The 54,828-nt window shown below is 64.2% G+C and carries 59 protein-coding genes (1 of these 59 only partly in view); 20 read left to right on the top strand and 39 right to left on the bottom strand.

All coding sequences use genetic code 11. From position 1 onward, the window contains the following. Window positions 1-169, bottom strand: partial view of a xanthine dehydrogenase family protein subunit M gene (locus tag FJ546_RS14120; protein WP_140889902.1) — the beginning only. It extends 692 nt beyond the left edge of the window; the window shows 169 of its 861 coding nt (coding positions 1-169); it begins with the start codon at window positions 167-169; its stop codon lies beyond the left edge, outside the window. Between the two features lie 297 nt (window positions 170-466). On the opposite strand from FJ546_RS14120, the gene pncA reads away from it, so the two are divergent. After that, the gene (gene pncA / locus FJ546_RS14115) at window positions 467-1,081 is read left to right on the top strand and encodes a bifunctional nicotinamidase/pyrazinamidase (protein WP_140889901.1); all 615 of its coding nucleotides are present in this window, start codon (window positions 467-469) and stop codon (window positions 1,079-1,081) included. Window positions 1,082-1,157: 76 nt separating this feature from the next. Next, window positions 1,158-2,540, top strand: a complete 1,383-nt coding sequence (locus FJ546_RS14110) for a sodium:proton antiporter (protein ID WP_140890111.1) — start codon at window positions 1,158-1,160, stop codon at window positions 2,538-2,540. On the opposite strand, the gene FJ546_RS14105 is transcribed toward FJ546_RS14110, so the two are convergent. The 8 genes from FJ546_RS14105 to gcvA (FJ546_RS14065) all read right to left on the bottom strand — a co-directional run bounded on the left by FJ546_RS14105 (window position 2,541) and on the right by gcvA (FJ546_RS14065) (window position 11,359). Next, window positions 2,541-3,263: an ABC transporter ATP-binding protein gene (locus tag FJ546_RS14105; protein ID WP_140889900.1), complete on the bottom strand. Its 723-nt coding sequence runs from the start codon at window positions 3,261-3,263 to the stop codon at window positions 2,541-2,543. Then, window positions 3,260-3,985, bottom strand: coding sequence for an ABC transporter ATP-binding protein (locus FJ546_RS14100; protein WP_140889899.1), 726 nt, complete (start codon window positions 3,983-3,985; stop codon window positions 3,260-3,262). Before FJ546_RS14100 ends, FJ546_RS14105 begins: the two co-directional genes overlap by 4 nt. Next, window positions 3,982-4,944, bottom strand: coding sequence for a branched-chain amino acid ABC transporter permease (locus tag FJ546_RS14095; protein ID WP_140889898.1), 963 nt, complete (start codon window positions 4,942-4,944; stop codon window positions 3,982-3,984). Before FJ546_RS14095 ends, FJ546_RS14100 begins: the two co-directional genes overlap by 4 nt. Continuing rightward, window positions 4,941-5,822 (bottom strand): branched-chain amino acid ABC transporter permease, encoded by an 882-nt coding sequence (locus tag FJ546_RS14090; RefSeq protein ID WP_095788473.1) that lies wholly within the window; start codon window positions 5,820-5,822, stop codon window positions 4,941-4,943. The genes FJ546_RS14095 and FJ546_RS14090 overlap by 4 nt, the downstream gene beginning before the upstream one ends. Window positions 5,823-5,871: 49 nt before the next feature. Beyond that, entirely contained in the window at window positions 5,872-7,176 is a 1,305-nt protein-coding gene (locus tag FJ546_RS14085; protein WP_140889897.1) for an ABC transporter substrate-binding protein, read from the bottom strand. Between the two features lie 155 nt (window positions 7,177-7,331). Beyond that, window positions 7,332-8,774: a hypothetical protein gene (locus FJ546_RS14080; RefSeq protein WP_140889896.1), complete on the bottom strand. Its 1,443-nt coding sequence runs from the start codon at window positions 8,772-8,774 to the stop codon at window positions 7,332-7,334. Between the two features lie 171 nt (window positions 8,775-8,945). Further along, on the bottom strand, window positions 8,946-10,250 hold the full coding sequence (pncB, locus tag FJ546_RS14070) for a nicotinate phosphoribosyltransferase (protein ID WP_140889895.1): 1,305 nt from the start codon (window positions 10,248-10,250) through the stop codon (window positions 8,946-8,948). Window positions 10,251-10,384: 134 nt separating this feature from the next. After that, window positions 10,385-11,359 (bottom strand): transcriptional regulator GcvA, encoded by a 975-nt coding sequence (gene gcvA / locus FJ546_RS14065; protein ID WP_140889894.1) that lies wholly within the window; start codon window positions 11,357-11,359, stop codon window positions 10,385-10,387. 210 nt (window positions 11,360-11,569) lie between these two features. Between gcvA (FJ546_RS14065) and speB the strand changes: the two genes are divergently transcribed. The 4 genes from speB (at window position 11,570) to FJ546_RS14045 (ending at window position 14,825) form a co-directional block, all read left to right on the top strand. After that, window positions 11,570-12,631, top strand: coding sequence for an agmatinase (gene speB, locus FJ546_RS14060; RefSeq protein ID WP_140889893.1), 1,062 nt, complete (start codon window positions 11,570-11,572; stop codon window positions 12,629-12,631). 80 nt (window positions 12,632-12,711) lie between these two features. Beyond that, window positions 12,712-13,518, top strand: coding sequence for a transporter substrate-binding domain-containing protein (locus tag FJ546_RS14055; RefSeq protein WP_140889892.1), 807 nt, complete (start codon window positions 12,712-12,714; stop codon window positions 13,516-13,518). Between the two features lie 6 nt (window positions 13,519-13,524). Then, complete coding sequence (locus FJ546_RS14050; protein WP_140889891.1) at window positions 13,525-14,181, top strand: amino acid ABC transporter permease; 657 nt, start codon at window positions 13,525-13,527, stop codon at window positions 14,179-14,181. Continuing rightward, window positions 14,178-14,825, top strand: a complete 648-nt coding sequence (locus FJ546_RS14045) for an amino acid ABC transporter permease (RefSeq protein ID WP_140889890.1) — start codon at window positions 14,178-14,180, stop codon at window positions 14,823-14,825. The genes FJ546_RS14050 and FJ546_RS14045 overlap by 4 nt, the downstream gene beginning before the upstream one ends. A gap of 85 nt (window positions 14,826-14,910) precedes the next feature. Here FJ546_RS14045 and FJ546_RS14040 read toward each other — a convergent pair whose 3' ends face one another. Beyond that, a complete protein-coding gene (locus FJ546_RS14040) occupies window positions 14,911-15,795 on the bottom strand; it encodes an AraC family transcriptional regulator (protein WP_140889889.1) in 885 nt (294 codons plus the stop codon). 177 nt (window positions 15,796-15,972) lie between these two features. On the opposite strand from FJ546_RS14040, the gene FJ546_RS14035 reads away from it, so the two are divergent. Further along, entirely contained in the window at window positions 15,973-16,836 is an 864-nt protein-coding gene (locus FJ546_RS14035) for a dienelactone hydrolase family protein (protein ID WP_140889888.1), read from the top strand. 33 nt (window positions 16,837-16,869) lie between these two features. Here FJ546_RS14035 and FJ546_RS14030 read toward each other — a convergent pair whose 3' ends face one another. After that, on the bottom strand, window positions 16,870-18,273 hold the full coding sequence (locus FJ546_RS14030; protein ID WP_140889887.1) for an MATE family efflux transporter: 1,404 nt from the start codon (window positions 18,271-18,273) through the stop codon (window positions 16,870-16,872). A gap of 251 nt (window positions 18,274-18,524) precedes the next feature. Between FJ546_RS14030 and FJ546_RS14025 the strand changes: the two genes are divergently transcribed. The 6 genes from FJ546_RS14025 to ugpC all read left to right on the top strand — a co-directional run bounded on the left by FJ546_RS14025 (window position 18,525) and on the right by ugpC (window position 24,907). Then, on the top strand, window positions 18,525-19,442 hold the full coding sequence (locus tag FJ546_RS14025) for an AraC family transcriptional regulator (RefSeq protein ID WP_140889886.1): 918 nt from the start codon (window positions 18,525-18,527) through the stop codon (window positions 19,440-19,442). Between the two features lie 282 nt (window positions 19,443-19,724). Further along, window positions 19,725-20,957 (top strand): extracellular solute-binding protein, encoded by a 1,233-nt coding sequence (locus FJ546_RS14020; RefSeq protein WP_246686849.1) that lies wholly within the window; start codon window positions 19,725-19,727, stop codon window positions 20,955-20,957. Between the two features lie 130 nt (window positions 20,958-21,087). Further along, window positions 21,088-21,954 (top strand): sugar ABC transporter permease, encoded by an 867-nt coding sequence (locus FJ546_RS14015; RefSeq protein WP_140889884.1) that lies wholly within the window; start codon window positions 21,088-21,090, stop codon window positions 21,952-21,954. Next, complete coding sequence (locus FJ546_RS14010; protein WP_140889883.1) at window positions 21,951-22,763, top strand: carbohydrate ABC transporter permease; 813 nt, start codon at window positions 21,951-21,953, stop codon at window positions 22,761-22,763. The genes FJ546_RS14015 and FJ546_RS14010 overlap by 4 nt, the downstream gene beginning before the upstream one ends. Window positions 22,764-22,778: 15 nt before the next feature. Continuing rightward, a complete protein-coding gene (locus tag FJ546_RS14005; RefSeq protein WP_140889882.1) occupies window positions 22,779-23,825 on the top strand; it encodes an NAD(P)-dependent alcohol dehydrogenase in 1,047 nt (348 codons plus the stop codon). A gap of 2 nt (window positions 23,826-23,827) precedes the next feature. Continuing rightward, window positions 23,828-24,907, top strand: coding sequence for a sn-glycerol-3-phosphate ABC transporter ATP-binding protein UgpC (gene ugpC / locus FJ546_RS14000; RefSeq protein WP_140889881.1), 1,080 nt, complete (start codon window positions 23,828-23,830; stop codon window positions 24,905-24,907). Between the two features lie 5 nt (window positions 24,908-24,912). Here the strand turns inward: ugpC and FJ546_RS13995 are convergent, their stop codons facing one another. The 9 genes from FJ546_RS13995 to gcvA (FJ546_RS13955) all read right to left on the bottom strand — a co-directional run bounded on the left by FJ546_RS13995 (window position 24,913) and on the right by gcvA (FJ546_RS13955) (window position 34,909). Then, window positions 24,913-26,499: an FGGY-family carbohydrate kinase gene (locus FJ546_RS13995; RefSeq protein ID WP_140889880.1), complete on the bottom strand. Its 1,587-nt coding sequence runs from the start codon at window positions 26,497-26,499 to the stop codon at window positions 24,913-24,915. Beyond that, on the bottom strand, window positions 26,496-27,179 hold the full coding sequence (locus FJ546_RS13990; protein ID WP_140889879.1) for an HAD-IA family hydrolase: 684 nt from the start codon (window positions 27,177-27,179) through the stop codon (window positions 26,496-26,498). The genes FJ546_RS13995 and FJ546_RS13990 overlap by 4 nt, the downstream gene beginning before the upstream one ends. 15 nt (window positions 27,180-27,194) lie before the next feature. Then, window positions 27,195-28,673: a mannitol dehydrogenase family protein gene (locus FJ546_RS13985; protein WP_140889878.1), complete on the bottom strand. Its 1,479-nt coding sequence runs from the start codon at window positions 28,671-28,673 to the stop codon at window positions 27,195-27,197. 154 nt (window positions 28,674-28,827) lie between these two features. Then, on the bottom strand, window positions 28,828-29,598 hold the full coding sequence (locus tag FJ546_RS13980; protein ID WP_140889877.1) for an L-iditol 2-dehydrogenase: 771 nt from the start codon (window positions 29,596-29,598) through the stop codon (window positions 28,828-28,830). Further along, window positions 29,595-30,599, bottom strand: coding sequence for an ABC transporter ATP-binding protein (locus FJ546_RS13975; protein ID WP_140889876.1), 1,005 nt, complete (start codon window positions 30,597-30,599; stop codon window positions 29,595-29,597). The genes FJ546_RS13980 and FJ546_RS13975 overlap by 4 nt, the downstream gene beginning before the upstream one ends. A 58-nt stretch (window positions 30,600-30,657) precedes the next feature. Next, window positions 30,658-31,482, bottom strand: coding sequence for a carbohydrate ABC transporter permease (locus FJ546_RS13970; protein WP_140889875.1), 825 nt, complete (start codon window positions 31,480-31,482; stop codon window positions 30,658-30,660). A gap of 11 nt (window positions 31,483-31,493) precedes the next feature. Then, entirely contained in the window at window positions 31,494-32,366 is an 873-nt protein-coding gene (locus FJ546_RS13965) for a sugar ABC transporter permease (RefSeq protein WP_027047618.1), read from the bottom strand. Between the two features lie 123 nt (window positions 32,367-32,489). Next, complete coding sequence (locus FJ546_RS13960) at window positions 32,490-33,800, bottom strand: sugar ABC transporter substrate-binding protein (protein WP_095773206.1); 1,311 nt, start codon at window positions 33,798-33,800, stop codon at window positions 32,490-32,492. A gap of 203 nt (window positions 33,801-34,003) precedes the next feature. Beyond that, window positions 34,004-34,909, bottom strand: a complete 906-nt coding sequence (gcvA, locus tag FJ546_RS13955; RefSeq protein WP_140889874.1) for a transcriptional regulator GcvA — start codon at window positions 34,907-34,909, stop codon at window positions 34,004-34,006. Window positions 34,910-35,019: 110 nt separating this feature from the next. Between gcvA (FJ546_RS13955) and FJ546_RS13950 the strand changes: the two genes are divergently transcribed. Then, window positions 35,020-35,205, top strand: a complete 186-nt coding sequence (locus FJ546_RS13950; protein ID WP_140890110.1) for a hypothetical protein — start codon at window positions 35,020-35,022, stop codon at window positions 35,203-35,205. 66 nt (window positions 35,206-35,271) lie between these two features. On the opposite strand, the gene FJ546_RS13945 is transcribed toward FJ546_RS13950, so the two are convergent. Then, on the bottom strand, window positions 35,272-36,231 hold the full coding sequence (locus FJ546_RS13945; protein WP_010912814.1) for a sugar-binding transcriptional regulator: 960 nt from the start codon (window positions 36,229-36,231) through the stop codon (window positions 35,272-35,274). 245 nt (window positions 36,232-36,476) lie between these two features. Here FJ546_RS13945 and FJ546_RS13940 point away from each other — a divergent pair, with 245 nt between their 5' ends. Next, window positions 36,477-37,109 carry an HAD family phosphatase gene (locus tag FJ546_RS13940; protein ID WP_140889873.1) on the top strand — a complete coding sequence of 211 codons (633 nt, stop codon included), beginning with the start codon at window positions 36,477-36,479 and terminating at the stop codon, window positions 37,107-37,109. Here the strand turns inward: FJ546_RS13940 and FJ546_RS13935 are convergent. From FJ546_RS13935 to ureC, 9 genes are all read right to left on the bottom strand, one after another. After that, window positions 37,106-37,873: a class II aldolase and adducin N-terminal domain-containing protein gene (locus tag FJ546_RS13935; RefSeq protein ID WP_140889872.1), complete on the bottom strand. Its 768-nt coding sequence runs from the start codon at window positions 37,871-37,873 to the stop codon at window positions 37,106-37,108. The genes FJ546_RS13940 and FJ546_RS13935 overlap by 4 nt on opposite strands. 86 nt (window positions 37,874-37,959) lie before the next feature. Then, window positions 37,960-38,601 (bottom strand): urease accessory protein UreG, encoded by a 642-nt coding sequence (gene ureG / locus FJ546_RS13930; protein ID WP_010912817.1) that lies wholly within the window; start codon window positions 38,599-38,601, stop codon window positions 37,960-37,962. Beyond that, window positions 38,598-39,038, bottom strand: a complete 441-nt coding sequence (locus FJ546_RS13925) for a DUF3995 domain-containing protein (protein ID WP_140889871.1) — start codon at window positions 39,036-39,038, stop codon at window positions 38,598-38,600. The genes ureG and FJ546_RS13925 overlap by 4 nt, the downstream gene beginning before the upstream one ends. Further along, a complete protein-coding gene (locus FJ546_RS13920) occupies window positions 39,035-39,706 on the bottom strand; it encodes an urease accessory protein UreF (RefSeq protein WP_140890109.1) in 672 nt (223 codons plus the stop codon). The genes FJ546_RS13925 and FJ546_RS13920 overlap by 4 nt, the downstream gene beginning before the upstream one ends. Next, window positions 39,699-40,265, bottom strand: coding sequence for an urease accessory protein UreE (gene ureE, locus FJ546_RS13915; protein WP_140889870.1), 567 nt, complete (start codon window positions 40,263-40,265; stop codon window positions 39,699-39,701). The genes FJ546_RS13920 and ureE overlap by 8 nt, the downstream gene beginning before the upstream one ends. After that, the gene (locus FJ546_RS13910) at window positions 40,262-40,867 is read right to left on the bottom strand and encodes a glutathione S-transferase family protein (RefSeq protein WP_140889869.1); all 606 of its coding nucleotides are present in this window, start codon (window positions 40,865-40,867) and stop codon (window positions 40,262-40,264) included. The genes ureE and FJ546_RS13910 overlap by 4 nt, the downstream gene beginning before the upstream one ends. 45 nt (window positions 40,868-40,912) lie before the next feature. Further along, window positions 40,913-41,506, bottom strand: coding sequence for a hypothetical protein (locus tag FJ546_RS13905; RefSeq protein ID WP_140889868.1), 594 nt, complete (start codon window positions 41,504-41,506; stop codon window positions 40,913-40,915). A 68-nt stretch (window positions 41,507-41,574) separates the two neighbouring features. Then, window positions 41,575-42,063, bottom strand: coding sequence for a DUF29 domain-containing protein (locus FJ546_RS13900; protein ID WP_140889867.1), 489 nt, complete (start codon window positions 42,061-42,063; stop codon window positions 41,575-41,577). A 199-nt stretch (window positions 42,064-42,262) separates the two neighbouring features. Next, window positions 42,263-43,978 (bottom strand): urease subunit alpha, encoded by a 1,716-nt coding sequence (gene ureC, locus FJ546_RS13895; RefSeq protein WP_181167945.1) that lies wholly within the window; start codon window positions 43,976-43,978, stop codon window positions 42,263-42,265. A 164-nt stretch (window positions 43,979-44,142) separates the two neighbouring features. On the opposite strand from ureC, the gene FJ546_RS13890 reads away from it, so the two are divergent. Then, the gene (locus tag FJ546_RS13890) at window positions 44,143-44,505 is read left to right on the top strand and encodes a hypothetical protein (RefSeq protein ID WP_140889865.1); all 363 of its coding nucleotides are present in this window, start codon (window positions 44,143-44,145) and stop codon (window positions 44,503-44,505) included. A 114-nt stretch (window positions 44,506-44,619) separates the two neighbouring features. Further along, the gene (locus tag FJ546_RS13885; protein ID WP_140889864.1) at window positions 44,620-45,114 is read left to right on the top strand and encodes a hypothetical protein; all 495 of its coding nucleotides are present in this window, start codon (window positions 44,620-44,622) and stop codon (window positions 45,112-45,114) included. Between the two features lie 80 nt (window positions 45,115-45,194). Here the strand turns inward: FJ546_RS13885 and FJ546_RS13880 are convergent, their stop codons facing one another. From FJ546_RS13880 to FJ546_RS13860, 5 genes are read right to left on the bottom strand one after another with little or no spacing between them, the layout of a single operon-like run. Beyond that, on the bottom strand, window positions 45,195-45,500 hold the full coding sequence (locus tag FJ546_RS13880) for an urease subunit beta (RefSeq protein ID WP_140889863.1): 306 nt from the start codon (window positions 45,498-45,500) through the stop codon (window positions 45,195-45,197). Window positions 45,501-45,506: 6 nt separating this feature from the next. Further along, a complete protein-coding gene (locus tag FJ546_RS13875; protein ID WP_140889862.1) occupies window positions 45,507-46,094 on the bottom strand; it encodes a HupE/UreJ family protein in 588 nt (195 codons plus the stop codon). Between the two features lie 30 nt (window positions 46,095-46,124). Then, window positions 46,125-46,379: a DUF1272 domain-containing protein gene (locus FJ546_RS13870; RefSeq protein WP_140889861.1), complete on the bottom strand. Its 255-nt coding sequence runs from the start codon at window positions 46,377-46,379 to the stop codon at window positions 46,125-46,127. A gap of 10 nt (window positions 46,380-46,389) precedes the next feature. Next, window positions 46,390-46,692, bottom strand: coding sequence for an urease subunit gamma (locus FJ546_RS13865; RefSeq protein WP_019862540.1), 303 nt, complete (start codon window positions 46,690-46,692; stop codon window positions 46,390-46,392). Between the two features lie 13 nt (window positions 46,693-46,705). Continuing rightward, complete coding sequence (locus tag FJ546_RS13860; RefSeq protein ID WP_140889860.1) at window positions 46,706-47,548, bottom strand: urease accessory protein UreD; 843 nt, start codon at window positions 47,546-47,548, stop codon at window positions 46,706-46,708. Window positions 47,549-47,749: 201 nt separating this feature from the next. Here FJ546_RS13860 and FJ546_RS13855 point away from each other — a divergent pair, with 201 nt between their 5' ends. From FJ546_RS13855 to FJ546_RS13845, 3 genes are all read left to right on the top strand, one after another. Further along, the gene (locus FJ546_RS13855; RefSeq protein ID WP_010912831.1) at window positions 47,750-48,004 is read left to right on the top strand and encodes an acyl carrier protein; all 255 of its coding nucleotides are present in this window, start codon (window positions 47,750-47,752) and stop codon (window positions 48,002-48,004) included. 4 nt (window positions 48,005-48,008) lie between these two features. Next, a complete protein-coding gene (locus FJ546_RS13850; protein WP_140889859.1) occupies window positions 48,009-49,217 on the top strand; it encodes a beta-ketoacyl-[acyl-carrier-protein] synthase family protein in 1,209 nt (402 codons plus the stop codon). Between the two features lie 208 nt (window positions 49,218-49,425). Further along, window positions 49,426-50,130 (top strand): glutathione S-transferase N-terminal domain-containing protein, encoded by a 705-nt coding sequence (locus tag FJ546_RS13845; RefSeq protein WP_140889858.1) that lies wholly within the window; start codon window positions 49,426-49,428, stop codon window positions 50,128-50,130. A 50-nt stretch (window positions 50,131-50,180) separates the two neighbouring features. On the opposite strand, the gene FJ546_RS13840 is transcribed toward FJ546_RS13845, so the two are convergent. The 4 genes from FJ546_RS13840 to FJ546_RS13825 form a co-directional block, all read right to left on the bottom strand. After that, on the bottom strand, window positions 50,181-50,489 hold the full coding sequence (locus tag FJ546_RS13840; RefSeq protein WP_140889857.1) for a hypothetical protein: 309 nt from the start codon (window positions 50,487-50,489) through the stop codon (window positions 50,181-50,183). Window positions 50,490-50,582: 93 nt separating this feature from the next. Continuing rightward, window positions 50,583-51,194: a nucleoside triphosphate hydrolase gene (locus tag FJ546_RS13835; protein WP_140889856.1), complete on the bottom strand. Its 612-nt coding sequence runs from the start codon at window positions 51,192-51,194 to the stop codon at window positions 50,583-50,585. Window positions 51,195-51,292: 98 nt separating this feature from the next. Continuing rightward, window positions 51,293-52,393, bottom strand: coding sequence for a hypothetical protein (locus tag FJ546_RS13830; RefSeq protein WP_140889855.1), 1,101 nt, complete (start codon window positions 52,391-52,393; stop codon window positions 51,293-51,295). A gap of 222 nt (window positions 52,394-52,615) precedes the next feature. After that, window positions 52,616-54,430, bottom strand: a complete 1,815-nt coding sequence (locus FJ546_RS13825; protein WP_140889854.1) for a methyl-accepting chemotaxis protein — start codon at window positions 54,428-54,430, stop codon at window positions 52,616-52,618. Window positions 54,431-54,828 lie beyond the last annotated feature (398 nt).

Here is a 54,828-nt window from a genome sequence, read left to right as displayed (position 1 = left end):
CAATGCCGCGCAACGCAGCGAGGCCGTTGATGTCGAGGACATTGTCGCGGAACGGCTTTGCGCCCTGTGCCGGATAGAAATCCGTGCCGCCGGCAAGAATGCGCCAGGCGCTCTCGCCAAGCAAAGCGAGTGCTTCGTCGACCGTGGTGGGTTTCGCGTAACGGATCACGCTTTGCCTTCCCAGAGAGTGGGCCTTCCCCGAAATGGCCCTCCCAGGGCGTTTACCCCAGGCATGATCTTGCCGGTCCGCAAACCGGAAATTCATTCGTATGCAAATGATATCAAGCCGGTGGAAATTGTCAAAGCCAGAGTTTGGGCCGCCGTGCTTGCCAGGGTGCATGCAACGAGATTGTTACGCCTTCGGAGGTTGACGCGGCCGGCCATCTGGTCAAGTTTCTGCCTCCGGTCGCGCCAGCGGCATCTTTCTACTGGAGCCTGAGCCCAACGCAGAGAAGAAGGAGGCCCAATGGCCGACCAAGCGCTTGTTGTGATCGACCTGCAGAACGACTTTTGCCCGGGCGGCGCATTGGCCGTGATCGGCGGCGACGAGATCGTGCCGCTGGTCAATGACATGATCCGGCACGCCGACCATGTCGTGCTGACGCAGGACTGGCATCCCGCCGGGCATTCGAGCTTCGCCTCCAGCCATCCGGGCGCGCAGCCCTTCACCATGATCGAAATGCCCTACGGCCAGCAGACGCTGTGGCCGGATCATTGCATCCAAGGCAGCCTTGGATCGGATTTCCATTCCGGCCTTGCCTGGACCAAGGCCGAACTCGTCATCCGCAAGGGGTTTCGCCCGGCAATAGACAGCTATTCGGCCTTCTTCGAGAACGACCACACGACGCCGACCGGCCTCGGTGGCTACCTCCGGGAGCGCGGCATCGACACCGTCACCCTGGTCGGGCTGGCGACCGATTTCTGCGTCGGCTTTTCGGCGCTGGACGCCGTCAGCCAGGGTTTCAAGACCACCGTCCGGCTCGACGCCTGCCGCGGCATCGATCTCAATGGCTCGCTCGATGCCATGCTGCGGCGCATGCGCGATGCCGGCGTGACGCTCGAAGACAATTTGTCGGACTGAACGGAAGGTGGGGCGGCAGGGGAAGTTTTCGCGGATCGGTGCGGGCGTGACGGCGGGCGCGGCCCTTGCCATCGCCATGCTGTTGCCGGACGCCGCCGTCGCGGCGGAGGAACACGCGCTGCCCGGCGCCTCGATGTCGCTGTGGTGGGCACTGCCCTTTGCCGGCCTGCTGCTGTCGATCGCCACCGGTCCGCTGCTGTTCCACCATGTCTGGGAGCATCATTACGGCAAGATCGCGGCCTTGTGGGCGGCGCTGGTCGTCGTGCCGCTGGCGCTCGCCTTCGGTCTGCCGTCGGCGACCGAGGCGGTGCTGCACGCGCTGCTCACCGAATACATGTCCTTCATCATCCTGCTGTTCGCGCTGTTCACCATTTCGGGCGGCATCCTGGTCGCCGGCAACATCCACGGCACGCCGCTGGTCAATGCCGGGCTGCTGCTGGTTGGCGCGCTGCTCGCCTCGGTCATAGGCACGACGGGCGCCTCGATGATCCTGATCCGGCCGATCATCCGCGCCAACGACGCCAGGCCGTTCAACGCCCATGTCATCGTCTTCTTCATCTTCCTGGTCTCCAACATTGGCGGCTCGCTGACGCCGCTCGGTGATCCCCCGCTGTTCGTCGGCTTCCTGCGCGGGGTCGATTTCTTCTGGACGACCGCGAACCTCTGGCGCGAGACGCTGTTCGTCGGCGGCTTGGTGCTGGCGGTGTTCCTGGCGATCGACATCATCCTGCACCGGCGCGAGGCCGGCGCGCCGAAGATCAAGGATCCGACGCCGGATTCGCAGGTTCGCATTCGCGGCCTGCCCAACATTCCGCTGCTGGCCGGGGTCATCGGCGCCATCCTGCTGTCGGCCACATGGAAGCCTGATGTCACCTTCTCCATTCAAGGCGTGACGCTGGAACTGCAGAACCTGGTGCGCGACGCCGTCATCCTCGCGCTTGCCTTCGTGTCACTGGCGGTTTCGCGCAAGGAATACCGCGAGGCGAACGGCTTCAACTGGGGCCCGATCGCCGAGGTGGCAAAATTGTTTGCCGGCATCTTCATCTGCATCGTGCCGGTCATCGCCATCCTGAGGGCCGGTCACGAGGGCGCGCTGGCGCCGCTGGTCGCGCTCGTCACCTCGGCGCAAGGCACGCCCAACGATCTCGCTTATTTCTGGCTGACCGGGGGCTTGTCGTCCTTCCTCGACAATGCGCCGACCTATCTGGTGTTCTTCGAGCTGGCCGGCGGCGATCCACACCACCTGATGACCGAATTCGCCTCGACGCTTGCCGCAATCTCGGCGGGAGCGGTGTTCATGGGGGCCAACACCTATATCGGCAATGCGCCCAACTTCATGGTCTATGCGATCGCCAGGCAGTGCGGCGTCGGCATGCCCGGCTTCTTCGGCTACATGCTGTGGTCCGGGCTGGTGCTGATTCCGATCTTTTTGATCGCCGGCTTTCTGTTTTTTGGGTGATCAGCCGACGCCGACATAGCGCCTGACCGCCGAAGGGTCGGCGCGCAATTCCTCGACATCCACCGTCTCGCGGTTACGGCCGTTCTCGATGAACGAGACGCGGTCGGCGACCGACAGCACCGCATCGACCCGCTGTTCCACCAGGATGGTCGAGACGTGCATCTCGCGCAGCTTCGATACCGTCTCGCGGATCTTGGCGATCATCGACGGCATCAGCCCTTCCGTCGGCTCGTCGAGCAAGAGCACCTGCGGCTCGAGGCAGAGCGCACGCGCCATCGCCAGCATCTGCTGCTCGCCGCCCGACAAGGTGCCCGAGCGCTGCCGCAGCCGCTGGCGCAGCAGCGGGAACAGGTCGAGCACGCTCTCTCGTGTCGCCTTGCCCTTGCCGCGCGCCATCAGCCCGATCTCGATGTTTTCCGCCACCGTCATCTCGGCGAACAGCCGCCTGCCCTGCGGCACATAGGCGACGCCGGCCTTCGGCACTTCGTGCGCCGGCAGGCCGGTCAATTCCCGGCCGGCGAGTTTGATCGAGCCGGCGCTTGAAGGAAGCAGGCCCATGATCGCCTTCAGCGTCGTCGTCTTGCCGGCGCCGTTGCGGCCGAACAAGCACAGCACCTCGCCCTTGTTCAGCACGAGGTCGAGGCCGTAGAGCACCTGGACCTCCCCATAGAAGCAGTCCAGTCCCGCGATCCGCAACGCCTCCGTCTTGCTCGTCTCAATCATGGGGCGGTCCCCAGATAGGCTTCCTGCACAGCCGCGTTTTCGCGGATCGCCTCCGGCGTGCCTTCCGCCAGGATCTTGCCGGCGTTGAAGACGGTGATGCGGTCGGCGAGCTGCATGACGACGGGCATATTGTGTTCGATCAGAAGCACGGTGGCGCTCCTGGCGATGTCGCGCACCAGCACGATGAAATTGTCGATCTCGCTGTCGGCCAGCCCCTGCGTCGGCTCGTCGAGGATCAGCAGGCGCGGCTTCAGCGCCAGGCCCATCGCCACCTCCAGCAGGCGCTGGTGGCCATAGGACAATTGCCCGGCCGGCATATGGGCGCGGTCGGCCAGCCCGGTGCGTTCCAGCGCCGTCATGACAGCGGCCTGTATCGCGTTCTTGGAAGGCCCGTGCCGCAGCGTCAGTTGCGCGGGCAGCGCGACGTTGGCGTAAACGGACAGGTTGGCATAGATGCTGGTAATCTGGAACGTGTAGGCGATGCCTTGGCGCACCCTGACATAGGCCGGCAGGCTGGTGATGTCGGCGCCATCGAAGACGATCGCTCCCGAAGACGGTTGGATGCGGCCGCTGACCATGCTGACGAAAGTGGTCTTCCCCGCCCCGTTGGGGCCGATGACGGCGCGGATTTCTCCGGGTATCAAGGTGAAGTCGACGCTGTCGACCGCGCGCAGACCGCCGAAATGGCGCGACAGGCCCTTGGTGGCCAAAAGCGGCGTCATGGCAGCCACCCGAGCCAGCGCTGGCGGATGCTGCCGAGAATGCCTTTGGGGAAGAACAGCACCAAAAGGATGAGCGCGATGCCGACGATGAGCAGATAGGCCGAGGTATAGCCGCTGGTGACGTCGATGACATAGTACATGAAGACCGTGCCGATGAGCGGCCCGAGCGTCGTGGCGGCGCCGCCGAGCAGCACCCACAGCAGCGGCAGGATCGAATACTGCACCGACGCGAAGCTCGAGCCGACATAGCCGAACAGCACCGCGTAGGCGGCGCCCGACGCCGCGCAGATCGTGCCGGAGACGACCACGGCGACAAGCTTGTTGGAGAAGGTGTCGTAGCCCAGCATCTTCGTGCGCTCCTCATTCTCACGGATGGCGACCAGCACGCGGCCATATCGGGAGCGGACGATGGCCAGCGTGACCAGAAGCACGAGCGAGAACAGTACAAGTGCACTCATGTAGCGCACGGTCGGGTTGGTGAGGTCGAGCGCGGTCGTGCCGAAATTGAGGGCGCGCGCCGGCTGCGGCACGACCTGGCCCTGATCGCCGCCGGTCCATGCCGCGAAGTAGAGGATCAGGAGATAAAACACCTGGGCGAACATCATGGTGACGATCATGAAGGCGACACCCGTGGTGCGCAGTGCCAGCAGGCCGATCACCAGTGCCAGCACCGCGCCGCAGGCAATCCCGCCGAGCAAGGCCAGTGGCACGCTCCAGCCGAGCTGGATGATGGCAAGGCCGGCGCCGTAAAGCCCCGCGCCGAAGAACATGGCATGGCCGAGGCTGAGCAGGCCGACATAGCCGAACAGCATGTTGTAGCCCATGGCGAACACCGCCAGCACCATGATGCGGGCGAGCAGGCCGTGATAGTAGTCCGGCAGCACGAAGCTCAGCACGAAGAGCAGGGCGATGACGCCGAGATGCAGCGCATAGGCCTTTGCCGGCGAAGCTTCGCTCATCGCGATGCCGTCCCGAACAGGCCTTGCGGCCGGAACACCAGCACCATGGCGACCAGCAGCGTGGCGATGATCTTGGCCAAGGTCGGCGAGAAGAACATCGAGATGATGCCGTCGGACAGGCCGATCAGCACGGCGGCGACGACGGTGCCGCGCAGCGAGCCGAGGCCGCCGATGATGACGACGATGAAGGACAAGAGCAGCGGATCCTGCCCCATCAGGTAATGCGCCTGGCTGATCGGCACGATCAGCACGGCGGCAATCGCCGCCAGCATGGCGCCGAGCGCGAAGACGCCGCCATAGACGCGGTCGACCGGAATGCCGAAGGCCTGCGCCGTCTCGCTGTCATACTGCGTGGCGCGCATGATCAGGCCGATCCTGGTGCGCGTCAGCACCAGCCATGTCGCGATCAAGAGAAGCGCGGAAGCGGCAATGATCGACAGTTTGTAGCCGGAATAGCCGAACCACGGCAAAAGGATGCGGTAGCTGAAGGGCGGCTCGACGGGCCGCGCCTCCGGACCATAGAAGCTCAGCGCCAGCTGCTGGATGATGTAGAGCATGCCGATGGTGGCGACGATGGTGGCTTCCGGATTGTAGTTGAGCCGGCGAAGCACCAGCCGTTCGGCGACCAGCGCGATGGCGCCGACGATCAGCGGCGCTATCACCAGCGCCGCCAGGAAGCCGAGCGCCGGATGGCCCGATATCGCCGTCGAGATCGCCCAGGCGAGCACGGCGCCCAGCATGAAGAATTCGCCATGCGCGACATTGACGACGCGCATGACGCCAAACACCAGCGAAAGCCCGAGCGCCGTCAGCGCCAGCACGGCTGAGGTGACGAGCCCTTCGAGGGCGGCCAGGAGGAGATGCGGTCCGAAGTGCATGGCTATGGACGGAGGGATGCGCGAGGCACCTGGCGCTCACGCTGCTAAGCTAAAGCGCCTGCTTCGTGTAATCCCCTTCGGCCTCGTAAAGCCCGTCCTCGATCTTGGTCTTGTGCACCACTTTCAGCTTGCCGCCTTCGACCTTGGAGATGTTCTGGATGCCGAAGCACTGATGGATCTTGCCGTTGAAGGTCTTTGGCCCCTGCGGATGCTCCGGACCTTCGGCGAAGGCGGTCAGCGCCTCGGTCGCCTCGACCAGCTTGGCGCGGTCTTCCGGGCCCTTGTAGCCGGCGTCTTCCATTGCCTTCTTGACGACATAGAGGGTTTCCCAGCAGCCGAACATATGCGCGGCGGTGGAGACATCCTTCGGGTCGCCGACGGCCGCGCCATTGTCGTCGATGCCGACGGCGGCGCGATAGGCTTTTTGTGCGGCGCTATCATCGGGCTGGGCGTAGCGCGGCGAGCCTTCCCAGAAATGGCTGCCGTCCAGGAATTCCAGCCCGGGGCTGTTGATATCGGTGGCTTCGAGTGAATCGATGAAGCCGAACAGCTGCGGCCGGTTGGAGCCGTAGAACTCGCCGAGCTCCTTGACGAAGGTGAGCACGGCCGGGCCGACCATGACGTGGTAGATCACCTCGGTCTCGGGCGGGATCTGCGGAAAATATTTGGTGAAGGAGGATTCCGTCGGCGGGATGGCGATCTGCGCGATGACGTCGCCGCCTTGCGCCTTCAGCGCCGGCGGCAGGTAGTCGCGATGGTCGTAGCCGAAGGCGAAATCCGGGAAGATTTGCGTCACCTTCTTGCCGGCATTGGCCGCGATCCACGGCGCCATCGACTGGATCTGGCTCTTCACGTCGGTGATGCCGGGCTGGAAGACATAGCGGTTGAGCTTGGTCGAGGCGACATGGTGGCCTTCGCTGACGACGAAATAGGGCATCTTGTTCTCGCCGGCGGCAGGCGCCGAGCCGATGACGACATGCGAGAACAGCGTGCCGAAGACGATGTCGGTCTTGTGCTGGGTGGCGAACTTGCCGACCACTTCGGCGCCGCGGCCGGGATCGGTGCCGTCATCCTCGATGATCACCTCGACCTGGCGGCCATTGATGCCGCCGGCGGCGTTGATCGCCTTGACCGCGGCAGCGGTGGTCTTTTCGTACCAGCGGCCATAGGCGGCGCCGATGCCGGTGCGGTGAGACTGGAAACCGATCTTGATCGGCGCCGAGCTCTGCGCCTGGGAATAGCGGACGAAACCGGGCGCCACGGTGAGGCCGGCGCCCGCGGCAAGGCCCTTCAGCGCTGTGCGGCGGGTGAGGGCCGTCTTGGAGAGGTCGAAAAATCCGTTCTTGTCAGCCATGTTCGTTCCCCTGTTTTTTCAGTCTTGACCAACGATAGGGCGGGTTCGGCATCCTCGCTCAGAGGATGCGGAAAATTGCATGTGTACAAACTAAATCACCAAAGCCCTGATGTGGCAAGCGAGCTTTCCCCAACGACATCCGGGCCGCCCTTTTCTCATCCAACCGTTGGCGTGGCAAGCAGCCAGAGGCCGAAGACCGTGTAGGCGATCATCAGCAGGGTGAGCGGAAACTGGCTGAGCGCGGCGCGGGCAGGCTGCGGATGCAGGCGCCAGGCGAAGCCGTGCGCGACGAGGACGGCGAGCACGTGGCCAAGGATGATGGCGCCGGCCTGGATGTTCCACAGCCACCAGGCCGATTCCGCGCCGGCGACAATGCCGGCCTCGACCTGGAGGTCGGCGGTGCCGAACAGGTTCCAGCCCAGCGCGAACGGGTCGGACAGCGAGGCTAGTGCATACTGGCCGTCGACCAGCAGCGCCGTCAGATAGTGCGCGACATGGTAGGCGAGCGCGATCGGCACGATCGACCACACCAGCAGTCCCGCGGCCTGGCCAAGCGGCGGACCGCTACCGGCCAGGCGCTGGCCGAGCCAGACCGCGAGAAGGAACACCGCCGTCAGCATCGCGAATGTCAGAACGAGCCCAAGGCTGCCGCTGCCGATCACGGCAGTGCGGCCGGGGAATTCGAGCGGATTGACGCCGAACAGGCCCAGCCAGAAGAAGGTCTTCGACAGGCCGTCGAAGGAGACAGAGGACAGGGTCAGCAGCAGGAAGGCGATGCCGCTGGGCGGCAATGGCTCTGCCGCCAGCAGCTTGGCGGCCGGCCAGCACAGCGCAAGCCGGCCATTCTCGTCGCGCTCGGCCGGCGCGAAACGCGTCACCATCGAGAAGAAGACGGTCAGGAACTCGCCACTGCGGCTCCAGCCGCGATAGCCGAACACCAGCATGGCAAGAAAGGTGAGCAGCCAGTAGAGGCCGGCGGCGCAGGCAAGCCGTGCCGGGTCGTCAGGCGCCGGATCGATGAGTTCGAACCAGGCAAAGGCGAAGAACAGGACGACGGCAGGCCAGAAGCCGAGCCAGCCGGGGAGGCGCCATGGTCCCCCATCGCTTGTGCCGAGCAGACGCGAGACGAGGCGCCACGGCCCAACCCAAGGGTTCAGCCATGACCAGAGGTCGCCGAAAACGCCTTGCAGCAGCGTGATGCCGGCCCACAGCAGCGTCCAGATCACCAGGGGCAACGGGTTGGAGAGCGGGTCGCGGCTGCCGAAAAGGCCGGCGGCGACGAGAATTGCAAAGCCGGCAAAGGATATCAGGCTGATGGCGGTACGGGCGCTGTCGCCGAGGGTGAACAGCGGCAGGCGCCTGCGCCAGAAACGGTCCAGGGAGGCCGCGGGCAGCAGTGCCAGAACGAGAAAGCTGATGGCCACGGCGAATGCGCCGCCGATCAGGTAGTAGCCGGTCGGGAGGAGCAGGACGTGGCCTCGATCGGAGGCGTGGGCGAAGGCGGGGGTGGGGAGGAGGGCCGACGAGGCGGCGATGCTTACAGGCAGGAATCCCGATGGAATGCGCTCTACGAGGCCCCCCTCTGTCCAGCCGGACATCTCCCCCTCAAGGGGGGAGATTGGTAGTTTCTCTGCCGACGCCTCTCTAGCAACGCCGGAAATTGGCGAAGGCGAAGATGACAGCATGATCTCCCCCCTTGAGGGGGAGATGTCCGGCAGGACAGAGGGGGGCGACAAGGAACTCCGCCTATCCAAGAGCCCCGCCACGCCTCACACCTTGACCAGTTGCTCCACCCGGTCCTTCTCGCCGAAAATCCTGAGATACCGCTGAATTTCCTTCTCGTCCCCCGTCGCCTTGGCGGGATTGTCGGACAGTTTCACCGCCGGCCTGCCATTGGCTTCCGTCACCTTGCAGACCAGCGATATGGCGTCGAGGCTGTTGGTTTCCGTCGGCGCGCAGCCTTCGAAATCATTGGTCAAATTGGTGCCCCAGCCGAAGGACATGCGCACCTTGCCCTTGAAGTGGCGATAGGTCTCCTCGATGGTTTCGACCTCGAGCCCATCGGAGAAGATCAGCAGCTTCTGCTTCGGGTCCTTGCCCTTCTCGCGCCACCAGGACAGGATTTTCTCGCCGCCCTCGATCGGCGGCGCGCTATCGGGACGAAAGCCGGTCCAGTCGGCCACCCAGTCCGGCGCGTCGCGCAGGAAGGAGGCCGTGCCGAATGCGTCGGGCAGCACGATCAAGAGGTTGCCGCCATAGTAGCGCTGCCAGTCCTGCAGCACCTTGTAGGGGGTCTGTTTCAGCTCCTTTTCCGAATTGGCCAGGGCGGCAAACACCATCGGTAGTTCATGCGCATTGGTGCCGAGCGCTTCGAGGTCGTTGTCCATGGCCAAAAGCACGTTGGAGGTGCCGGTGAAAGCCTCGCCGATGCCTTCCTTCAGCGCCTCGACGCACCAGCGCTGCCACAGGAAGGAATGCCGCCGGCGTGTGCCGAAGTCGGAAATGCGGATGCCGGGAAGCGCCTTCAGCCGCTCGGTCTTGGCCCACATCTTGGCCTTCGCGCGGGCATAGAGCACATCGAGCGCGAACGGGCCGAAAGCCCGCATCGCCGCGCGGGAGCGGAGCTCATTGATGATGGCGAGCGCCGGGATTTCCCACAGCGTGGTGTACATCCACGGGCCGCTGAAGGAGAGCTCATACTGGCCGTCACGCTTGGACAGTTCGTAGTCCGGCAGCCTGAAGCCTTCCAGCCAGGCGAGGAACTCCGGTTCGAAGATCTGCTTGCGGCCATAGAAATTGTTGCCGCCGAGCCAGATCATTTCCTTCTTGCTGAAGCGCAAGGTGCGGGCGTGGTCGAGCTGTTCGCGCATTTCGCCCTCATCGATCTCGTCGGCCAGCCGTACCGAGGTGGTGCGGTTGATCAGCGAGAAGGTGGTGTCGACCTTGGGGTACATGCCCCAGATCATCTGCAGCATCAAAAGCTTGTAGAAATCCGTATCGAGCAGGCTGCGCACGATCGGGTCGAGCTTCCAGGTGTGGTTATAGACACGCCGCGCAATATCGGTCTTTGCCATGCTTGCTGCCGCCTTCGCTGCCTGCCATCCACAATCGCGACAGGCCTCATAGCATCGAATTGGCCAGAGCGCTGCCCGCTTTCAGGCTGGCCCGACAAAAAGAACGGCCTGCGCATGGCCAAGAGCGGCCGCTCTCAGCCGGCCGCCTTTGCGCCGATGACCTTGAGTTGTGGATGCTTGCGGCGGCTGATGATACGGCCGGCGACCGGCGCGTCGGCACGGCCGTCATCTCCGGCCTTCTCGGCGAACAGCCAGTCGATGAACACCTGCACGATCGGCGTCGTGCGCATTTCGTTGCGGCAGACGACGTAGAAATCGTCGACCGCCGGCACCGAAAGGCTGAACGGCGCGACCAGCATGCCCCTTGCCAGCAGCGCGCTCGCCGTCACCGAATCGCCGAGCGCCACGCCATGGCCGTGCACCGCCGCCTCGGCCGCCATGCGCGCATCGCCCAGATGATGGCGGCGGCCTCGCTCCAGGTCCAGCGCATCGGCGGCCGCCAGCCAGGTGTGCCATTCGCGGCCATCATCGCCATGCAGGAAGACATGGTCGGCCAGGTCCCTAACGCTGCGGATCGGCCGGTTGTTGATCAAGGTCGGGCTGACCACGGGAAACAGCTCCAGCCCCGACCATTTGCGCATCCAGCAATCGGCCCAGCTGCCATCGCCATAGTGCACGCAGACATCGATGTGCGGCGCACGGATATCCCTGGGATCGTTGGAGGGGATCAGTGTCAGCTGGATGTCGGGATATTGCGCCGTGAAGCTGCCGAGCCTCGGCGTCATCCACAAAAGCAGCAATGCCGGCACGCAGGACACCGACAGCGCGCCGCTGCTGGCCGGCCGCGTCAGCCGCTGCGTTGCGGCGGCGATGCCGTCGAAGGCGGTCGATACAGCCGGCAACAGCTCCGCGCCGTGCGGTGTCAGCCTGACGCGCTGGCCGACGCGCTCGAACAGCTTGACGCCGAGCGACTGCTCCAGTGCCTTGATCTGGTGGCTGACGGCGCCATGCGTGACATTCAGCTCACTCGCCGCCTTGGTCAGCGAGCCATGGCGCGCCGTTGCCTCGAAGGCGCGCAGCGGGTTCAGGGGTGGCAGGCGCTTGACCATGGATGCTCGACTTCTTTGTGAGATTTTCTCACAGAAAACACCCTAACAATATCAATTGCTTTTTCAATCGGGCTGCCGGACACTTCGGCTCGAAATAACATCAAGACGTGAAATCTGCAGGCAGCCAGCGGGACAGCGACCCGGCCGGATGACGGTCAGTTCGTTCGAGATCGCCGACGGCCGCACTGCATCAGCCCAGGAGGAGCGGATATGGGTTACGATCGCGGCAAGCTCGACGCGTTGCGCCGCAAATATGGCGAGAGCCATGGCGGCGAGATGTTCGACCCGAAATTCCGCAAGGTCGCCGACAAGATCTTTTCCAAGTCAGGCACCAGGCTTGCACCCTATTCCGGCATCCCGACTTTCCTCGCCGCGCCCTATCGCGAAATCGCTGCAGAGAACCCGGACTTCGGCGACCTGCAGGTGGCCATCATCGGCGTGCCGATGGATTTGGGCGTCACCAACCGGCCGGGCTCGCGCTTCGGGCCGCGGGCGCTGCGCGCCATCGAGCGCATCGGCCCTTACAACCATGTGCTGGAGTGCGCGCCGACGCATGAGCTTCGCGTCGCCGACATCGGCGACACGCCGTTCCGCAGCCGCTACCGGCTGGAGACCAGCCATGAGGATATCGAGCGCCGCACCAACCAGATCGTCGATGCCGGCGTGCTTCCCCTGTCTGTTGGCGGCGACCATTCGATCAGCCACCCGATCCTGAAGGCCGTCGGCAAGAAGGCCCCGGTCGGCCTCATCCATATCGACGCCCATTGCGACACCAGCGGGCTGTTCGACATGACCAAGTTCCACCATGGCGGGCCGTTCCGCAACGCGGTGCTTGACGGTGTGCTCGACCCGACGCGCACCATCCAGATCGGCATTCGCGGCTCGGCCGAATACCTGTGGGAATTCACCTACGAGTCCGGGATGACCGTGGTGCACGCCGAGGAGGTGACCGGCCTCGGCATCCCAGCCATCATCGAGAAGGCGCGCAAGATCGTCGGCGACGGGCCGACCTATGTCTCCTTCGACATCGACAGCGTCGATCCGGCTTTCGCGCCCGGCACCGGCACGCCGGAAGTCGGCGGGCTGACGACGCGCGAAGTGCTCGAGCTGCTGCGCGGTCTCAAGGGCCTCAACATCGTCGGCGGCGACGTCGTCGAGGTGGCGCCGCAATATGACGCCACCACCAACACCGCGCATGCCGGCGCCCAGGTGCTGTTCGAGATATTGAGCCTGATGGTGTTCAGCCCGGCTATCACGGGCAAGGGCGCCTGACACCTGAAACGAAAGGCGACCGCCGCGCTGGAGCCGGCAGTCGCCTGAAACAATCAAAAGCTTCCAGAAGGGGAATAAAAATGACAATCCACTCGACGCTGAAATCATCCATTGCCGCCGTCCTGGTGCTCGGCGCCGGCCTCGGCATCGCCATCCAGGCCGCTAATGCCGACGCGCTGGCTGACATCACCAAGGCCGGCACCATCAATGTCGGCGTCTTCGCCGACTTCCCGCCCTTCTCCTCGGCCAGCGCCGATATGAGCCTCAAGGGCTACGACATGGACGTCGCGCAATACATCGCCGACACGCTCAAGGTGAAGCTCAACCCGGTCGCCGTCACCGGCCAGAACCGCATCCCCTATCTCAACGACCATCGCGTCGACATACTGATGAGCGTCGGCTACTCGAAGGAGCGCGAGCAGGTCATCGACTTCGCCGCCGCCTACGCGCCCTATTACATCGCGGTGATCGGTCCGGCGGCGATGTCGGTCAAAGGCAAGGAAGACCTTGCCGACAAGTCGATCGCCGTCAATCGCGGCACGCTCGAGGACACCTCGCTGACCGAAGCCGCGCCCGCCTCGGCCGACATCAAGCGCTTCGACAACTACAATTCGGTCATCCAGGCCTTCATCTCCGGGCAGACCCAGCTGATGGTCGTCGGCAACGATGTCGGCGCCCAGGTGCTGGCCAAGCAGGATGCGCTGAAGCCGGAGCAGAAGTTCCAGCTGCTGACCTCGCCTTCGCATATCGGCCTCAACAAGAACGAGGATGGGTTGAAGAAGGCGGTCAACGACGCCATCGCCAAGATGCTGGCCGACGGCAAGCTGGACGAAAGCTCGAAAGCCTGGCTGAAGACGCCGCTCAACCCCGACAACCTCAAGGATTGAGCCCCGGTGGCCTTTGCCTGGCTCCCGGGTGCTTTAAGCGATATCGCGCATGGCGCGGCCACGACGATCCTGCTGATCGCCGTGACCACGCTGGCCGGCACGCTGCTCAGCATCCTGGGCGCCGCAGGCCGGCGAAACGGCCCCGCGCTGCTGCGTCACGCCATCGCCTGGTATGTCGAAGTGATGCGCAACACGCCGTTCCTGGTGCAGCTGTTCTTCATCTTCTTCGGCCTGCCCAGCCTCGGCATCAGGCTCGACCCGATCCTGGCCGCCATGCTGGCGATGACGCTCAACATGGCGGCCTATACGATCGAGATCGTCGGGGCCGGGCTCGATGCCGTGCCGGGCGGGCAGACGGAAGCCGCCCTGGCTTTGGGGCTGCGGCCCCGCCAGGTGTTCATCAAGATCGTGCTGCCGCAGGCGCTCAAGATCATTTATCCGGCGCTGACCAGCCAGATCGTCATCATGATGCTGGAATCGGCCGTCGTGTCGCAGATCGCGGTGCGCGAGCTGACCTATGAAGCCGACATGCTGCAGGCGCGCACCTTCCGGTCGTTCGAGACCTATTTCGTCGTGACGCTGGTCTACCTCGCAATGTCGATGGCCTTGCGCCGGCTTCTGGTCACCGGCGGCCGCCGCGCGCTCGGAGCGGGCGTATCATGATCGAGTTCACTTTCTGGGACATCGTGCGCAACCTTCTGCTCGCCACACGCTGGACGGTGCTGTTGTCGCTGGCGGCCTTCGTCGGCGGCGCGCTGGTCGGCATGGCGGTGCTGTTCTTCCGGATCTCCAAGCATAAATGGAGCCGGCGCCTTGCCTCGGGCTATATCGCCCTGTTCCAGGGGACGCCGCTGCTGATGCAGCTCTTCCTGATGTTCTTCGGCCTGCCAATGCTCGGCCTGCGCATCGAGCCCTGGACCGCGGCGGTGCTCGGCCTGACCTTCTTCGCCAGCGCCTATCTCGCCGAGATCTGGCGCTCCGGCGTCGATGCCTTGCCGCGCGGCCAGTGGGACGCCGGCGCCAGCCTTGGCCTGCACTATCTGCAGGAGCTCAGGCTGATCATCCTGCCGCAGGCATTCTCGATCACCCGCGCGCCGACGGTCGGCTTCCTGGTGCAGCTGATCAAGTCGACGGCGCTGACCTCGATCATTGGCTTCGAGGAACTGGTGCGGACCTCCAACGCCATCAACAACGCCACCTTCGAACCGTTCAAGGTCTATGGGCTGGTGGCGCTGATCTTCTTCCTCATGTGTTTCCCGCTGACGCAATATGCCCGTTCGCTCGAAAAGCGCGCGGCGGTCCGCTAGATCCAGGCGGGATAACCAAGATGGAGTGGACAACGGGCTTGTCCGCTTCCCGCGATAAGCAGGGACAAGCCGCTATCCCCATGCGTTATTTCAGAGGCAGGAAGAGTTCGACGACCACTTCGTGCAGCGGGCCTTCCGCGAGGCGGGACAGCCGGCGCTGGCAATAGACCGGAAAGTCGCGCACTTCCTCGCCGCTGGCCGGAAGCCATTCACGATAAAGGTAGAGTGCTGCGGGTTCGAGATTGTTGGTGTTGCCGGGGTAGCGCAGCACCGCGCAGCGTCCGCCGGGGATCACGCCGGCCTTCATCTGCCCGTCTTTCTCATCGATCGGCTGATCGGTCCCGACACAAATGTCCATGCTGTAGTCAGCCGCGATGGCGGGCTCCCTTTCGGAACGGAAGACGTTGAAGGTCGGGCTTGTCTCGGGCGACAAGCCCACGGCCTTGCGCCAGGCGATGAACCGCTGGATGGTGTCCTGGAGTGTCGCCCGGTCGCCGCGATGTTCCATGATCGCCACCGGTGTGGGCGGCACATCGCGGATCGTCACGTCGTCGTGGTCAAAGATGATCTGCATGAGCGTGTTCCTTGCTTTGTCGAAAGGCCCGAAGGCCATGAGCCACGGCCCCCAGTCGGGAGATTTCCGAAACGACGAAGGCGACTGTCCGAACCGTTGCCGAAAGGCGCGGGCGAAGGCATCCGGTGCGTCGTAACCGGCATCCATCGCTATATCGGTGACGCTTTGGGCGTCGCTCGCCGCAAGCCTGTGCGAAGCGCGCTTCATGCGGGCGAGTTGGACATAGCGGTGCACGGACAGCCCGAAGGTGGCCATGAACTGCCGGTGGAAATGGAATTTTGAGAACGCCGCGACGCCGCTCAATGCTTCCAGGCCCAGATCGCCGTCCAGATGCTGGTCTATGTGGTCCAGCACCCGCTGCATCCGGGCATGGTAGTTTTCAACGGACGCCTTCACCGTCTCTTCCTCCGTGGCAGCACCAGATAGGCGCTACCAGATTTGTCGCGCTCGACCGATCTTGCGCTTTGGCCTGGTCGGTTTTCCCTGTCTTCACCACGCAGCCGTGATTTGCGGTAGGCCCTGTCGCGCCTCAATGTGAGCGCAACGGCTTTCCGGGAGAGAGGGGCTTTGGCGATGCAGGCGAAATATCGTGTCGCTCTCGCGGGCCTGTTTGCCTTTTGGATGACACAGCCGGCCGCGGCAACCTCCCAGGAACCCGATCGCGTCAGCATACCGGCCGACGGCAAGAACGAGCCGGCGACGCTGGACGCAATGCTGTTCAAGCCGCAAGGCCAAGGGCCGTTTCCGGCGGTCGTGGCCATGCATGGCTGCAGCGGCCTGTGGAGCAGCAAGAACAAGACGGAACTCGGCCCGCGCCATGCCGATTGGGGCCGGCGCCTGGCCGCTCTCGGCTATGTCGTGATCTTTCCGGACAGTTTCGGCTCGCGCGATCTGGGTCCGCAATGCAAGAACGGCGACCGCGAGGTCGAACCCTATCGCGAGCGCGTGGAGGATGCGAATGCCGCCCGCCGCTATCTGCAGACGCTGGCCTATGTGAGACCTGCCGCCATCGCCTTGCTTGGCTGGTCGAATGGCGGCTCGACCGTTCTTTACACGGTCCGGCCGAAGGATACTCCGAAGCCGGATTCGCCGGACTTCCGCGCGGCGGTCGCTTTCTATCCGGGCTGCACGGCTCCGGCCGAAAAAGGCGATTGGGCGACCCGTGTGCCGCTGCTGATCGTGATGGGCCAGGCGGACGACTGGACACCGGCCAAGCCGTGCAAGGCGCTGGCGGACGCAAACCCCGACAGCGTGAAGCTCATCCTCTATCCCGGCGCCTATCATGATTTCGACAATGAGGCGCAGAAACTGCACGAACTGCATGGGCTGGCCTACACCGCCAATGGCGACGGCGTGGCCCATGCCGGATTGAATCCGGCAGCACGGGCGGCCGCACTCAAGGACGTGCCTGACTTCCTCGCCATGCTGAAGCAATAGGAAGGCCACAAGGTTACCCGGCAGCCGTCCGCTTCAATGCCCGAAAGCGAGCGGCGGTGCGATCCGGTCGCGGCGCAGCCAGCGCGCCAGGAGCAGCGCCGCCACCACCGCCAGCCCCGATGACAGGCCGATCCAGATGCCGACGCCGTGGAAGCCGGAATGGAAGGCGAGCAGCACGCCGAGCGGCAGGCCGACGCCCCAATAGCCGATCGCCGCATAGATCATCGGCACCTTGGTGTCGTGCAGGCCGCGCAGCATGCCGGCGGCCACCGCCTGCGCGCCGTCGAAGACCTGGAACAGTGCGGCAAACACCAGGAACGACACGGCAAGCGCGATCACCCGGGCATTGGCTGGGTTGGCGAGATCGATGAAGGCGCTGATCAGCAGATGCGGCCACAGCACCATCACCAGCCCCATCAGCGCCATGAACGAGACGCCGATGACGAAGGCGGTCCAGCCGGCACGCGACACGCCTTCCGGATTGCCGGCGCCATGCGCAAGGCCGACGCGCACCGTCACCGCCTGGTTGAGACCGAGCGGAACCATGAACGAGATCGAGGCGATCTGGATGGCAATGGCATGCGCGGCAAGCGAATCCGCGTCGATCAGGCCCATCAAAAGGGCCGCCGCGTTGAAGATCGTCACCTCGAAGGCGAGGATGCCGGCGATCGGCAGGCCGAGCCGCAGCAGGCCCTTGAAGCGCGGCCAGTCGGACCGCCAGAAGCGGCCGAACAGGCGGTAGCGCCGGAACTTCTTCTCCAGCATCACCACGAGAGCCATGCCGATGACCATCAGCGTGCTGGAGAGCGATGTGGCAAGGCCCGAGCCGGCAATGCCCATGGCCGGGACACCGAGATTGCCGAACATGAACACCCAGTTGAACAGCGCGTTGCAGGCGACGGCGACGAACACGATGATCAGCGCCCAGCCCGGCCGCTCCAGCGCCGAGATGAACGAGCGCAGCACGATATAGCCGTAGAAAGGCAGCACCGCCCATTCCAGCCAGCGCAGATAGATGCCGGCCTGATGCGCCAGCGCGGGTTCCTGGCCCATCGCCAGCAGGAGCGCCTCGCCGTGCCAGAGCACGATCCAGATCGGGATCGAGATCAGGATCGCCAGCCACAGGCCCTGGCGCACGGTGCGGCGCAGGTCACGCACCGAATAGCGGCGGCGGCCAAGCTCGGTGGCGATCATCGGCGACGTCGCCAGCATCAGGCCGAGGCCGAAGATCAGCGGCATGAAATAGAGGTTGGCGCCGAGCGCGCCGCTGGCCAGCGTATCCGGCCCGAGCCTGCCCATCATCATGACGTCGGTGGCCGTCATCGCGGTCTGGCCGAGATTGGTCAGCACCATCGGCCAGGCGAGCGCCAGCGTCGCCCTGATTTCCTGACGCCAAAGATTTTCCGGCGCGCGAGCGCCGGCTTCGATCGCAGACATTGTTCCGCTCTTTCAAGGTTGCGGCGCATCGGCACAAGGCCGGAAGCCGCATTGCAAACGGCAAAACCTTCGGTTTCGCGGCGTTTGCGCCGTCTATTGAACGAAATGCGACATGATGGCAAGGGAGGAGGGGCGGGCACCGATTGAGCCAGCGCCATGCCAGGGGGCCGTCGCTTCGTTCCCTTACCGGCCGCTGGCTGTTAGGGATTGCCGTGGAGACCGGCAGCCAGGGAACCCCCCGGGAGGAATGGATGGCGTTCAGGCAGCGAAAAAACACGGCCGCGATTCCGCGCACGGTGCCGGCTTTCGAGCACATCGTCACCGAAGCGAGCGACAGTTTCCTGTGGCGGCTGGATGACTATCCCTGGGAACGCAATGTCTGGAACTTCCATCCGGAATACGAAATCCACCTGCTGCGGAAATCCTCCGGCGTGGTCCTGGTCGGCGATCACATCGGCGAATTCGGGCCGGGCTACCTGACCATCGTCGGCGGCGGCCTGCCGCATGATTGGGTGACGGCGGTGCAGCCGGGCGAGTTGATCGAAGGTCGCGACATCGTCCTGCAATTCGATGCGCAGAGGCTGCGCGGCTCGGCGGGACTGTTGCCGGAACTGCGCGAACTGGAGCCGTTCCTCGAGCGGTCGCTGCGCGGCATGGTCTTTCAAGGCCGCACGGCACTGGAAGGCGCCGAACTGATGGAGCGGATGGGAACCGTGCATGGGCTCGCCCGTCTCTGCCTGTTCCTCGAACTTGTCGACCTCCTGGCCAAAACCGACGAATACGAGCTCTTGTCGTCGCCGGATTTCTCGCCGGTTCTCGACGCCGCCTCGCTCGACATCATCCAGCGCACCCTGACCTATCTGTTCCAGCATTTCGCCGAGGATCTGAGGCTGCCCGACGTTGCCGAACGCGCCGGAATGAGCGAGAGCACATTCTCGCGCTTCTTCCAGAAGAACACCGGCAACTCCTTCAGCGACCACCTCGCCAAGCTCCGGCTCTGGCAAGCCTGCAAGCTCCTGGCCGACACCGATGTCGCGATCACCGACATCTGTTTCCAGGTCGGCTACATGAACATCTCCAACTTCAACCGCGCCTTCCTGCGCAAGCACAAGATGACGCCGTCCTCCTATCGCAAGCTGTCGCGCCAGCGCCTGACGATGCGCGCATAAGCACAGCCTAAATCAGCGGCTTTCACGCGATCGATACTCATGTGACGGACTTCGTTGCAGAGCACCAGATTTTGCGCTGCACAATGCATAAAAGTACAGGTTTGTTGCAACGGGGCTTCTAGCTTGGCCCGGTTGAACTCCGCATTTTGGCGATGGGTGGCTTGTCGCTCGGGCGATGGTGAGGATCGCGGAGCCCGAGGACTTGCGCTTCCTGCGAATGTTCCTGGAGGAGAAAAATCAATGAAACCAATTCGGCTCGCTGCGGGCTTGGGCGCAGCTTTCATGCTTTCCGCTACCGTATCAACCATCGCGCTGGCGCAGGCGCCGGTCTGCTCGGCGCCTGTCAAGGTGCTGGCGCAGCCGCGCGACGGCCTGACGCTTCTGGAGGACTCCAAGGCCGAGTTCGAGAAGCTTGCCGGCGCCGGCTTCCAGATCGACTATCTGAACGAGAACGACCGCCGGGCGAAATCACGCGCCGATGCGTCCACGGTCGGCAATTACAACGTCTACTATGTCGACGAAGCCAATGTCGCTTTGTTCGCCTCGTCGAAATGGATCGTGCCGCTGACCGATTATTACCCGGCGGACTATGACTATGCCGACTTCGACCCCGGCCGCCAGAAGGTCGCCACCTATGACGGCAAGGTCTGGTTCGCGCCGCTGACCGGCGGCGGCGACCTGATGGTCTACCGCAAGGACGTGCTCGAGGCCGCCGGCATCCAGCCGCCCAAGACGCTGGACGAACTGATCGCCGACGTGCCGAAGCTCACCAACCCGGACAAGGGCATGTATGGCATCGCGCTGCGCGGCGCACGCGGCTCGGGCGCCAATGTCTGGCGCTGGATGCCCTTCTTCAAGGCCTATGGCGGCCAATGGTTCGATGGCGGCAAGCCGGTATTCAACTCGGACGCCGCCGTCAAGGCGACCGAGACCTATCTGAAGCTGTTCAAGGATTCGGCACCCGGCACGCAGACCGGCAGCTGGGATGAATCGACCGGCGCCTTCCTGTCGGGCCAGGTCGCCGTCCTCGTCGAATCGACGCCGCTGTCGGGCATGGCCGTCGATCCGAAGACCTCCCAGGTGGTCGGCAAGATCGGCTTCCTGCCGCCGCCCTCGCCGCTGCCCGGCGGCGGCTACGGCCATGGCCTCGCCATCGCGGCGAAGGCCAATGCCGACGATGCCTCGAAGAAATGCGCCGGCCTGTTCATCGCCTGGGCGACATCGAAGGAAAACGAGAAGCGCCGGCTCGACGCCCACCAGTTCGGCGAGCTGAACCGCACCAGCATCCTGGCCAGCAAGGAGTTCGCCGACATCTACGGCGCCGATCTCGGCCAGGCGCTGGCCGAAACCGGCAAGGTCACCGCGGTCAATTTCTGGCAAGATCCGCGCTGGCCCGATCTCGGCGACCGCTGGGGCATCATCCTCGAGGAACTGGTGACGGGCACCCGCACCGACATCAAGGGCGGCCTCAACGAGCTCGATGCCTATGCCAACGAGCTGGCCAAGAAGAAATAGCGCCATCCTCCCGCCCGTGGCGCGCGGTCCGCGGCATTGTCCGCAATGCCAGGACCTGCGCGCCGCGGGGACTTTGCCCAACGAGAAAATCATGCCGACACGACCGAGACGCAAGCGAGGATAGATGCCCATGGCCCGACGCACGTCGCTCCCTGTCACCTTCGTCGTTCCGACCATCGCCATCCTTCTGGTGCTGTCGATGGTGCCGACGCTCTACGCCATCGTCATCGCCTTGCAGAACCGCGAGTTGAGCACGCCCGATTATTCCTGGGTCTGGCTGTCGAACTTCGTCGACCTGTTCCTCGACCGCCGCTTCCTCAACGCGGTCTGGGTCTCGGTGAAATGGGAGATCGTCACCGTCGTCGCCACCATGGTGGTGGCGATCGGGCTCGGCGTGCTGATGTTCGAGGCCGCCAGCCCACGCCTGCGCAATGTCTACTGCCTGCTCTTCATCATTCCGGTGCTGTTGCCGCGCGTCTCGGCGGCCTTCGTCTGGAAGTTCGCCTACCACCCGCTCTACGGCATCGCCACCTATCCCTACAGGCTCGTCACCGGCGGGATGATCTTCGACCCGTTGTCGAAGCCGGCGACAGCCTTGTTCGCCGTCGCCTCGGTCGATGTCTGGCAATGGGGGCTGTTCTTCGCCGTCATCGTGCTGAAATTGCTCGAAACCCTGCCGCCGCAGCCGATCGAGGCGGCGCGGCTCGACCATGCCAAACGCTGGCAGATTCACGCCTATGTCACCTTGCCGATGCTGAAGGCGCCGCTGATCAGCCTGATGTTCGTCAAGATGATCGAATCGCTGCGCTCCTTCGACCTGATCTATGTCATGACGCGCGGCGGACCGGGCGTGGCGACCGAGACGCTCGACATGTACGCTTTCTCGCAAGGCTTCATCGAATCCGGCAAGGTTTCATACGCCTCGGCCATGGCCGTGCTGATGATGATCGCCACCGTCATCACCTTCACCATGCTGTGGAAGCGGGTGCAGGCATGACGCCCGGCAGACTGATCGGCAAGGCCATTTTGGCGCTGGCTGGGTTCCTGGCCGTGTTTCCGCTGCTGTGGACGGCGCTCAATGCGCTCAAGAACAATGTCGACATCATCACCCGCGTGCCGCGCCTGGTGTTCACGCCGACATGGGCCAACATCGGCTACATTCTCGGCCGCGACAGCGTGCTGACCGGGCTCTACAACTCGGTCGTCGCCTGCGGGTCGGCCGTGCTGATCGGCGTCGTGCTCGGCCTGCCGGCGGCTTACGCGGTGGCGCGCTATCCCAACCGCTGGGCCGGCGACATTCAGTTCTTCGTCCTGTCGCTGCGCTTCCTGCCGCCGGTGGCGGTGGCCATCCCGCTGATGGTGATCTGGCTGCAGGTCGGTCTCTACGACACTTTGCCGGCGTTGATCATCACCTATTCGCTGCTCACCATCTCGGTGATCATGTGGCTCGCCATCCCGGCCTTCCAGAGCGTGCCGAAGGAGATCGAGGAAGCCGCCTTCGTCGACGGCTACGGTGCCTATTCGGTGTTCTGGCGCATCGCGCTGCCCGTGGCGGCTCGCTCCTTGGCAGGGGCGGTCGCTTTCAGCTTCGTGCTGGTCTGGAACGAATTCCTGATCGCGCTGATGCTGTCGAGCTCCAACGCCAAGACCTTGCCGATCGTCGCGTCCGAACTCTCCCAGCAAGGCATGAACGTGCCGTGGGGCATTCTCAACGCCTCGGTCGTGCTCCTGTCGCTGCCGCCGCTGCTGTTCCTCGGCGTGCTCAGCGGCTTCCTGAATTCCGTTTTCCGGCAAAAAAAGACTTGATGTGAGGATTTCCCGATGCGGGCACTGGTGCTTGAGAAAAAAGGCGAACTGTCGCTGCGCGAGATCGCGCTGCCGCTCGATGTCGGACCGGACGACGTCAAGATAGCCATACACACGGTCGGCGTCTGCGGCAGCGACGTGCACTATTACACGCATGGCGCCATCGGCAGCTATGTCGTGCGCGCGCCGATGGTGCTCGGCCACGAAGCCGCGGGGACGGTCGTCGAGACCGGCGCCAATGTCGAGACGTTCAAGGTCGGCGACCGCGTCTGCATGGAGCCGGGCGTGCCGAACCTGTCGTCGCGTGCGACGAAGCTCGGCATCTACAATGTCGACCCCGACGTCAGTTTCTGGGCGACGCCGCCGGTGCATGGCGTGCTGGCGCCCTATGCGGTGCACCCCGCCGCCTTCACCTACAAACTGCCGGACAATGTCTCCTTCGCCGAGGGCGCGATGGTCGAGCCCTTCGCCATCGGCATGCAGGCGGCAAGCCGAGCCCGCATCGTTCCCGGCGATGTCGCCGTGGTCGTCGGCTGCGGCCCGATCGGCATCATGATCGCCCTTGCCGCCCTGGCAGGCGGCTGTTCAAAAGTGCTGATCTCCGATTTTTCCGCGCCCAAGCTGAAGATCGCCGCGCAGTACGCCGGCATCGTGCCGGTCGATATCGGCGAGCAGTCGCTGGTCGACGCGGTCGCGGCGGCGACCGACAAGTGGGGTGCCGACATCGTTTTCGAGGCCAGCGGCAGCCCGAAGGCCTTCGCCGATCTGTTCGATGTCGTGCGGCCGGGCGGCGCGGTGGTGCTGGTCGGCCTGCCGGTGGAACCGGTGGCCCTCAACGTGCCGGCGGCGATCTCGAAGGAGGTGCGCATCGAGACGGTGTTCCGCTACGCCAACATCTTCGACCGCGCCTTGCAACTGATCGCCTCCGGCAAGGTCGACCTTAAGCCGCTGATCACCGGCACCTATGATTTCGCCGACAGCATCAAGGCATTCGAGCGCGCTGCCGAGGGCAATCCGGAAGACGTCAAGCTGCAGATCCTGCTCACCGGCGAGAAGGGATGATCATGTCCGCGATCGTTTGCTCCCATGTCGACAAGGCCTATGGCGCCACCACGGTCATCCGCGATCTCAACCTCAGCATTGAAGAGCACGAATTCGTCGTGTTTCTCGGCCCGTCCGGCTGCGGCAAGTCGACCTTGCTGCGCATGCTGGCGGGGCTGGAGGACATCAGCGGCGGCGAGGTCTCGATCGGCGGCAAGGTGGTCAACGACCTCGATCCGGGCGACCGCGGCATCGCCATGGTATTCCAGAACTACGCGCTCTATCCGCACATGACGATCTTCGACAACATCGCCTTCGGGCTGCGGCGCCAGAAGGTGCCGGCGGCCGAGATCCGCAAGCGGGTCGACGCGGTGTCGAGGACGCTCGGGCTGGACCCTTATCTCGGCCGCAAGCCGGCCGAGCTTTCCGGCGGCCAGCAGCAACGCGTCGCCATTGCCCGCGCGATGATCAAGACGCCGAAAGTGTTCCTGTTCGACGAGCCGCTTTCCAATCTCGACGCCAAATTGCGCAACCACATGCGCGTCGAAATCGCGCGCCTGCACCAGTCGCTGAAGACCACCACCGTCTACGTCACCCATGACCAGCTGGAGGCGATGACGCTGGCCGACCGCATCGTGCTGCTGAAAGAGGGTGTCATCGAACAGATCGGCGCGCCGGCGGAAATCTATCTGCGCCCCGCCAACATGTTCGTGGCCGGCTTCATCGGCACGCCGAACATGAATTTCGTCGAGGTGACGGTCGGCCGCTCAGGCAATGGCTGGACGTTGACCGGCGCCGGAACGGTTCTTTCGATCGAGGGCCGGGGTTTCCATCTGCAGCATGGCGACCGCGCCGTGCTGGGCATCCGGCCGCCGGACCTGAAGACGGCCGGCGCCGCCGGCATATTGCAAGGCACGGCCGATCTCATCGAATTCCACGGCAATGATGCGCTGGTGACATTCGGCTCCGGCGGCAAGGAGATCAGCGCGCTGGTCCCGGCACGTGAATGCCCGGCGCTGAATGCCCCTGTCCGCTACACATTCGAGGAAGAGGCCATCCATTTGTTCAATGCCACGTCAGGCGCGTCGCTGCGCAAGCAGTAGGAGCCCTACCGGATGGCGTCGAGCGCCTGGCGCTGGCGGTGCATCTCCAGGAAGATACGGTAGTCGCGATCGAAGCGGGCACCGGCGGCCGGGTTGGCGGCACGCCTCTTGCCGCCTTGCTGCATGGCAAGACAGGCGGCATTGAGGTCGGGGAAGAGCCCGGCGGCGGTGGCGGCGACCATGCCGGTGCCGAGCAGCACCGCCTCGTCGGCCAGCGGCTCGACCACCGTGCAGCCGGTGGCGTCGGCGTAGAGCTCCATCAGCAGCGGGTTCTTGGTGTGGCCGCCGGTGACATGCAGCGTGTCGATCAGATAGCCGTTCTCGTTCAGCGCCTCCAGCACATGGCGCAGGCCGAGCGCGATGCCGACGGCGGTGCGCCAATAGAGCTTGCACAGGCTGTCGAAGGACGAATCCAGCGTCAGCCCGCTGACGACGCCAACGGCATGCGGGTCGGCGAGCGGCGAACGGTTGCCATGAAAATCCGGCAGCACATGCAATCTTGCGGCGAGGGTCTCACCCTCGGCGGCGCGCAGTTCGGCGACCCGTTTGGCGATTTTGGCATGCATGGCGGCGTCCGGCTCGCCGCCGGCGCCGTGCCAGCGGATAATGTGGTCGAGCAGCGCGCCGGTGGCCGACTGGCCGCCTTCCGACAGCCACAGCTTCGGCAGCGCCGCGCCGTAATAGGGTCCCCAGACGCCGGCGAAGGGTTGCGGGTCGGGCGACATCGCCATGACGCAGCTCGACGTGCCGGCGATCAGCGCCAGATGCCGGCTGATGTCCTGCTCGTCGCCGGCAAAGCCGCCGAGCACGCCAAGCGCGCCGGCATAGGCGTCGATGACCCCGGCGCCGACCCGGCAGCTTTCCGTCAGGCCGAGCTCCGCCGCCGCTTGCGCCGTCAGCGGACCAAGGTCGGCGCCGACCGGACTGGCCCGCTCCGGCAGATTGCCGTGCTCAAAAAGATCGTCGAGGCCGACGATCTCGAAGAAATCGCGCTGCCAGGCGGTGTCTTCATGCGCCAGATAGGTCCACTTCGCCGTCAGCGTGCATTGCGAGCGAGCGAGAGACCCGGTTGCCTGCCAGGTCAGGAAATCGGCCAGGTCGAATAGATAGCCGGCTTCATTCCACGTATCTGACAGATTGCGCTTCAGCCACATCAGCTTCGGTGTCGCCATCTCCGGCGACATGACGCCGCCGATATAGTTGAGCACCTCGTGGCTGCTCGCCGTGCATTCGTCGGCTTCGGCAATGGCGCGGTGGTCGAGCCAGACGATGGTGTCCCAACGCTTCTCGCCGGTGGTCGAAACGCTGAGCTGATCGCCTTGCCGGTCGCGCACGACCAGCGAGCAGGTGGCGTCGAAGGAGATGCCGACGATATCTTGCGCGGCGACGCCGGCTTTTTCACGGGCGGCACGTACGGCGGCGCAGACCGCCGACCAGATATCGCGCGAATCATGCTCGGCATGATCGGGCTTTGGCTGGTTCATGGCGATCGGCCGATCGGCGCGGCCAAGCAAGGTACCACTGGCATCGAGAATGCCCGCGCGAGCGCTCCCGGTGCCGACATCGACCGCGCAAACAAACTGTTTCGTCAAGATGCTCTAACTCTCGCTCCCAGGCCTGCAATCAGATCGGGCAATTGCAGCATGTCAGCGAATATAAAGTCCGGTTCACTCGACGCAAGCCGCGCTTTCAAAGCGGGGTTGCCGGCATGCGCACCGCCGGTGAAGGCAAGGACGCGCATGCCGGCGGCGCGCGCCGCCGCGACGCCGGCCGGACTGTCCTCGATGACGAGGCATTTGCGCGGATGCGCCTGCATGCTGGCGGCGGCGTGCAGGAAAAGGTCGGGCGCCGGCTTTCCCCTGGCCACCATGGCGGCGCTGAACAGATGCGGCTCCATCAACCCGAGCAGACCGGTGACGTCGAGCGCATAGCGGATGCGCTCGAGCGTGCCCGAAGAGGCGACGCAGAACGGCAGGCCGAGCTTCGGCAACATCTCCTTGACGCCTTGGATCGGCTTGAGCTCCTCGCGAAATTTTCGCATCAGGTCGACACGCATGGCGGTCAAATGCTGATCGCTGATCTCCAGGCCGAAGTCGCGGGCAAGGATCTCGCGCACGCTTTTCATGCTCTTGCCGAGGAAATGCTCGTAGGCAGCGTCCTCGCTGACAGTGCCGCCGGCAAGTTCGATCATGCCGAGCAACGCTGAAACGGAGAGCGCCTCGCTGTCGACCAGAACGCCATCGCAGTCGAAGATGACCAGTTCAGGCGTCATGATGGCTGATGGCTCTCAGAGCTTGCCGGCGATGTAGCGGGTCAGCGTGGCGCGCGCGCCATTCGCCCACAACACGGCAAGCGCATGGCCGAAGGCCTCGACGAATGCCGTGGCACGGCCGACATCGCCATAGATATCCTCCATGGCGAGCCAGGCGGCGGGCGCCTCCTTTGCCTCCTTTGCCGTCGTCTGCAGCCGGTCCCAGCTCGGGTCGTTGGGTTCGATGACGGCGCCGCTGTCTGATGTGCCGAAGCAGTAGCGGCACCACAGCGCCGATTCCAGCGCCAGGCCGGCGACGCCTTTTCCGGCCTTCAGGCGGTCGGCGATGGTCGGGATGATGAATTTCGGCTGACGGTTGGAGCCGTCGAGGCAGAGCCGGCGGATGGTATCGCCGATCTTGGGATTGGAGAAGCGCTTCTCGATGAGCTGGTAATAGTCCTCCAGCACTGTGTCCGGCACCGGCGGCACGGTCGGGATGATCTCGTCATGCTCGAGCTTGTCGAGAAAGCCGCGCACCAGCGGCTCCTGCATCGCTTCATGGACGAAATGGATATCCATCAACCCGGCCGGATAGGCGATCGTTGCGTGGCCGCCATTGAGGATGCGGATCTTCATCAATTCGTAGGGCGCAACGTCTTTGACGAACTGCACGCCGACCTTCTCCAACTGCGGACGGCCATCGGTGAAGCGGTCTTCCAGCACCCATTGCCGGAACGGTTCGCAGAACACCGGCCAGGCGTCCTCGACGCCGAAATCCTTGGCCAGTATGCCGCGCTCGCGGTCTGTGGTGGCCGGCGTGATGCGGTCCACCATGCCGTTTGGAAAGGCGACGTTGCTGCTCACCCAACTGGCCAGATCCTCGTCGATCAGCCGCGCCAGGCCGATGACGCCGTCCGAGGTGACATGACCATTATGGGGGATGTTGTCGCAGGACATCACGGTAAACGGCACGGTGCCCTCGTCGCGCCGGCGCAGCAGTCCGGCCAGGATGATGCCGAACACGGTCTTCGGCGTCGCGCCCGGCTGCGCGTCGGCGACGATATCCGGATGGGCCGGGTTGAAGACGCCCGACGCCGGGTCGATGAAATAGCCGCCTTCGGTGATGGTCAGCGAAACGATCTTGATCGCCGTGTCGGCCAGCCGTTCGATGATGCCGGCCGCATCGCCGGGCACCAGGAAGTCGATCATGGCGCCGGTAACGCGGGCGCTCATATGGCCTTCATCCTGCTCGACCACCGTGGTCAGCCAGTCCTGCTCTTGGAGCTTGCCGCGCCCGATCTTCTCGCCCTCGAACACGCCGGCCCCGACCAGCGCCCAGTCATGGCCGACACCTGAATTGAACAGATCGTCGAGATAGACCGCCTGGTGTGAGCGATGGAAATTGCCGACGCCGAAATGCACGATGCCGGCTTTGAGCTTCGAGCGGTCGTATTTCGGAACGGCAACATTGCCGGGCAGGCTGGAGAGGTTTGAAGACGAGAGTTTCACGGTCATCTGTTTTACCCTTTGGCCGGCTTCGGCCTCGTTACTCCGCCCCTCCCGTCCTCTCTGGAGAGGGTAAGGGACGGCATATGCTTATGAGGCCGATGCGGCCTCGGATATCGGCCTCTGCTCCTCGCGGAGGGACGAGAAGCAGAGGCCGCCCCCCTCAACTCATCCACTGGCCGCCATCGACATTGTAGGTCTGGGCGACGATGTATTCGGCCTCGTCGCTGGCCAGGAAGACGGCCATGCCGGCGAGGTCCTCCGGCCTGCCCATCCGGCCGTAAGGCACCCCTTCGCCGACAAGCCGCTTCTTCTCGCCCTTCGGCCGATTCTCATATTTGGCAAACAGGGCATCGACCTGATCCCACATGTCGCTGTCCACGACTCCAGGCGCGATGCCGTTGACGTTGATGCGGTGCTTGATCAGGTCGAGCCCGGCCGACTGGGTCAGCGAAATGACAGCGGCCTTGGTGGCGCAGTAGACGCCGACCAGCGGCTCGCCGCGCCGTCCGGCCTGGCTTGCCATGTTGATGATCCTGCCGCCTCTGCCCCGCGCGATCATCGAGCGGGCCGCCGCCTGCAGCATGAACAGCGTGCCTGCGACATTGACGGAGAACAGTTTTTCATAGCTCGCCCGCGAGATCTCGACGATCGGCGCCAGGTCGAACAAAGCGGCGTTGTTGATCAATATGTCGAGGCCGCCGGTCCTCGTCTCGACCGCCTTCACCGCGGCGTCGATGGAGGTCTGGTCCGTGACATCGAGTTTGACCGCATAGGCCTTGTCGCCGATGTCTGCCGCTGTCTTCCGCGCGGCCTCGAGATTGATATCGGCAACAGCGACGACAGCGCCTTCGCGCGCATAGGCTTCGGCGAAGGCCTTGCCGATACCACGCGCCGATCCCGTGATCAGCGCCGATTTGCCTTTCAGCCTCACGTCGCCATCGCCTTGCCGTCGGGACCGAAGCGATGCAGCTTGGCCTTGTCGGGCGTGAGGTAGATGGTATCGCCATGATGCACGGCCAGTTCGCCGTCGGCACGTACCGTCAGCGGACCGACGCCGTCGGTCTGGACATGCAGGAAGGTGTCGGAGCCCAGATGCTCGGCAACGCCGACGGTGGCCTTCCATTCGCCCGCCGTGGTCGAAATCTGCATGTGCTCGGGGCGAATGCCGATGGTCTTGGCGCTATATTTGGCGGCCGGCGCGCCTTCGACCAGGTTCATCTTCGGCGAGCCGATGAAGCCGGCGACGAACAAATTGCGCGGCGTCTTGTAGAGCTCCATCGGCGAGCCGACCTGCTCGATATTGCCGGCATTCAGCACGACGATCTTGTCGGCCATGGTCATGGCCTCGACCTGGTCGTGGGTGACGTAGATCATCGTCGTCTTGAGCTGGTGGTGCAGTTCGCTGATCTCCAGCCGCATCGTGCCGCGCAGGGCGGCATCGAGGTTGGACAGCGGCTCGTCGAACAGGAAGGCCGAGGGTTGGCGCACGATGGCGCGGCCGATGGCGACGCGCTGGCGCTGGCCGCCGGAGAGCTGGCCGGGCCGGCGTTCGAGATAATTGGTGAGGTTCAGGACGCGCGCCGCGTCCTTCACCTTCCGGTCGATGGTAGCATGGTCCTCGCCCGCCATCTTCAGCGGGAAGGCGATGTTCTTGGCCACCGTCATATGCGGGTAGAGCGCGTAGGACTGGAACACCATGGCGAGCTTGCGCTTGGCCGGCGCCTCGCCGGTGACGTCGCGGCCGTCAATGTTGATGGTGCCGCCGCTGGTGTCCTCCAGCCCGGCGATCAGCCGCAGCAGCGTGGACTTGCCGCACCCGGACGGGCCGACGAAGACGACGAACTCGCCATTCTCGATCACCAGGTCAATGCCCGGAATAATGACCGTCGACCCGAACGATTTGGAGACGTTCTTGAGCGTGATGTTTCCCATGGTTTCCTCCCCGAGGGGTTATTGTCCGACGTTCTTGAGCGTCACGTTACGCCACGGCTTACTTCACGGCGCCAAAGGTCAGGCCGCGCACCAGCTGCTTCTGGCTGAACCAGCCCATGATCAGGATCGGCGCGATCGCCAGCGTCGAGGCGGCCGAAAGCTTGGCCCAGAACAGGCCTTGCGGGCTGGAGAACGAACTGATGAAGGCGGTCAGCGGCGCTGCTTCCGTGGTGGTCAGACGGATCGTCCAGAACGCCTCGTTCCAGGCCAGGATGATGTTCAAGAGCATGGTCGAGGCAATGCCGGGCACCGCCATCGGGGTCAGCACATAGATGATCTCGTTCCACAGCGAGGCGCCGTCCATGCGCGCCGCTTCCAGGATCTCGCCGGGGATCTCGCGGAAATAGGTGTAGAGCATCCACACCACGATCGGCAGGTTGATCAGCATCAGCATGACCATCAGGCCGACGCGGCTGTCGAGCAGGCCGGTGTCGCGGAAGATCAGATAGATCGGGAACAGCACCGCGACCGCCGGCATCATCTTGGTGGACAGCATCCACATCAAAATGTCCTTGGTCCGCTTGGTCGGCGAGAACGCCATCGACCATGCCGCCGGTATGGCGACCAGCAGGGCCAGGACGGTCGAGCCGACCGAGAGCAGCACCGAATTGAAGAAGAACTTGAAGTAGCCGCTCTGCGCCTGAACCTCGGTATAGCTCTCGAAAGTTCCCGACGGGATCAGCGCGAAGCCCTGGATCGCCTCCTGTTCCGACTTGAACGAGGTGATGATCGTATAGAGGATCGGGAAGAAGATCAGCAGGGCGACAATCCAGGCGGCTACCGTCGCGATCGTCTTGTGCTGGGTGGTGACTGCACGGGCCATCTTGTCCTCCCTTACTTGTCGAGGTTCTTGCCGACCGCGCGCATGGCGAAGAAGGCGACGATGTTGGCGAGAATGACGGCGATCACACCGCCGGCGGATGCCTGGCCGATTTTGAACTCCAGCAGCGCCTTCTGGTAGACGAGGAAGGGCAGGTTGGTGGAGGCGTAGCCGGGGCCGCCATTGGTGGTGACGAGGATCTCTGCATAGACCGAGAGCAGGAAGATCGTCTGGATGAGGATGACGACGGTGATGGCGCGCGACATGTGCGGCAGCGTCAGATAGATGAAGCGGCTGATGAAGCCGGCGCCGTCCATTTCGGCGGCTTCCTTCTGCTCGCCGTCGAGCGACTGCAGCGCGGTCAACAGGATCAGCGTCGCGAAAGGCAGCCACTGCCAGGCGACGATGATGATGATTGCCGTCATAGGATGTTGCCCGAACCAGTCGATCGGTTGCGCCCCGAAGAAGCGCGCTATGTCGGCGAACACCCCATATTGCGGGTGCATGATCATGTTCTTCCAGACCAGTGCGGCCACCGGCGGCATGACGAAGAACGGCGAGATGACGAGGATGCGCACGATGCCTTGTCCCCACATCGGCTGGTCGATCAACAGTGCCAAGAGGATGCCGCCGATCACCGTGATCAGCAGCACGCTGATCACCAGGATCAAGGTGTTGAGGATCGACTGCAGGAAGGCGGGATTGGAATAAAACAGCGCGTAGTTGGAGAAACCGACGAATCCGTCGCGGATCGGGTTGAGCGGATTGTACTGCTGGAAGGAGAACCAGATGGTGATGACCAGCGGCACGATCATCCAGACGAACAGCAGCACGACGGATGGTGCCATCATGAAACGGGCAAGCGAACGGGTCTGCTGAGTAGCCATGACGGTCACCCTTCAATGGTCAGACTGAATTTTCAGAGGCGTTGAAGGCGGCCGCCCGAGCTGGGAACTCGGGCGGCCGTTGCCGGTCGAGGAGGCAACCGGCATTCGGCACCGGGAGGAGCCTTACTTGATGTACCCGCCTTCGGTCATCGCCGCGGTGGCGGCGTCCTGAGCCTGCTTCAGTGCATCGTCGACGCTCGACTGGCCGGCAAGAGCCGCCGAGAAGAGCTGGCCGACCGTGGTGCCAAGGCCCTGGAATTCAGGAATGGCGACGAACTGGACGCCGACATAGGGCACCGGCTTGACGGTCGGATGCGTCGGGTCGGCGGCGTTGATGGAGTCCAGCGTCATCTTGGCGAACGGAGCCGCCTTCTGGTACTCGGCATTGGCATAGAGCGAGGAGCGCGTGCCCGGAGGAACGTTGGCCCAGCCTTCCTTCGAAGCGACGAGTTCGGCATAGTGCTTGCTGGTCGCCCACGACACGAACTTCTCGGCGGCGTCAGCCTTCTTGGTGCCAGCCGGAATGGCGAGCGACCATGCCCACAGCCAGTTGCCGCGCTTGCCGAGGCCATTGTCGGGCGCCAGGGCATAGCCGACCTTGTCGGCGACCTGGGATGCCTTGGGGTCGGAGACGAAGGAGGCCGCGACGGTGGCGTCGATCCACATGCCGCACTTGCCCTGCTGGAACAGCGCCAGGTTTTCGTTGAAGCCGTTGGAGGACGCGCCTTCGGGGCCGTCGGCCTTCATCAGGTCGACATAGAACTGCAAGGTCTTCTTCCACTCGGGCTGGTCGAATTGCGGTTTCCAATTCTCGTCGAACCAGCGGGCGCCGAAGGAGTTCGACATGGCGGTCAGGAAGGCCATGTTCTCGCCCCAGCCGGCCTTGCCGCGCAGGCATACGCCGTTCACGCCATTGGCGCGGTCGGTCATCTTGTCGGCGGCCTGCTTGATGAAATCCCAGGTCGGCGCGTCGGGCATCTTCAGTCCGGCTTTCTCCATCAGGTCCTTGCGGTACATGACGAAGGAGCTTTCGCCGTAGAAGGGCGCGGCATAGAGCTTGCCGTCGACCGAAAGACCGCCGGCGATGGCCGGGATGATGTCCTTGACATCATAGTCGTCGCCGAGCTTGTCGAGCGGCAGCAGCCAGCTCTGCTTGGCCCAGATCGGAACCTCGTAGGTGCCGATGGTCATCACGTCATACTGGCCGCCCTTGGTGGCGATGTCGGTGGTGACGCGCTCGCGCAGCACGTTTTCTTCGAGAGTGACCCAGTTGAGCTGGATGTCGGGGTTGGCCTTGGTGAAGTCGTCGGTCAGCTTCTGCATGCGGACCATATCGCCATTGTTGACCGTGGCGATGGTGATGGATTCGGCATGTGCGGCAAAAGCGAGAGCGCTGGCCGACAACAAGCCCAGGGTGAGCGTGCGCAGTTTCATCAAATTCCTCCCATGAACCAAGATGAGCATTTGCCTTGGCTATGAGCAATTACTCACTTGCCGTGAATTATGTCAAGCCGGATTCGATGCTGCAGCGCAGCACGGGGCCTGCCGATGGACGGACGACGAGAGCCGCACCGGCGCCCGATATCAGGCGGCGGGACAGGAAGGCCTGGAAGATTGGATGGGGAGAAAAGCGCCTCTCAGCAGGCGATCTCGGCCAGCAGCCAGTCGCGGAAGGCGCGGATCTTCGGCACGTTGCGGCGTGCTTCGGGATAGACCAGCCAGTAGGCGTGGCCGTCATCGCCGACCAGGTCGAAAGGCTGGATCAGGCGGCCGTCGGCAAGTTCCGCCTTGAACAGCGCCCGGGTCAGGATCGCCACGCCATGGCCCGCGATGGCCGCATTGGCCTCATAGGCCTGCGCGCCCATGCTGCTGCCGGGCCGCTTGGCGAGATCATGCGCATGCACGCCGGCCGTCTCGAACCATTGCGTCCACCAGATATCGCCCGGATCGAGGATCGGCAGCCGCAAGAGGTCGGCCGGCTCCTTGACACCGCCGATGCTGGCCGCGAGCTTCGGGCTCAGCATCGGCGTGAAATCAGCGTCGAGCAGCTTGTGGGCTTCCAGCCCCGGCCATTTGCCGCCGCCCGAGCGGATGGCGAGATCGACATCCTCGCGGGCGAAATCCGTCAGCCGGCTCGACGTTTCGAGCCGCACGGCAAGTGCCGGATGGGCCATCTGGAACGAGCCCAGATGATGCGCCAGCCAGTTCGAGGCAAAGGTCAGCACGGTGGTGACGCACAGCAACCCGTCCGCGCCACCGCGCGCTGCGGCATAGGCCTGGCTGAGAATGGCAAAGGCCTCGCTGACCGCCGGCGCCAGCCTTTGGCCGGCTTCGGTCAGCTCGATCTGCCGCGGCCGGCGCAGGAACAGCGGCGCACCGACGCGCTCTTCCAGCACCTTGATCTGATAGCTGACAGCGGCCTGTGTCATGGCGAGTTCCACGGCGGCCTTGGTGAAGGAAAGTTGCCGCGCCACCGCTTCGAACACCCGGATCGCCTGCAGCGGCGGCAGTTGCGAAACCTGCGGTGAGCTCAGATCCGGCATAAAGGCTCCTTATGGGTCCTTATCGACGTTCGATTGGCAAAGCCGGGCGGCAGGACCGACATTCACTGTCAACCCGTCATTCGGGTTCAGGATAGCGAAGGTTGACGATCATGACCATGGCGCAGCAAAAATGCACTCCCGCTCCCGATCACCGCTGGATTTCGTGGCTCGCGGACGGATTCGGCTGGTTCGCGATCAGAAAAAAGGCGCATCTCGATATCAGGGACCTGTCGCCGCATCTGCAGCGCGACCTCGGTTTCCTCGATGGCAACGACCCTTTCGGCCGGCACGGATAGACTTGTTGGCTTTATCGCCAGACGGTCGCCGCGGCCGCATCCGGGAGGCGGCAGCGCGCTTCCCGGTCAGATGCTGGCCAGCAAAGCCGTCGCCGTCCGTTCGTCGGTGATGAGACCATTGACCAGCCGGCGATTCACGGCCGCCAGGATGCCCGGCAGCTTGCGCTCGCCCATGGCCAGCGCGATGACCAGCGATTTCTCGCGCGACGGCAGCGATGCCGACGACACCCGGTCGTTGGTGATGCCCTCGATCATGCGGCCTTCCCTGTCGAACACCCAGCCGACGATCTCGGCGATGCCGCCAGCCTTCTGCAAGGCCTTCAACTCGCTTTCGGAAATGAAGCCGTCCTCGTAGAGCGGCGCCTTCGGACCGAGGTCGCCGATGCCGATGAAGGTGACATCGGCTTCCGCCGCAAGCGCCAGCGTCGGCTGGATCATCGGCTGGTTGAGCAGCATCTCGCGCTCCTGCGGCGACGAGGCGATGACCGGCAGCGGCATCGGGAAGGAGCGCGCCTTGACCCGGTCGGCCATGGTGAAGATGACGTTGTAGAAGGCGGCCGAACCGTCAGGCGAAATGTTGCCGGTCAAGGACACCACCTTGTGCTGCGGGCATTCCATCGGCGGCAATTGCTCGATCGCCGCTTTCAGCGTGCGCCCTGTGCCGATGCCCATGACGATCGGCGTCGGCGAGCGCAGCCGCCGCTCGATCTCGGCCGCCGCCGCCTCGGCGATGCCGATGGTGGTGGAGGATGAGTTGGGATCACTCGGCACAACCTCGACCAGGTCGAGGGCGAAGCGCGATTTCAGCCGGGCGGCTAGGTCCAGACAGTTGGCGATCGGATGATCGACGCGGACCTTGATCAGGCCCTCCGACACCGCCAGCGACACCAGCCGCTGCGCCGTCTGCCGCGAGATGCCGAGCGTGGCGGCGATCTGGTCCTGTGTGTTGCCGGCGACATAGTAAAGCCAGCCGGCGCGCGCCGCGTCATCCAGCCTGTTGCTGCCGCCATCCTGCCGGGTATTCACGTCCTGCCTCCACAAACCGCTGCTCACAGGAGCGGTCGGCTCCCAGTTTCGCAGGGAACGGCTTCCTGCGCAATTGTCAATCTCAAGGGCAATTGTTTGGCCGCGCACGGCCGGGATTTTCTCGCTGACACCATCGCGACGCGCAAGGCAGGGCGGCTTCGCTTCCGGCGGCAGTCGCCTTCCGTGATCGCGACGGTTTATCTCCCGGCGCAAACCCTTTAAGGGGATCGCAAAAGGAGCGCTGCATGACACCGAAGGCGGTTTTCTGGGACATGGACGGCACGCTGGTCGACAGCGAGCCGCTGCACGAGGCAGCCCTTGTAGCGGCAATGCGCAATGCCGGCCTCAAGCCGCCCGCCGACCTTCATGAGCGGGTGCTCGGCGTCGCCGCCGGGCCGGTCTACGAAATGATGCGCGACGAGTTCGGCCTCGATCTTCCCTTCGACGACTGGATCATGCGCAAATACGAGCACTATCTGCCGCTGGTGGAGGGGCTGAAACCGCGTCCTGGCGCCATAGAAGTCTTCAACGAATTGCGCGCGCTTGGCGTGCAGCAAGCGGTGGTCTCGAATTCGGACCGGATGATCGTCGACGCCAATCTGCGCATGGTCGGCCTGTTTTATCCAGGCATGAAAACGATCAGCCGCAACGATGTGCGTGATGGCAAGCCGCACGCCGAACCCTTCCTGCGCGCCGCGTACCTGGCCGATGTCGATCCCGCGCACGCCGTGGCGGTCGACGACAGCTGGCCGGGCGCCATGGCGGGATTGGCGGCGGGCATGAAGACGATCTTCTGGCCGGAAAAGCCGATGGAAGGACCGCCCGGCGCCATCGTCATCAACAGCGCCGAGGAATTGCGGGCTCAGCTCGGGCTCTAGTTCCGGTAGACCGGCTCTTCCTCGTCGAGGATCGCCTTCAGCTCGGCGAGATGGCGTTCGGCCTGGCCCGGATAGTCGTCCATTTCGCTCGCCGTCTTCTCGGCGATGGCGTCGGACAGCGTGCGCAGCGGCCGGCCGGTCCACAGCGCCTTGATATAGGTCTCGGCGGCGCGCTCGAAATAGAACATGCGGTTGAAGGCATCGGCGACGGTGTCGCCGATCACCAGCACGCCGTGATTGCCCATCACCATGACCTTGACCTTGGGATCGGTGAGAAGCTGCGAGCACCGCTCGCCTTCTTCTTCGAAAGCCAGCCCGCCATAATGCGCGTCGACGACATGGCGGTTGAAGAACATCGCCGAATTCTGGTCGATAGGCGGCAATGTCGAATCGGCGAGCGAGGCCAGCACCGTGGCATGGATCGAATGCACATGCATGACGCAGCGCGCGTGCGGCACGTTGCGGTGAATGGCGCCATGCAGGCCCCAGGCCGTCGGGTCGGGCGCGTTGGGGCCCGACAGCGTGTTCGGATCATTGGCGTCGATCATCAACAGGTCGCTCGCCTTGATGCGCGAGAAATGCACCTGGTTGGGGTTCATCAGGAACTGCGTGCCGTCTTCATTGACCGCCAGCGAGAAATGGTTGGCCACCGCCTCGTGCATGTTGAGCCGCGCCGTCCAGCGAAAGGCACAGGCGAGATCGACGCGCTCTTCGTAGAAGGGCAGGTTGGTCAGCGTTTCCTTCTGCAGGCGGGCGATGCTCATCGAAAAATCCTCCGGTTTTGGCGAGAATGCCGCGACCGACCGCTGCCCGCAACGGGTTTCGGTTGGTGCAGGGAAGCTGATGCCTGTCAGGCCGCCGTGCTGGTGGCGGTGCCAACCCTCAGCCCGCCGTGCTCGACGATGAAATCGATGACCTCCCGCAAGCCCTTGCCGCGCGACAGATCGGTGAAACCGAACGGCCGCTTGCCGCGCATGCGGGCGGCGTCGCTCTCCATCACGTCGAGGTTGACGTTCACATAGGGCGCCAGATCGCTCTTGTTGATGATCAGGAAATCGGAACGGGTGATCGCCGGTCCGCCTTTCCTAGGGATTTCCTCGCCCTGGCAGACCGAGATGACATAGAGCGTCAAATCCGCGAGATCCGGCGAGAAGGTGGCGGCAAGGTTGTCGCCGCCGGATTCGATGAAGATGATGTCGAGATCGGGGAATTTCCGGTTGAGCTCGGCGATAGCCTGCAGATTGATCGACGCGTCCTCGCGAATGGCGGTGTGCGGACAGCCGCCGGTCTCGACGCCGACGATGCGGTCTTCCGGCAGCGCCTGCAGCCGGGCCAGCATCATGGCGTCTTCCCTGGTGTAGATGTCGTTGGTGACGACGGCGATGGAGAACTCGTCGCGCAGCGCCTTGCAGAGTTTTTCGGTGAGCGTCGTCTTGCCCGAGCCGACAGGGCCGCCAATACCGATGCGAAGGGGGCCGTTGGCTTGGGTCATGTCGGGAACTCCATGATGGCAAGGATCGCGAAGCCGAGCCCGATCAACAGGCACAGCGGCGAATAGTAACGCACATCGAGCCGCGCGAAAGGCTGTTCGGGCGCCAGGCGCCGCCACCACGGCGTGAAGCCGACAATGCCGCGTCCCAGGAACACCAGCCCGATGAGCAGCGAGGTGGCGGCAAGGCCCTCCCTCGGGAAAGGCGAGGCAAAGAAGCCGATGAGCGCCAGCGGCCAGAGCGTCGCCAGGCCGAGACAGGCGGCAACGGCGAAACTGGCGAAGGGCGTCGGCATGTCCTCGACGCCGCGAAAGCCGACGACCGCGCGGGCGCAGGAGGCCGCATCCCTGCCCGGCCAGATGCCGCCAATGCCCCAATAGACGTGCAGTGCCGTGATCAGCAGCAGGACGAATGAAAGCGCGAAGGCGAGGACGATCATGAACGGAACAGCCGCGAATACTGGGTCTCGTGCCGCATCGCCATGATATCGGAGACGAAGGCGCAGCCGCCGAGATCGTCCAATGTCGAACGGGACGCGCGGTCGGCGGTCGAGAGCGCCAACGGCTCGAAGCCGGCCAGCAGCGTGGTGGCCTCGCTCTGGCCGATGACACCGAGCCTGATCGCCGCCTGGACGAGGTTGGAGAAGAAGGCCTGCAGGAAGGCGGACAGCGCGTGCTGCAGTGCAAGGCCATTGCCGCCGGCAATGGCGCCGACGGCGATGCAGTAGGCGCATTCGGCGGGCATGCGCTCCAGCACCGGATTGGGCCAGGCGGCAGCCGCTTTGAGGAAGGCCGCGCCTTGCAGCATGGTCTCGGTATGGCGTTCCCGCGAGCCGGCGAGCGCCTCGGCCAAGGCTGCCGCTTCGTCGAGATCGCCGGCGTTGCGGGCGCGGCGCCAGCTCTCGGAAAACAGCACGGCATCGTTCCAGCCCGAGCCCATCTCGACCAGTGTTTCCAGCCAGTTGGCCAGGCTCGCGGCATCGATCACCAGCCCGTCGTGCACCGCCCGTTCGAGACCGTGGCTGTAGGCAAAGCCGCCGACCGGAAAGGCCGGCGACAGCCACGCCATCAGCCGCAGCAGGGCGATGCTCGAAGGCTGGTCAGTCATGGTCGTGGTGATGATGGTCGTCGTGGGAATGGCTGTGCGCGTGCGAATGGGCCTCCGCATGGCTGTGCGCATGCGTGTGCCCGTGATCATGCCCGCCGGAATAAGCGCCGCGCACCGGCTTGAAGGGTTCGGAGACCTCGCGCACCGTGGCGCCGAGCCCTTCCAGCATTGCCTTGATGACATGGTCGCGCAGGATGACGATGCGATCCGCCTCGATGCCTGCCGCGAGGTGACGGTTGCCGATATGCCAGGCCAGCTCGGTCAGATGCACGCCGTCACGGGCGCGGATATCGTAGACCTCTTCCGGCGCCGCGATGATCTCGACATGGCGGCCATCCTCCAGCACCAGCCGGTCGCCATCGTTTAGGGCGACGGGTTCGGGCAGGTCGACCAGCACCTTGCTGCCGTTGGACAGTTCGATGGCGCGGCGGCGCAGATGCCGCTCGTCATGCGCAAGCACAGCCTTGGCAAACGCGGACGCCGCGCCCGCCTCGCCAGCAGCCAGCACCGAGACGGCGCGCGGGAATTTGGTGAAGTCGGTGTTGAGGTTGAGCTTCATTTCATCGAGCCTCCATTGGCCTGCGCCCGCGCACGGGCTGGGCGCGAAAGCACCCGGTCGAAATAGGCGTTGACGCGGTCGGATTCGATCGGGAATTTTCCGGCGCGCGCCCAGTTGCCCATGTCGCCCAGCAGCACGTCGACGGCGGAAAACCGTTCGCCCAGCGCAAACGGCTTGTCGCCGAGCCGGCGGTCCAGCGCCTTGGCTTCCGAGGCGAAATCATAGGCCGCGGCGGGGCCGACATCGACGCGTACTTCCTTCGGCAGCAGGAAGCGGTGGCGCAATTTGTTCCACAGCGGCGCCTCGAATTCGCTCTGGGCAAAATGCATCCAGGAATCCATCTCGGCACGGCCGGCAACTCCGGGGCCGGCGCCCATGCCCTTGTCCGCATGCTTGTCGGCCAGATAGACGCAGATCGCCGCCGAATCCGTCACCGTCAGCTCGCCGTCGACAAGGACCGGCACCTTGCCCGACGGGTTGAGCGCATAGGCTTCCGGCGAGCGCAGTTTGACTTCGACGAATTCATAGGGCTGCCCGAGCTCCTCGAGCATCCAGAGAAGGCGGCTGACCCGGGATCCGCGTGATCCGACGGCCTTGTACATGCTAGGATCCTGCCTTTTTCCTGGACTCTAGACCATCCGCTGCAGTCATACGATCGTGTCGAAGAGCCGCAGGATGAAAGATATCTGGTAGATCAGAGCTGCCGCGACGAAGGCGATGTGGAAGCGGCGGTCGCGTACCAGGATCGCGGCGATGCACAATGCCACGAAGACCGGCGTGCGGAACAGATATTCGTTGCCGAAGCGGGCGAAATGGTCAGGCCCTTTCAGCAGAGTATCGACCACATCGAGCAGATAGGTCGCCGCCAGCAGGCCGAAGAACCAGCCCCGGCGCGAATAGAAGAAATCCTCGTAGCTGGTGTAGTCCAGCATCGAATCGGGAAACAGCAGCGCGCACAGCAGGAACATCGTGATCGCGTAGAAGATGATGAACAGGTACTTGCCGAAGGTCCAGGTCTCGATGGCGTAGAGCCCGAATTCCCACCACCAGAAATGCACCAGCATCAGAAGCACCGAGGCGACCCAGGCCAGATGCACGGGATAGAGCCGGTATTGGCCGGGATGCTGGACGATGCGCGCCACCCCCGACAGCAGGCGGGCGACGCCAAGCCCGATCACCATGCCCATGACGATGCGGATATGCGGGAAGATGTCATGGGGAGAGGCGATTTCGGTGGCCATGCCTGATCACGATAGGTTTTCATGCCCGCGTATTGCGTGCTTGGGTACTGTGGCGGGTCAGCTTGCCGCTAATCGCGAACGGTTTGGTTCGGCATCCATGGCTCGCCTGGGAGAAAATCCTGATTGAGAATGTCGGCGATTGGATACGGACAATCGATCGGAAAATGCTTTTCAGGCAAGCCGGTTTCGTCAATCGCCTTGAGCCGTGCGAACGCGAATTCGTCGGCAATCTGAGTTTGCGGATAGGTCTTCAAACTAGGACTTTCATCGACCAACTTCTTGATTCGATGCCGCTGCTCTCGGATTGTAAGCAGCCAGCCCGCCTTGCGCTGCTTTTCCTGGAACTGCCACTTCAGCAAATGCAAAAGCAGAGTGGCAAGCCTGTTCGTGATTTCCCTCTTGTCGCTCCGCCCCAAGCTCTCGATCTCGTCGGCAAGATTCTCGCGGTCGAGGTCGGAAAGACGACCTTCGCGCAACAGCGCGCCCTGCTCGGCGCACCACTGAGCATAATCGGCCTCGAAGGGCGTCAATTGCTGTTTTCGAAAAATCTTGTTCATGCAGCTTATATTGCTCCAAAGGCCCCGCATTTCCAAGTTGGAAGCAAACGACGGGGTCGATCAGGCGATCCAGCCGAACATTTGTCGGTGGCGAAGTTGACAAACCGTGTACGGCTTTGCGCCAACAGTTGACGAAATGCGCGCAGTTTTCGGTCGGAGGCATTTGACCGAATTCATGAATCTTAACCCGCAAGCGGCCTTAAAACAGAAAATACCGCTGCGCCATCGGCAGCACCGTCGCCGGCTCGCAGGTCAGCAACTCGCCGTCGGCGCGCACTTCGTAGGTTTCCGGATCGACCTCGACACGCGGCGTGGCGTCGTTGAGCACCATGGAATGCTTGCCGATGCCGCCACGGGTGTTTTCCACGGCGACGAACTGTTTTTCGACGCCGAGCCGGCCATGCAGCCCCGACTCGAGTGCCGCCTTGGAAACGAAGGTCACCGACGAGTTGGTCCTGGCCTTGCCATAGGCGCCGAACATCGGCCGGTAGTGCATCGGCTGCGGCGTCGGGATCGAGGCGTTGGGGTCGCCCATCGGGGCGGCGGCGATCATGCCGCCGATCAGCACCATCTCCGGCTTCACACCGAAGAAGGCCGGGTTCCACAGCACCAGGTCGGCACGCTTGCCGACGGCGATCGAGCCGATGTCTTTCGACAGCCCATGCGCGATGGCCGGATTGATGGTGTATTTGGCGATGTAGCGGCGGACGCGGAAATTGTCGTTGTCGCCGGTCTCCTGCGGCAGCGAGCCGCGCTGGCGCTTCATCTTGTCGGCGGTCTGCCAAGTGCGGATCGCCACCTCGCCGACGCGGCCCATGGCCTGGCTGTCCGACGAGATGATCGAGAAGGCGCCAATGTCATGCAGGATATCCTCGGCGGCGATCGTCTCCTTGCGGATGCGGCTTTCGGCAAAGGCGATATCCTCGGGAATCGACGGCGACAGATGATGGCAGACCATCAGCATGTCGAGATGCTCGGCCAGCGTGTTGACGGTGTAGGGCCTTGTCGGATTGGTCGAGGACGGGATCACATTGGGCAAGCCGCAGACCTTGATGATGTCGGGCGCATGGCCGCCGCCCGCGCCCTCGGTGTGGAAGGCGTGGATGGTGCGGCCCTTGATCGTCGCCACCGTGTTTTCGACGAAGCCGGATTCGTTCAGCGTGTCGGTGTGGATCATCACCTGCACGTCGTAGTCGTCAGCCACCGACAGGCAGCAATCGATCGCGGCCGGCGTCGTGCCCCAGTCCTCATGCAGCTTCAGCGAGCAGGCGCCGCCCAGCACCATTTCCTCCAGCGCCGCCGGCAGCGAGGCGTTGCCCTTGCCCGACAGGCCGATATTCATCGGGAAGGCGTCGAAGGACTGGATCATGCGGGCCATGTGCCATGGCCCCGGCGTGCAGGTGGTGGCGAGCGTGCCATGCGCCGGCCCGGTGCCGCCGCCGAGCATGGTGGTGATGCCGCTCATCAGCGCTTCCTCGATCTGCTGCGGGCAGATGAAGTGGATATGCGCGTCGAAGCCGCCGGCGGTCAGGATCTTGCCCTCGCCGGCGATGATTTCGGTGCCCGGGCCGATGATGATGGTGACGCCATCCTGCGTGTCTGGATTGCCGGCCTTGCCGATTGCCGCGATGCGGCCGTCCTTGAGGCCGATATCGGCCTTGAAGATGCCGGCGCTGGCGTCGATCACCAAGGCGTTGGTGATGACGGTGTCGACCGCGCCCTGTGCGCGGGATACCTGGCTCTGGCCCATGCCGTCGCGGATCACCTTGCCGCCGCCGAATTTTACTTCCTCACCGTGAATGGTGAGGTCCTTTTCGACCTCGATGAAGAGTTCGGTGTCGGCCAGCCTGACCTTGTCGCCGACAGTCGGCCCATACATCTGGGCGTAGGCGGCACGCGAGATTCTGGCCATCAGCGATTGCTCCCGAAATGCGGTGTGGTTGAGGCTGGGCTGCACATTGTCGCCATCCAATGGTCACGCAATGACCCGCTGGGCGACACCTTCTGATCCCATTTGGCGGTTGAGGTTGGCAGGCCACCCCAAAACGACCGTTTGCCAAATCGATGGAAGGAAAATCCATGCGCAAAACGATAATTCTTGCAGCCGCCGCCAGCCTGATGCTGGCCGGCGCCGCCAGTGCCCAGCAGCAGCCTGCTCCGACCAAGCCTGCTCCCGCTCCCGGCGGTCAGCAGGCCGCGCCGGCGATCCAGAGCGTCAACATCGTCGACATCACCGAGCTGCCGAAGGACACCCAGACGCAGGTCAATCAGGTGATCGCCCAGCGCGGTGACGCCGGCCTGCAGAAATTGCGCAGCTCGATCGACGCCACTCCCAAGGTGAAGTCCGCCCTCCAGGCCAAGGGAATGACCTCGGCGCAGGTGGTCGCTGCCAGCATGGAACCAAACGGCGCACTGACCCTGATCATCAAGAAGGCCAGCTGACGGCATGGCGCGGCGGGCCGGTACCCGGTCCGCCGGCCGTATTGCGAGGGGAACCATGGCATGGCTGGAGTCGTTTCGCTTCCTGATTGTTGAAACAGATTGCGAAAGCGAACGATGACCTCCATCACCCCGCCCGATGCCCGATGGCCGCATGCCATCGCGGCGGCCGCGTTTCTGGCAGCGAGCCTTCCCCAGGCCGCGCTGAATGCGCAGGGCCTTGAAAGCCCGGAGACCGTCGACCGGATCGTCGGCTCGCAAGTCAACGAGGAACAGGCCAAGACAACGGCAGAAATCGGAAAAGTCAATTCGGCGATCGACCGTACGCGTGAAAACATCGGCACCGTGCGCAAGACCTCGAAGCTCGACAAGGTCGATATCGTGTTCCTGACCGACGCGGCGCGCAGCGAAGGCGGTCCGCCGCCGGCCATCGAGAACAAGGTGCGGCAGCACAAGGATGATGTCGCCGAACTGCGCAAGGAGATCGAGGCGAACGCCCTGCTCTTCAATGCTATCGATTCGCGGCGCTTGGCTGCGCAGGACGTTCTTGCCGTCGCGTTCGATAATCCGGGAAAGATCGTCATCTATGCGGCCGCCAAGCCGTCGGACTGAGCCGAAAGCACGATCTGCTTTCAGGCTTGCCCAAACGCCGTTCGCGGTCTTTGAAGGCCAAGCGCGAGACGCCACGGAACTCACAGCTTGCCCATCACCTTCTGCTGGAATCCATAGACCTCGCGCTTGCCGCCGAGCGGCACCAGCGTGACGTCGCGTTCCTGTCCCGGCTCGAAGCGCATGGCGGTGCCGGCGGCGATGTCGAGGCGCATGCCGCGCGCCCGTTCACGGTCGAATTTCAGCCCGTCGTTGGTTTCGAAGAAATGGTAGTGGCTGCCGACCTGTATCGGCCGGTCGCCGCTGTTGGCGACTTTCAGGGTGACGGTCGGCAGGCCCTTGTTGAGCTCGATGTCGCCTGGGATGGGGATGATTTCGCCGGGGATCATCTGATGTCACACGACGCCGAAGGCAAGACCAAGACCGATCGTAGCGCAAGCCGCTCCCGCGACACGAGCCAGACCACGGAACCTCATGCCAAGGCTCATTCCGGCGGCGATGCCGACGGCATGGAGCAGCGCCGTGGCGACGGCAAAGCCGGCCATATATTCGAGCCCGCCGGCATTTTCCGGGACTTCGGTGCCGTGGGCGTGGCCGTGGAACAGCGCGAACAGGCCGATAATGGCGACGCCGGCCGAGACGGGCAGATCGACCGCCAGCGCCACCAGCAGGCCGAGCGTCACGACGGAGGCCAATATGCCCGGCTCGACGAAGGGCGCCGGCACATGCGCCATGCCGAGGGCCGCGCCGGCAAGCATCACGCCGACAAAGGCCGCCGGCCACGCCCAGATGGCCCTGCCGCCCTTGAGGGCCGCCCACAGGCCGACGGCGATCATCACGGTCATATGATCGAGGCCGGACAAGGGATGCATGAGGCCGGCCGTGAACGAGGAGGTCGTGCCGCTGCCGACATGGGCATAGGCCGGCATGGCGGCGGCCATGAGCAGGACCGCCGCGAGGCACAGGCGTTTGGCAGGGATCATTCTACTTGCCTTTCGTTTGCGATTCAGTAGTCACGCGGCCTTGCGCGGGCCGCAGCCCTCGGCCTTGAGGACGCGCTTGGTCGACGCAGGATATTTTTCCAGCTTCGCTGCCGGGCGGATCGGCCGGGCCGAAAAATTGCCGCCGCAATTGGGGCAGACGCCGTCCAGCACGTTTTCCACGCAATCGGCGCAGAAGGTGCATTCGAAGGTGCAGATCAGCGCATCCGTTGCCTCTGGCGGCAGGTCCTTGTCGCAGCACTCGCAGTTTGGGCGCAGCTCGAGCATCTCGGTCTCCTCACCTGATGGGTTCGTGCACGGTCACCAGCTTGGTGCCGTCGGGGAAGGTCGCTTCCACCTGCACGTCATGGATCATCTCGGCGATCCCTTCCATCACCTGCGTGCGGGTGACGACATGGGCGCCGGCCTCCATCAGTTCGGCCACCGGGCGGCCGTCGCGTGCGCCTTCGACGACGAAATCGGTGATCAGCGCGATCGCTTCCGGATGGTTCAGCTTGACGCCGCGCTCCAGCCGCTTGCGTGCCACGATCGCCGCCATGGCGATCAGCAGCTTGTCTTTTTCCCTCGGCGTCAGGTTCATGCGGTTTCCAGAATCACAGTGACCATAATTTGGGCAGTCCCGCCCTTCCATTGAGCAATCCGACGAGCGGAACCAGCCGCTGGCGCAGTTGGTAGCCGTCCCCGGCGTAAAGCCTCGCAAGAAGCTTGCCAGATGCCTGCACCCCCCAGGCGCTGGCGCCGCCCTGGTCGCCGATGATCTCCCGGACCGGGTCGAGAAAGGCCTCGGCTCGCGGCGACACCAGCAACAGCGTCGCCACGGCGATCGCGCCGCCGGTGGCCGCCGGACGTGCCAGGGCACCAGTGATATCGGGTCCGATGCGGAAATCCTCGGCATGGATGAGGAAACCATCCTGGCGAACGCGCCAGCGGTCCCGGAAAGTGCCTTGCGCGACGCGTTCGCCCATGGCCAGGCGGCCGAAGACGGTGGCTTCCAGCACCAGCGCCTCGGCCCCCGCGGCGAGTTCGACGTCCAATGTGCGGGCAAAGGCCGCCCGGTCGAAGACGATGGTCTCCTGCGGCAGCCAGGCGATGCGGCCGTTCTCGCCGACCGTCAGCCTGACCCGCACCTCGGCATGGTCGGATGCGGCGCGATAGACCTTCTCGCAGGCCTGGGTCGTCATAGACGCAGAGGCATTGGCGCCGACATCCACATCCCAGCCGATGCGGTCGCCGCCGGTCAGTCCGCCGGCGGTGTTGATCAGCACCGCCTCCAGCGGGTCGGCCGAAACGGCCGGCAGCCTTATCTTGGCGGAACCGTCCTGATAGAGGCGCCGCAGCCGCGTGCGGCCGCCCGCGCTGGCGCAACCCAGCTGCGCCAGACCCGCGGCGCGCTGGGCCAAAGAGGCCGAAAACTTCGCATACTCGATCGTATCCACGCCGTCAGGTTAAGCACTGCGGCGGTTTTGTCGATATATAGCTTGTTGCTTGATGGCGTTTCCGTTTCTATAGAGGGAGCCACCTCGATACGGTCAGGCGATGCTTGGCGGGGGTAGAAGGCGACGATCGCGGCCTGATATCGAGGACAGGAGGCGCTGTTCAGTTGGCGTCGAGAAACGATAAAGTGGGGAAGAAACCGAATGGCTGACCAGCTGGCAACGGACATCATCGAAAAGATCAAGGCCCATGCCGAGCCGGGCGGTGAAGAAATCACCACCAGCACCGAATTGACGTCGCTCGGCATCCATTCGCTGGAGCTGACGGAGATCATCTTCGACCTCGAGGAGCAGTATGGCATCGAGATCGAAATGAACACGGTCGATGCCTGGAGCAATCTGAAGAATGTTGGCGACATGGTCGAGGCCGTTCGCGCGCTGATCGCGAAAAAAGCCTGACCGAATGCTGAAACGCGTCGTCATTACCGGCATTGGCGGGCTTTGTGGCCTAGGCGTCGATGCGCCGTCGATCTGGGCTGAAATGCGGGCCGGCCGTTCGGCCATCGGCCCCATCGACAATCCTTTCCTGCATGACCTGAAGGTCAAGACCGGCTGCGAGATCAAGGCGCTGCCCGATCACGGCATCGAGCGCAAGCAGCTGGTGTCGATGGACCGTTTCAGCCTGCTGGCGGTTATCGCTGCGAAGGAGGCCTTGCGGCAGTCCGGCCTGGCCCCGCATGCCGACAACACCTATCGCATGGGAACCATTGTCGGCGTCGGCGTCTGCGGCTTCGAGACCGTCGAGGAGAACTATCGCGCCATTCTGGTCGAGGGCAAGAATCGCGCCGGCATTTTCACCGTGCCCCGGGTCATGCCAGGTGCCGCCGCCGGCCAGGTCAGCATGCACCTTGGCCTGCGTGGGCCGGTCTTCGGCGTCACCTCGGCCTGCTCGTCGGCCAACCACGCCATGGCCTCCGCGGTCGACCAGATCAGGCTCGGCCGCGCCGACGTCATGGTCGCCGGCGGCACCGAAGCGCCGCTGGTCTGGGGCGTGCTCAAGGGTTGGGAGGCATTGCGCGTGCTGTCGCCCGACACCTGCCGGCCATTCTCAGGCGACCGCCAGGGCCTGGTGCTCGGCGAAGGCGCCGGCATGGCGGTTCTGGAAAGCTATGATCACGCCATGGCGCGTGGCGCCACCATCCTCGCCGAAATCGCCGGCGCCGGCCTTTCGGCCGATGCCTCCGACATCGTCGCCCCGACCATCGAGGGACCGGAAGCGGCGATGCGCTTCTGTCTCGCCGATGCCGGGCTCAATCCCGAGGACATCGATTATCTCAACGCGCACGGCACCGGCACCAAGGCCAACGACCAGATCGAGACCAACGCGATCAAGCGCGTCTTCGGCGAGCACGCGCGCTCGCTGTCGGTCTCCTCGACCAAGTCGATGCACGCCCATTGCCTGGGCGCTTCGGGCGGGCTGGAGATGATCGCCTGCGTCATGGCCATCCGCGAAGGCGTCGTGCCGCCGACCGCGAATTACCGCGAACCCGATCCCGATTGCGATCTCGACGTGACGCCCAATGTCGCGCGCGAGCGCAAGGTGCGCGCCGCGATCAGCAACGGTTTTGCTTTCGGCGGCACCAACGCGGTGCTGGCATTCAAGGCCATCTGATCCTGGCGGTCACTACCGCCCGAGGGATTAACGTCTGCCAGGGCGATAATTGCCTGCCTCCGGGCGATCTCGAGCGCGCTCGGTTGCTGTCCACGCATGGCGAAACTGTCGCCGCCATATTGATCCTGCCCGGCCGTGCGCCTAATTCTTGGCCACCCGCCAACACCGCGCGCCCCGTGGCGCAAATCCCCCGCTCAGGAGTTTTTCGATGGCCGACCTGTCCGCCTTTCCGATCACCAGCCGTTGGCCGGCCAAACATCCCGACCAGATCCAGCTCTATTCCGCAACGACGCCGAACGGCGTGAAAATATCGATCGCGCTGGAAGAACTCGGCCTGCCCTATGAGCCGCATCTGGTCAACATCAGCAAGGACGAAAGCTGGACGCCGGAATTCCTGTCGCTCAACCCTAACGGCAAGATCCCGGCGATCATCGATCCCAACGGCCCGGACGGCCAGCCGATCGGCCTTTTCGAATCCGGCGCCATCCTGCTCTATCTCGCGGACAAGACCGGCCTGCTCGTCCCGGCGGACGCAGCGCGGCGCTACGAGACGATCCAGTGGGTCTTCTTCCAGATGGCGTCCGTCGGGCCGATGTTCGGCCAGGTCGGCTTCTTCCACAAATTCGCCGGCCGCGAGATCGCCGACAAGCGCCCGCTGGAACGCTACCGCGACGAATCGCGGCGGCTGCTCGGCGTGCTCGATGGCAGGCTGAAAGGCCGCAAATGGATCATGGGCAATGACTACACCATCGCCGACATCTCGCTGCTCGGCTGGGTGCGCAATTTGATCGGCTTCTATGAAGCACGCGACCTCGTCGGTTTCGATGATTTCGCCAATGTGGCGACATGGCTGGAGCGCGGCCTGGCGCGGCCGGCGGTCCAGAAGGGGCTGACCATTCCGGCAAAGGGCTAGAACGGCCTGACGGCCTTGGCCAAAGATGCTCGGCCGGACGAAGCAGCCTGCTATTTCGCCTTGGCCTTCGAGCCGCCCCTGCCGATAACGGAGGCCGCCAGCGAGACCGCGCCGCGCGCGGTTGCGACCACCGCGCCTGCAGCGACATTCGCTGCCGTTCGGACGGCACCAGCTTTGGCTGGCGCCGATTTGCGCGGGCTGGCGGTCTTGGCGGCCGGTACGACCTTCCGGGGCGCGGCCTTGCCGAAAGCAGCCTTGCCGTCTTTCGAGCGTTCAGCAATCGCCGGACCAGCACCGGCTTTCGCTTGAGTTGCCTTCGCAGGCCTCGTCTTGGCTGGTTTTTTTGCCTTGGTTGCCATTGGAAAATCCCTTACGCCGGACAAACGGGTTCTGAGGCATAACGGCGCGAAACTCTTAAGGTTCCCGCCCCAAAATACGGAAAATTAAGCGTGTTAACCAATGATCAGGTCGGCGACCCGGCGCCGGGCCAGCACGCGTTCGATGTTGGGCATGTCGTTGGAGGCGATCCAGGCGCGCGCCTCCTCGTCCGAACGGCCGTGGCCGTGCCAGCGCTCCATCAGGCGGCGCTCGAGCTCATTGCGCGGCACGTCGACGAAGATAGAGAAATCGAACAGCGGCGCCAGCCGTGACCATGGCTCCTCGTCGAGCAGCAGGTAATTGCCTTCGACCAGGATGAACTTGGTCTCGGTGCCGACGATCGCCGCGGCGGCGCGCGACAATTCCATGCTGCGGTCGAAGACCGGAATGGCGATGTCGGGTTCACCGGCCCGGATGCGCTTCAGCAGGGTCTCGAAGCCGGCAAAGTCGAAGGTCTCCGGTGCGCCCTTGCGCGCCCGCAGGTCGCGGGCGTTGAGCACGATGTCGTCATAGTGGAATCCGTCCATCGGTACGATCTCCACCGCCCCCTCCGGCAAAAGGTCATGCAGGCCGGCCGACAGCGTGGATTTGCCGGAGCCTGGCGGTCCGGCGATGGCGACGATGAAGCGCTTTGCCTTGCCGGCGCGCTTGAAGATGGTGGCGGCGAGGTGGGCGATTTCGGACATGGAATCCTCACTTTGCCTGGATGATCGGCAAAACATTACGCTGCATTTTGGCGGCGGTCGGCGGAAATTTCAAACCCCGCGCTCGCGCAAACCTCGCCTCAGGCGGCCGCGGGCTGGCCGATGCGCAGGAACGCGCTGTCGAACGGCATTTCACTGGCCAAGCCGCCGGCCGCGAGCCGCATCCGGCCGTCGGCCGTGGTGATCTCTCGCGGCGGGGTGCCACCGGACAGGGGCAGGGCGCCGATGACATGGCGGAACGAAAAGCCGCGGCCTTCGCCGAGCGTAAAGGCGGTCGCCACGCCTTCGCGCTTCAGCCAATTGTCGCCGATCGAGGCGGCATGGCCTATCGCCGAGCGGCCGTCCTCGATGCCGAGCACGCCGAGATGGCGGCCGCTCCACGGCGCGTAGTCGCGCCCGCCATTGCTGAGCCAAAGCATGGTGATCGGCAACTCGATCGGGTTCTTCAGCACCAGCACCAGATCGTCCTCGGCCTGGCGCGCCAGCGCCGTCCAGCCCGGCCCGCCATGATCGGCCTCGACCAGGGTGACAAAATCCTCGCGCCGGTCCTCCATGCGGTATTGCGTCAGGTCGGCCGTGCCGCCGCCGGCGGCGGGAAACTGGGCGAGGTCGGCCGAGCGCGCCGGATAGGCCAGCATGAAGCGGCCACGCGCGGGATCGGGCTCCAGCGGATCGGCCGGCGTCGCGGCAAAGCGCTTCGGCGAAAAGGCCAGCCTGCCGCCGCCTTTCATCACCGTCATCGGGTGATGGGCGACGGAAATCGCGCCGGAGCCGCCGGAAAACACATGTTCCTGATAGAGGAAGGGATGGCCGTCGATGAGCGTAAAAATCTTGTCGACGCTGGCGCCCATGACCTTGTGCCGCAGCCGGAAGACCGCGCGCCAGCCGCTCTCCGTTGCGCTGCTCTCGGTGACATCCCAGGCACTGTTGGCCGTCCAGCCATGCAGCGGCGCTTCCTCGACATCGCTGCGCGAAAACGGCGCGCAGAGGAAGTCGCCGGACAGCCGGACCGTGCCTTGCGGCAGGTCCTTCGGCAAAGTTTCGCTTGCGTCGACCCATGGCGCGCGGTGCAGCGGCTTCAGCCGGCGTCCGCCGTTCTCGACGGTCATGTCGGCAATGTGGCCGACGGTGAGGTCGAGCGAAACCGAAATACCCCTGGCCTTGATCGTGATCGTATCCATAGCGCTCTCACCCGAAACTTGCCGCATGACCCCGAAAATCGGAATCGATTTTCGGGGTCATGCGCGAACTAAAGCGTTACAGCGTCCTTTGCGCGTCCGAAAGGACGCGCGGCGCTGTAATGGCGCAAACAGAACCCGTTAGGCGGTGATTGCGCAAGCACTGCGTAAGGCATTTTGCATCAGGAGCTCCTTTACCCTCCCTCTTGGGGAGGGTAAGCAGAACTACTGCCGCTTGTATTCGCGCACCAGCGATTTCGTCCCGTCGGTGTAGGTCACCTGCACCGACATCGATTTCACGCTGTCGGCGACCTTGAAGTAGCCCTTGGCGTCGTAGGGGATGGCGTAGGGGTCCTTCTTGTCGCAAGGCGGTATATCGAGCGATTTGTCGAGCGCGGCACCGTTCAGGCCGTAATGCACCTCTTTGATGGCGCAGCGGTAGGACAGCATCTGGGTGAAATAGACCAGGCCGTGATTGCCGCCGGAGTCGAAGGCGATCCACGACGTCCAGAACTGGTCGAGGATCTGCTTGTCGCCTTGCTGCAGGGCGGCGTCCGGATCGAAGCGTATGTCGAACGGGCCGGTCTCGCGGCCCCTGATGTCGAGGTATTTTATGCCGATCGTGGTCGCCGCCGTGCTGTCGGGCAGTTCGAAGCTCGGATTGGCCATCGGCTTGCCGGTGGTCTGGTCCTTCATCGCCAGGAAGCCGGTGTCGGTGAACGGGCCGCTGTCGCCGAGACGCCAGGAAATCGCGGTCGCCGGTTCGGGCAGCGAAATGGTCATCGACCAGCCCTGGTTGGAGCGCATCGGCGTCAGCGAAGGCGCGAAGCGCGCGGGGTCGAGCACGTCGCCAAGTGCTGCCAGCCGGCTGCGGCTGCGCTCCAGCCAGTCGGCCAGCTGCGTCTGGTCGACGAAATATTTGAGCAGCCCGCCATCCTTCTCGTAGGACATGAACTTGGTCAGCGCCTGGGCCTCGCTGCGTTTGTCGGCCAGCGTCTGGCTGCCGAGGCGGTCTTCCGAAAACTCCTGCGCCTTGATGAAATAGGCCGGCGCATAATCGGGATTGGCCGTGACGAAGGTGTTGAGCTTGTCCAGCCGCTGCGCGTCCTCGAACTGCAATATGTGCACCAGCTTGATCGACAGCGCCTTGCCCTTGTCGGCCAGCTGCCCGAACACTTCGCGGGCGCCCGCCTTGCCGTCCTGCACCCGAAGCAGCGTGGCAAAGCGCGTATAGGGGTCGATGGCGTCGACATCGAAGGCGGCAAAGGCGAGATAGGAGCGCCGGGCGCTGAGCATGTCGCCCGACAATTCATAGACGCGGGCATTGTGGTAGAACTCGTCCGGCCGCTTCGGCTCGGCGATCGCCCCGCCCTGCGCTGCCAGTTGGGCAAACCCCTTGGCGATGGTGTCGATCGAGGCGGCGATCTGCTCGGTGGTCGCCTGCAGCTTTTCGGCCTGGACCTGCTGCTGTTGCTGGCCGGCGGCGAGCGCGTCGGTGGTCTGCTTGACCACCTCGACCGTCTTCTGTGTCTGCGCCCCCTGCTGCCTCTGCTGCTGCTGCGCGGACGCGATCTGGTCGGTCTTCTGGGCAACCATGTCGGTCGATTTCTTGACCTGTTCGACGGTCTTTTGCGTCTGCGTGACCGTCTGCTCGATCCTGGTCACCTTTTCGGAGACGATGCCCATCGACTGCTGCAATTGCGCGATCGCCGGCACCAGGCCGGCGATGACCCCGTTCTGCGAATTGGTCTCCTGCTGCACCGCATAGACGCCGCCGGCAACCGCCGCCGCGCTGGTGGCGAACAACAGCGCCGGCAGCGCCTTGGCCGCCAGCACCAGCTTGAGCACAATGGCGATGGCGATGATGGCCGCCGCAATTGACGCGACCAGTGCGATATAGGCGGCGAACGGCGCCAGCGGATTGAGCACGTCGCCAACGGCGCCGCTGATGAAAGCGACGCTGCCGGCCCATTTGCCGGTGCGGCTGAGCGATGCCTTGATAAGCGAGGGCGCTGCGCCCCCGGCCCCGATGTTCGTCATGCCACCCCCCAAGCCAGCCAATGCCACGCCCTTCCCACAGGAAACGCGGCTCTGGCAAGGAAAGATAGGAAACAGGCGTTTTCGGGGCGGATAAAGGGCTCAAGTTCCTCGCCCCCACGGAGTGGAACGGGAGTGGGGGAGAGGCGGCTCGGCGAAGCCGAGACGGAGAGGGCGCTGCGCCGACCTCGCCGGTTAGCGATCTGGTTGCAAGGCCATATCCTACGAATTCCCCCTCTCCCCCGCCAGAGGCGGGGGCGAGGAAGAGGGCCGGGCTCGACAATCCTGGGACTAACAGCCATTAACCAAATGGACGCATCCAGCGCGTTACGTTAGCTTCGCCTTATCTCAGCAACAGCATCGCCAGAACAGTCCCGCCCTTGTCCAACCCGCCCTTGTCC

This window comes from Mesorhizobium sp. B2-4-19 (genome assembly GCF_006441315.1).
In the GTDB taxonomy this organism is placed as follows: Bacteria; Pseudomonadota; Alphaproteobacteria; order Rhizobiales; family Rhizobiaceae; genus Mesorhizobium.
The sequence above is the reverse complement of the archived record's forward strand: the minus strand, read 5'-3'. Positions and strand labels throughout refer to the sequence as shown.

What these genes read in the sequence shown, in the direction of transcription:
- pncA (WP_140889901.1), top strand. Translation starts at nt 467, where the DNA reads ATGGCCGACCAAGCGCTTGTTGTGATCGACCTGCAGAACGACTTTTGC.
- FJ546_RS14110 (WP_140890111.1), top strand. Translation starts at nt 1,158, where the DNA reads ATGCTGTTGCCGGACGCCGCCGTCGCGGCGGAGGAACACGCGCTGCCC.
- FJ546_RS14105 (WP_140889900.1), bottom strand. Translation starts at nt 3,263, where the DNA reads ATGATTGAGACGAGCAAGACGGAGGCGTTGCGGATCGCGGGACTGGAC.
- FJ546_RS14100 (WP_140889899.1), bottom strand. Translation starts at nt 3,985, where the DNA reads ATGACGCCGCTTTTGGCCACCAAGGGCCTGTCGCGCCATTTCGGCGGT.
- FJ546_RS14095 (WP_140889898.1), bottom strand. Translation starts at nt 4,944, where the DNA reads ATGAGCGAAGCTTCGCCGGCAAAGGCCTATGCGCTGCATCTCGGCGTC.
- FJ546_RS14090 (WP_095788473.1), bottom strand. Translation starts at nt 5,822, where the DNA reads ATGCACTTCGGACCGCATCTCCTCCTGGCCGCCCTCGAAGGGCTCGTC.
- FJ546_RS14085 (WP_140889897.1), bottom strand. Translation starts at nt 7,176, where the DNA reads ATGGCTGACAAGAACGGATTTTTCGACCTCTCCAAGACGGCCCTCACC.
- FJ546_RS14080 (WP_140889896.1), bottom strand. Translation starts at nt 8,774, where the DNA reads ATGTCCGGCTGGACAGAGGGGGGCCTCGTAGAGCGCATTCCATCGGGA.
- pncB (WP_140889895.1), bottom strand. Translation starts at nt 10,250, where the DNA reads ATGGCAAAGACCGATATTGCGCGGCGTGTCTATAACCACACCTGGAAG.
- gcvA (WP_140889894.1), bottom strand. Translation starts at nt 11,359, where the DNA reads ATGGTCAAGCGCCTGCCACCCCTGAACCCGCTGCGCGCCTTCGAGGCA.
- speB (WP_140889893.1), top strand. Translation starts at nt 11,570, where the DNA reads ATGGGTTACGATCGCGGCAAGCTCGACGCGTTGCGCCGCAAATATGGC.
- FJ546_RS14055 (WP_140889892.1), top strand. Translation starts at nt 12,712, where the DNA reads ATGACAATCCACTCGACGCTGAAATCATCCATTGCCGCCGTCCTGGTG.
- FJ546_RS14045 (WP_140889890.1), top strand. Translation starts at nt 14,178, where the DNA reads ATGATCGAGTTCACTTTCTGGGACATCGTGCGCAACCTTCTGCTCGCC.
- FJ546_RS14035 (WP_140889888.1), top strand. Translation starts at nt 15,973, where the DNA reads ATGCAGGCGAAATATCGTGTCGCTCTCGCGGGCCTGTTTGCCTTTTGG.
- FJ546_RS14030 (WP_140889887.1), bottom strand. Translation starts at nt 18,273, where the DNA reads ATGTCTGCGATCGAAGCCGGCGCTCGCGCGCCGGAAAATCTTTGGCGT.
- FJ546_RS14025 (WP_140889886.1), top strand. Translation starts at nt 18,525, where the DNA reads ATGGCGTTCAGGCAGCGAAAAAACACGGCCGCGATTCCGCGCACGGTG.
- FJ546_RS14020 (WP_246686849.1), top strand. Translation starts at nt 19,725, where the DNA reads ATGCTTTCCGCTACCGTATCAACCATCGCGCTGGCGCAGGCGCCGGTC.
- FJ546_RS14015 (WP_140889884.1), top strand. Translation starts at nt 21,088, where the DNA reads ATGGCCCGACGCACGTCGCTCCCTGTCACCTTCGTCGTTCCGACCATC.
- FJ546_RS14010 (WP_140889883.1), top strand. Translation starts at nt 21,951, where the DNA reads ATGACGCCCGGCAGACTGATCGGCAAGGCCATTTTGGCGCTGGCTGGG.
- FJ546_RS14005 (WP_140889882.1), top strand. Translation starts at nt 22,779, where the DNA reads ATGCGGGCACTGGTGCTTGAGAAAAAAGGCGAACTGTCGCTGCGCGAG.
- ugpC (WP_140889881.1), top strand. Translation starts at nt 23,828, where the DNA reads ATGTCCGCGATCGTTTGCTCCCATGTCGACAAGGCCTATGGCGCCACC.
- FJ546_RS13990 (WP_140889879.1), bottom strand. Translation starts at nt 27,179, where the DNA reads ATGACGCCTGAACTGGTCATCTTCGACTGCGATGGCGTTCTGGTCGAC.
- FJ546_RS13985 (WP_140889878.1), bottom strand. Translation starts at nt 28,673, where the DNA reads ATGACCGTGAAACTCTCGTCTTCAAACCTCTCCAGCCTGCCCGGCAAT.
- FJ546_RS13975 (WP_140889876.1), bottom strand. Translation starts at nt 30,599, where the DNA reads ATGGGAAACATCACGCTCAAGAACGTCTCCAAATCGTTCGGGTCGACG.
- FJ546_RS13970 (WP_140889875.1), bottom strand. Translation starts at nt 31,482, where the DNA reads ATGGCCCGTGCAGTCACCACCCAGCACAAGACGATCGCGACGGTAGCC.
- FJ546_RS13965 (WP_027047618.1), bottom strand. Translation starts at nt 32,366, where the DNA reads ATGGCTACTCAGCAGACCCGTTCGCTTGCCCGTTTCATGATGGCACCA.
- FJ546_RS13960 (WP_095773206.1), bottom strand. Translation starts at nt 33,800, where the DNA reads ATGAAACTGCGCACGCTCACCCTGGGCTTGTTGTCGGCCAGCGCTCTC.
- gcvA (WP_140889874.1), bottom strand. Translation starts at nt 34,909, where the DNA reads ATGCCGGATCTGAGCTCACCGCAGGTTTCGCAACTGCCGCCGCTGCAG.
- FJ546_RS13950 (WP_140890110.1), top strand. Translation starts at nt 35,020, where the DNA reads ATGACCATGGCGCAGCAAAAATGCACTCCCGCTCCCGATCACCGCTGG.
- FJ546_RS13940 (WP_140889873.1), top strand. Translation starts at nt 36,477, where the DNA reads ATGACACCGAAGGCGGTTTTCTGGGACATGGACGGCACGCTGGTCGAC.
- FJ546_RS13935 (WP_140889872.1), bottom strand. Translation starts at nt 37,873, where the DNA reads ATGAGCATCGCCCGCCTGCAGAAGGAAACGCTGACCAACCTGCCCTTC.
- ureG (WP_010912817.1), bottom strand. Translation starts at nt 38,601, where the DNA reads ATGACCCAAGCCAACGGCCCCCTTCGCATCGGTATTGGCGGCCCTGTC.
- FJ546_RS13925 (WP_140889871.1), bottom strand. Translation starts at nt 39,038, where the DNA reads ATGATCGTCCTCGCCTTCGCGCTTTCATTCGTCCTGCTGCTGATCACG.
- FJ546_RS13920 (WP_140890109.1), bottom strand. Translation starts at nt 39,706, where the DNA reads ATGACTGACCAGCCTTCGAGCATCGCCCTGCTGCGGCTGATGGCGTGG.
- ureE (WP_140889870.1), bottom strand. Translation starts at nt 40,265, where the DNA reads ATGAAGCTCAACCTCAACACCGACTTCACCAAATTCCCGCGCGCCGTC.
- FJ546_RS13910 (WP_140889869.1), bottom strand. Translation starts at nt 40,867, where the DNA reads ATGTACAAGGCCGTCGGATCACGCGGATCCCGGGTCAGCCGCCTTCTC.
- FJ546_RS13905 (WP_140889868.1), bottom strand. Translation starts at nt 41,506, where the DNA reads ATGGCCACCGAAATCGCCTCTCCCCATGACATCTTCCCGCATATCCGC.
- FJ546_RS13900 (WP_140889867.1), bottom strand. Translation starts at nt 42,063, where the DNA reads ATGAACAAGATTTTTCGAAAACAGCAATTGACGCCCTTCGAGGCCGAT.
- FJ546_RS13890 (WP_140889865.1), top strand. Translation starts at nt 44,143, where the DNA reads ATGCGCAAAACGATAATTCTTGCAGCCGCCGCCAGCCTGATGCTGGCC.
- FJ546_RS13885 (WP_140889864.1), top strand. Translation starts at nt 44,620, where the DNA reads ATGACCTCCATCACCCCGCCCGATGCCCGATGGCCGCATGCCATCGCG.
- FJ546_RS13880 (WP_140889863.1), bottom strand. Translation starts at nt 45,500, where the DNA reads ATGATCCCCGGCGAAATCATCCCCATCCCAGGCGACATCGAGCTCAAC.
- FJ546_RS13875 (WP_140889862.1), bottom strand. Translation starts at nt 46,094, where the DNA reads ATGATCCCTGCCAAACGCCTGTGCCTCGCGGCGGTCCTGCTCATGGCC.
- FJ546_RS13870 (WP_140889861.1), bottom strand. Translation starts at nt 46,379, where the DNA reads ATGCTCGAGCTGCGCCCAAACTGCGAGTGCTGCGACAAGGACCTGCCG.
- FJ546_RS13865 (WP_019862540.1), bottom strand. Translation starts at nt 46,692, where the DNA reads ATGAACCTGACGCCGAGGGAAAAAGACAAGCTGCTGATCGCCATGGCG.
- FJ546_RS13855 (WP_010912831.1), top strand. Translation starts at nt 47,750, where the DNA reads ATGGCTGACCAGCTGGCAACGGACATCATCGAAAAGATCAAGGCCCAT.
- FJ546_RS13850 (WP_140889859.1), top strand. Translation starts at nt 48,009, where the DNA reads ATGCTGAAACGCGTCGTCATTACCGGCATTGGCGGGCTTTGTGGCCTA.
- FJ546_RS13845 (WP_140889858.1), top strand. Translation starts at nt 49,426, where the DNA reads ATGGCCGACCTGTCCGCCTTTCCGATCACCAGCCGTTGGCCGGCCAAA.
- FJ546_RS13840 (WP_140889857.1), bottom strand. Translation starts at nt 50,489, where the DNA reads ATGGCAACCAAGGCAAAAAAACCAGCCAAGACGAGGCCTGCGAAGGCA.
- FJ546_RS13835 (WP_140889856.1), bottom strand. Translation starts at nt 51,194, where the DNA reads ATGTCCGAAATCGCCCACCTCGCCGCCACCATCTTCAAGCGCGCCGGC.
- FJ546_RS13830 (WP_140889855.1), bottom strand. Translation starts at nt 52,393, where the DNA reads ATGGATACGATCACGATCAAGGCCAGGGGTATTTCGGTTTCGCTCGAC.
- FJ546_RS13825 (WP_140889854.1), bottom strand. Translation starts at nt 54,430, where the DNA reads ATGACGAACATCGGGGCCGGGGGCGCAGCGCCCTCGCTTATCAAGGCA.